Consider the following 46,675-nt stretch of genomic DNA (forward strand, 5'->3'; position numbering starts at 1 on the left):
AAGCCGCCGAAGCCCAGGCGCGCTCGCTGGCCGACACGCCGCGCGGACGCCTGCGCATCACCGCGCCGGTGACCTTCGGCGCCTTCGCGCTGCCCGAGGCGATCGCGCGCTTTTTAAACCGCTATCCCGACGTGCAGATCGATCTCACGCTGACCGATCGTTTCGTCGATATCGTCGACGAAGGCTACGACGCCGCCATCCGGCTCGGCGCGCTCAACGACTCGACGCTCGTCGCGCGTGCGCTCAGGCCGTATCGCTTCGTGGTGTGCGCGTCGCCCGCCTACCTCGCGGCGGCGGGCGCGCCCGAGACGCCGCACGCGCTGATCGGGCACGAGTGCCTCGGCTTTGCCTATACGTCAGCGCCGCCGGCGAGCGGCTGGGGTTTCATTGAGAACGGTCAGGCCTGGACCGCGCCGATCGCGCCGCGCCTGCGCGCCAACGACATGAAGGCGCTGATCACGGCGGCCGTCAACGGGCTCGGCATTGCGCTCGCGCCCGAGACCGCCGTGCGCGACGCACTACGCGACGGCACGTTGGTGCCGCTGCTCACGCAGTACGAACCGGTGGCGCGGGCCATGCACATCGTGATGGCGAGCAGCCCGACGACGCTCAAGCTGCGGTATTTCGTGGAGGAAGTGGTGGCGGCTTTCGGCGCGTAGATTCGGCGCATGATTTCAGTGCCGCGCGGCAAGCAAATCGACGTGGCGCGTCAGAGCGCTTCGTGGCACAGCGACATCATCCGCTGCACCATCGTGGAGGCTTCGTTGAGTTCCATCTCGGCGGTGAAGAGCACCGAGACGCTCGACAGACGCACGGCGATGCCCGCGCCCAGCAGGTCGCGGCTCGCGATCTTCAGCGCGAGCTGACCGAGGCGCACGCGGTCGAGCCAGTGCATCGTCAGCGCGCTCTTGTCCAGCCATTCGCGGCAGCACTGCACGACGTGATCGACGCGCCACTCCTGCGTGAGCGCATACGACGACGCGGCAATCGCGACCAGATAGCAGAGCAAGTCGGGGCGTGCACTGCTCGCTTCGACAAATTCGACTTTCACGGCTTGCTGTCCCTGATTTCCCGACGTGGAAGGCACCACGCCGCTACTGAAACGAAGTCCTCTACCTATGGGCGAGCGCGGCAAAAGCAAGCATTGTGCGCCCGAATGCGCCCGATTGCGTGCGCGTATTCATTTCGCCCGCATGAAATTTCGACGATGGAATTCGCTGACTGCGTCTGTCGACCAGGTCTAAAGACCCGGTGTGAAGACCCGGTCTAAAGACTATACGCGCTCCCGGTGACATCCAGCATAAACGGCGAATCGTTCCGCATGAGATCGCCGCGCGCGTAAAGAGTTCGACATTCATCCACGCGAGCGTGCACCGCTTTGGCTCGCTCCGCCTTCGTCATGTCACGACAATCGCCGCTGCAAAACACGCGCTAAACAGAAAACGTTGCATGCACATTCTTCCCGCGTAATGCGCCGAAATTGCAGCGTAAAACGCCGTTCACGCATGTCTTGCAATCCGCATAGCGCCTTCGACGAAGCCCAACCCACTGGCGCATAACGACGTTTCAATTCCTCGCGCATAGCGTACAAAAAATCGCGCCGCGCGGCATGGCGCTTGCTCCGATGCGCGCGCGTAAACCCGCAACATCGCCCGCAACATCGCCCGCAATTTTGCCCGCGACGGCGCTCGCAAAACGCCCATTGCGACACGCGGATCACGCACGTCGTTTCGTCCCATTTCCGCCATGTCATCAAGCGCCGCGGGATGCGCTCATCGTCATGGCGTCACCGGTTTATCCGCACCAGGAGCCTCATCCATGTTCACGAAGCGCATGTGCGCCACTCTCGTCTGCGCCGCGACGGCCGCGATCTCGCCTGCGTCCCATGCGCAGCAGTACACCACCGACTGGCTCGCCAACACTTACGGTACGCTCGCGGCGCACGTGGGCAACGGCGCACGCTCGATGTGGGTCGCGCCCGAAGGTGTCATCTATACGTCATCGTTCTGGGACGAAAACGAAGGCGGCGTCGCCATCTATCAGAACGACAAGAGTCTCGGCTCGATCGGCATCCACGACGAATTCCAGGGCGGCGCGATCACCGGCAACGCCACCGATATCTTCGTCGCGCTCTCGGTGAACACCTCGAACGGCAGCGGCACCGTGGGCCGCTACAACCGCGCGAGCGGCCAGCGCGACCTCACTTTCAACGTGAGCGTGTGGAACGCCCTGAGCCGCGTCGACGCCATCACCGGACTCGCCACCGCCGGCACGCTGCTCTACGTGAGCGACTTCTACGGCAACCGCGTGCGCGTCTACACCATCGACGGCGCGTGGCAGCGCGACATCGCGATCGCCAATCCGGGCGCGCTCGCGCTCGACAACGCGGGCAACGTGTGGATCGCGCAAAAGAGCGCGGGCACCGTCACGGCGTTCAGTCCGGCGGGCGCGCAGCTCCAGCAGATCCAGATGCCCGCGGGCTCGCAACCGTCGGCGCTCTACTTCGATGCGACGACCGCCCAGTTGATGATCGGCGACAGCGGCCCCGACCAGAACATCAAGCTCTACAGCCTCGCGGGCACGCCCACGCAAACCGGCAGCTTCGGCGTGAAAGGCGGCTACCTCGACACCACGACCGGCATCAAGGGCCAGGTGGGCGACAAGCGCTTCACGCGCGTGACCGGCATCGGCAAGGACAGCAGCGGCAATCTCTACGTGCTCAACAATCCGTGGGGCGGCGGCTGGGATCTCGGCCGCAACGGCGGCACCGATATTCACGCGTACAACGCGGCGGGCACGCTGCTCTGGAAGCTCCAGGGCCTGAATTTCGAAGGCGTGGCCGCGCCCGATCCGGTCACCGACGGCGCGCTGTTCTACAGCGGCACCGCGATCTACTCGGGCACGGCGGGCGGCACCTTCGTGGCCAATACGGTCGATCCGTTCACCTACCCGAACGACCCGCGCCTGAACATGAACGACACGCAGCGCGACGAACACTTCGGCCAGCTCGTGACGGTCAACGGCAACCGCATTCTGGTGGCGTCGGGCCAGAATCCGGGCATCTTCTACTTCTATCACTTCAACGTGGGCAGCGGCTATATCGCGATTCCGGACGGCTCGATTCCGGGCACGCCGTTCAACACCTCGCTCGAAGTGACGGGCGGCTTCTGCCTCGACAGTCGCGGCGACGTCTGGGCCGGACTGAACCGCACGAATCACATCTACCACTATCCGCTGACCGGTTTCGACAGCACCGGCAAGCCGCAATGGGGCGCGGCCACGACGATCTCGACGCCGGAAAGCGTGCGGCCGACGGCGCGCATTCTCTATCTGCCCGAAAGCGACACGATGATTCTCGCCCAGGGCCTCGCGGGCAACTGGGACTGGACCGCGATGAACGGTTATATCGAGGTCTATCACGGCTGGACGTCGGGCAATATCAACCGGCCGAGCCCCGTCATCACGCTCACCAGCGCGAATCCGAAATCGATTGCGGCCGCGGGCAATTATCTGTTCGTCGGCTACGTGCATACGGTGCCCAACATCGACATTTACGATCTCACCACGGGCAAGCTCGTCACCACGCTGACGAATGCGAACCCGTCCAACGTGGACGTGGGCAACGACGTCGATTCGATGTACGGCCTGCGCGTGTATCTGAATTCGGCCGGGCAATACGTGATCACCAAGGACAATTACAACGGCACGAGCGTGATCGTGCATCGCTGGACGCCTTGAGATCGCGCGTGTTCAAGCGTGTTCGAGCCGGGGATTGAATTTTTGAGACGATCGGTCTAATATCCCCGGCATGGACGCCTCGACTGACCGGCCGCGTCGCGGCCGCCCGCGCAAAGACCCGCTCGCGCACGCCGACACGCGCGCCGCGCTGATCCGCGCGGGCATGGAATTGCTGACCGGGCAAAGCTTCGCCGCCACCGGGCTCGACGCCGTGCTCAAGCGCGTCGGCATTCCGAAGGGCTCGTTCTATCACTACTTCGAGAGCAAGGAGGCGTTCGGCCGCGTGCTGCTCGACGCCTACGACGCCTACTTTCTCGCCAAGCTCGACCGCTGGCTGCTTGACACGTCGCGGCCCGCGCTCGATCGCCTCGCCGCCTTCGTCGACGACGCCAAGGCGGGCATGGCGCGTCACGACTACACGCGCGGCTGTCTTGTGGGCAATCTCGGCATCGAAGTCGATATCCTGCCCTCCGACTTTCGCGACGCGCTCGAACGCGTGTTCCAGGGCTGGCAGACACGCGTCGCCGCCTGTTTGCGCGATGCGCAGCAAGCGGGCGAACTCGCGCCGCACGCCGACCTCGACGCGCTGGCGGGCTGCTTCTGGATCGGCTGGGAAGGCGCGGTGATGCGTGCGCGGCTGGTGCGCAGCGCCGCGCCGCTCGACACGTTCTTCAAGGGATTCATCGCCGGGCTGCCGCGCGCGCAGTAGCGCTGCATCAGCCCATTTGTTCGATCGCACCGCTCACGTCACACGGGAAAATGAACCATGTTCAAAGCCATCCTGATTGAAAAGGAATCCGAAACATACTCGGCACGTGTTGCCGAACTCGATGACGCGCAATTGCCGCCAGGCGACGTGCTCGTCGACGTCAAGTACAGCACGCTGAACTACAAGGACGGCCTGGCGATCACCGGCAAAGGTCCGGTCGTGCGCAGCTTTCCGATGGTGCCAGGCATCGACTTCGCAGGCACGGTCGCCCAGAGCGCGGACCCGCGTTACGCGCTCGGCGATACGGTCGTGCTCAATGGCTGGGGCGTGGGCGAACAGCATTGGGGCGGCCTCGCGCAACGCGCACGCGTCAAGGCCGACTGGTTGATTCCGCTGCCCGCCGGGCTCACGCCGCGCCAGACGATGGCCGTCGGCACGGCCGGTTATACCGCGATGCTCTGTATTCTCGCGCTCGAACGTCACGGCATCGGCCCGAGTCACGGCGACGTGCTGGTGACGGGCGCGAGCGGCGGCGTGGGCAGCTTCGCCATCGCCCTGCTCGCGCAGCGCGGCTATCGCGTGGTCGCCTCGACCGGCAAGGTGCAGGAGGCCGATTATCTGCGGCAACTGGGCGCCGCCGATGTGATGGATCGCGCCACGTTCACCGAACCCGGCAAGCCGCTGCAAAAGGAACGCTGGGCCGCGGCCATCGATTCCGTGGGCGGACACACGCTCGCGAACGTCTGCGCGAGCCTGCGCGCGAACGGCGCGGTGGCCGCCTGTGGCCTCGCGCAAGGCATGGAATTGCCTGCAACGGTCGCGCCGTTCATCTTGCGCGGCGTGAGCCTGCTGGGGATCAACAGCGTGACGCGTCCGTTCGAGGAACGTCAGGAGGCGTGGCAGGCGCTCGCGCATACGCTGGATTTGACGACGCTCGACACGATCACGCGCGAGATCGCGCTGGCGGATGCGATTCCCGCTGCGGCGGATTTGCTCGAGGGACGCGTGCGTGGGCGGATTGTGGTCGATGTGAATCGGTGAGTGTTTGGGGCAGTGCTTGTGCTGTTGGCGCGCGCGGGCGGTTAGAACGCTGCTGTTAGCTGGAACCCGACCGTCCAGCGGGCGGTCGGGAAGTTTTCGGGCTTGTAGATCGGCGTGCCCGCGAACAGGTCGTACGAGACGCCGACGTACTTTGTCGGCAAACCGCCGCGAATACCGATCACCGCGCCCGCCAGTTGCGTCCCCGCCAGTGCTGCCGTGTTCGGGCCGAACACGTGCCCGTAGTCGATCCCCGCGTACAACGTCTGTCCCGTCTGGAATACCGGCCATTGCAGTTCGTTGCGCCAGTAAAAGCCACGTTCGGCTGCGAGCATCGTTTCGCCGTCGAAACCGCGCACGGTGTAACGGCTGCCGATCGTCAGATCGTCGATGTAGAAAAGCGCGTCGTTGGTGAACTGGCCGTGGAATGTCGTGACGTACCGGAATGGCTGGTTTGCAATCGCGAATGGCACCGACAGGTTCGCATCGAGCACGGCCATATGGAAGCGGTACGTCGGGCCGTCGATATACGGGTCCGGCGTTGCGCCGAGTCCGCCGACGGGTGCGACCCGCACCACGACCACGCTTGGGCCCATTGCTAACCTGAACGTCGTTGGCGAGGCGGTCATCGTGACGGGTGGCAATGTCGAGCAGAACGCGGGCAACCTGAACGTCGGCGGTAACCTGGTATGGCCGTGGTCGCCCATCACGTAACCTTCAAAAAATAATTTGACAGGTTACAAAGCGGCGTCCACAATGAAACCGCCAATTCGACGTTTTACCCGGTTTCAAACCCCGACACCCAACGGAGCCCCGACATGTCCGCCACTGCATCGACCGCCGCACTGCCCACATATCCCGCCGTCGCACTGAAGACCGTCGAAGCTGACGGCGTGCAGGTTTTCTATCGCGAAGCCGGTCCCGCCGACGCGCCCGTGATCCTGCTGCTGCACGGCTATCCGTCGTCGTCGCATATGTTCCGGCACCTGATTCCGCGCCTCGCCGCGCGCTATCGCGTGATCGCGCCCGATCTGCCGGGTTTCGGCTTCACGCAGGTGCCCGAGGCCCGCGACTATCGCTATTCGTTCGACGCGCTCGCGGCCACCACGGCGGCTTTCGTCGATACGCTGGGCCTCGAACGCTACGCGCTCTACGTGTTCGATTACGGTGCGCCGGTCGGCCTGCGCCTTGCGCTGAAGTATCCGGAGCGCGTGAGCGCGCTGGTTTCGCAAAACGGCAACGCCTACGAGGAAGGTCTCGGCGACGCGTGGGATCCGATCCGCCGCTACTGGGCCGATCCGAGCGCCGCGAACCGCCAGGTCGTCGCGGACGCCGTGCTCAATCTGGAAGGCACGCGCTGGCAATACGTGCACGGCGTGGCCGATCCGTCGACGGTCGAACCCGAGGCGTATTACCTCGACGCCTTGCTGCTGGAGCGTCCGGGCAACAAGGACATTCAGCTCGATCTGTTCCTCGATTACGCGTCGAACCTGAAGCTCTATCCGCGTTTTCAGGCGTTTTTCCGCGAATACACGCCGCCCACGCTTGCGATCTGGGGCAAGCACGATCCGTTTTTCATTCCGCCGGGCGCGCAGGCGTATCGCCGCGATAATCCGAACGCGGTCGTGACGATGCTCGACACCGGCCACTTCGCGCTCGAAACCCATGGGGACGAGATCGCGGCGGGCATCGGCGAGTTGATGGAGCGGGCGCGGGCGTAACAACGCGTGGCGTCCGCATCTTCCGTAACCAGATAATTGCACCAAAAACGGTTACAATCCACACGAAGCGCACGAATAAGGAAGCGGATATGGACGCAGCATCAGCGCACGGCAGCGACGCGCACGACCACGGCGAAGTCGATTTTCTCGGCGGCCATCCGGCGCTCGACGCGCTCAATACGGTGCAGCTCGTCGACGGCGAGTTGATCGACAACTGGCAAAGCGACGCCGACGTGGCCGCCTGGCTCGCGCGCCACGATCTCGCCGCCGACGCGAAAAAGCCGCGTTTGAAGGCGCACGCGCTGCTGGAAGCGGCGCGCGATCTGCGCGAGACGGCGCGCACGCTGGTGGACGCGCGACGCGCGGGCGAGCCGCTCGATCCGCGCGCGCTCAACCGTTTTCTGGCGCACGCGCCGCGCACGCTGGAACTGGTCGTCGACGAAAGCGGCGAACCACGCCTCGTCGAGCGCCATGCGCACGGCACGCCCGAGCAGGTGCTCGCACCACTGAGCGCGGCGGTGGCGCAGCTCGTCTGCGAGGCCGATTTCGCGCTCGTGAAGAAGTGCGAGAACCCGGAATGCGTGCTGCACTTTCTCGATCGCACGAAATCGCACCGGCGGCGCTGGTGCAGCATGGCGATGTGCGGCAACCGCGCGAAGGTCGCCGCGTTCCGGCGTCGCCAGCAATAAGGCGGCCCGATCCGGCGCAATCGCGATTCGGCCGCGTCCAGCAGAGATCGGCGTTTCGGGCTAACCTTGCGCCATTGCCGCGTCGCGGCGGCATCGCGTCGTTGTCCCACGCGCACGCCGCGCGACGCCCTCCCGTTTCTTTCGTCCATTTCCCGGGATCGCCATGACACAAGCGCTTCAAATCGACTTCATTTCCGACATCGCCTGCCCGTGGTGCGCGATCGGCCTCAGCTCGCTGCAACGCGCGCTCGCCAATCTCGGCGATTCCGTCGAGGCCCGCATGACCATCCATCCGTTCGAGCTGAATCCCGACATGGGGGCGGACGGCGAATCCATCGTCGAGTATCTCGGCAAGAAGTACGGCCGCACGCCCGAGCAGATCGCCGAGACCCAGGAAGCGATCCGCGAGCGCGGCGAGAGCGTCGGGTTCACGTTCGGTCCGCGCACGCGCATCTACAACACGTTCGACGCGCATCGTCTGCTCTTCTGGGCGCGTCTGGAAGGCCGGCAGGTGTCGCTCAAGATGGCGCTGCTGCGCGCCTATCACGGCGAAGGCCAGGACATGAGCGATCACGCGGTGCTGGTGGCGGTGGCGCAATCGGTCGGGCTCGACGCCGGGAAGGCGCGCGAGGTGCTCGAAACCGGCGCGTATGCCGACGAAGTGCGCGGCGAGGAGCAGCAGGCGCAGGCGATGGGCATCCAGTCGGTGCCGGCCATCGTGTTCAACGAGCAGTACCTGATCAGCGGCGGCCAGCCGGTGGAAACCTTCGAAAACGCGATCCGGCAGATCCTCGCCGAAGCGGCGAAAGAGGCTTGAGCTTTCTGTCGATGGCCGCTTGATAGCCGCCTGAACCCGCTCCAGGCCCGGCGCCGCGAGATCCGCGCGCCGGGCCTGCGTCTTTTCCCGTCCCCGCCCGGTCCGGCGCGATCGCGGACCATTCCGGACAATTCCAGCCAATTCCGCCCGTTTCAACACGCCGGAACCGCCCACCCGCGCGCATCCGGTAAAATTGCGCGACGCGCGACTTTCCGTCGCCGCCTGATCCATCCTGCAGCGCGCCCGCCCGCGCCGCGCGCTGCCCACGCCTTAGGGCGCGAGACCCCGTATGACGAAATCACCCACCGCCACGCCCTTCAGCGAGCTTGCGCTCGCGCCCGCCACGCTCGAGAACCTCGCGCGCCTCGGCTACGTCGAGATGACGCCGATCCAGGCCGCCAGCCTGCCGCTCGCGCTCGCCGGCCACGACCTGATCGCCCAGGCGAAAACGGGCAGCGGCAAGACCGCCGCGTTCGCGCTCGCGCTGCTCGCGCGTCTCGACGTGCGCCGCCTCGACGTCCAAACCGCCGTGCTCTGCCCGACGCGCGAACTCGCCGACCAGGTGACGCAGGAAATCCGCCGCCTTGCGCGCGCGGAAGAAAACGTCAAGGTGCTCACGCTGTGCGGCGGCACGCCCATGCGTCCGCAAACCGCGAGCCTCGAACACGGCGCGCACATCGTCGTCGGCACGCCGGGCCGCATCATGGATCACCTCGAACGCGGCAGCCTCGACCTGAGCGCGCTCAACACGCTCGTGCTCGACGAAGCGGACCGCATGCTCGACATGGGTTTCTTCGACGACATCGCCAAGGTCGCGCGCCAGTGCCCGAAGGAGCGTCAGACGCTGCTGTTCTCGGCCACCTATCCGGAAGGCATCGCGAAGCTGAGCCAGCAGTTCCTTCGCAATCCGAAGGAAGTCAAGCTCGAAGAGCATCACGACGATAGCAAGATCCGCCAGCGCTTCTACGAAGTGACCGAAGACGAGCGTCTGCATGCCGTCGGGATGCTGCTCAACCACTTCCGCCCGGTCAGCACCATCGCATTCTGCAACACCAAACAGCAATGCCGCGACCTGCTCGACGTGCTGCGCGCGCAGGGCTTTCACGCGCTCGCGCTGCATGGCGAGCTCGACCAGCGCGACCGCGATCAGGTGCTGATCCAGTTCGCGAACCGCAGTTGCTCGGTGCTCGTGGCGACCGACGTGGCCGCACGCGGTCTCGACATCGCCCAACTCGAAGCCGTCATCAACGTCGACGTGACGCCCGATCCCGAAGTCTACGTGCACCGCATCGGCCGCACGGGCCGCGCCGATCAGGACGGCTGGGCACTGAGCCTGTCGAGCATGAACGAAATGGGTCGCGTGGGCGGCATCGAGCAGGCGCTCAAGCGCGAAGTCGAATGGCATCCGCTCGCCGAACTCAAGCCCGCCAGCGACGCACCGCTGCTGCCGCCGATGGAAACCGTGCAGATTCTCGGCGGCCGCAAGGAAAAGATCCGTCCCGGCGACGTGCTCGGCGCGCTCACCGGCGAAGCGGGCTTCACGGGCGCGCAGATCGGCAAGATCAACGTGACCGATTTTTCGACCTATGTGGCCGTGGAGCGCAGCATCGCGCGCGACGCCGTGCGCAAGCTCAACGCCGGCAAGGTGAAGGGCAAGAAGGTCCGCGCGCGTCTGATGGACGAGTGACGTAACAGAGCCCCTGGCGGCGGCCCGCGCGCAACGCGCGGCGCCCCGCCTCGCGCGATCGCCGGTGGTACGATGCGCAGCACTGTCTGCGAATCCGGAACCCACATGGCGCGCGAAAATTTCAGCGATCTCCTGGCCTTTCTCGCCGTTGCGCGCGAACGCAGTTTCACGCGCGCGGCCGCGCAACTGGGCGTGTCGCAATCGGCGCTGAGCCACACGATCCGCGCGCTCGAAACGCGGCTCGGCCTGCGCCTGCTCACGCGCACGACGCGCAGCGTCTCCACCACCGAAACGGGCGAACGCCTGTTTCAATCGCTCTCGCCGCGCTTCGAACAGATCGACGCCGAACTCGCCGCGCTCGCCGACCTGCGCGACAAGCCGGCCGGCACGATCCGCCTCACTGCCACCGATCATTGCGTCGATACCGTGATCTGGCCGAAGCTCAAGCACTTCCTGCCGCAGTACCCCGACATCAAACTCGAAATCAACGTGGATTACGGTCTGCGCGATATCGTGGCCGAACGCTACGATATCGGCGTGCGCGGCGGCGACCAGGTCGCGAAGGACATGATCGCCGTGCGTATCGCGCCCGATCTGAAGATGGCGATCGTCGGCTCGCCCGAATACCTCGCGAAACACAAGGCGCCGAAGTCGCCGCAGGATCTGCTCAAACATGACTGCATCACGCTGCGTCTCACGAGCGCGGGCGGTCTCTATGCGTGGGAATTGGGCCGTGACGGCGACGCGCTTTCCGTGCGCGTGGACGGCCAGCTCACCTTCAACACCGTGCCGCAGATGCTCAACGCGGCGCTCGCGGGCCTCGGCCTCGCGTTCATTCCGCAGGATGTCACGTTGCCGTACGTGCGCGCGGGCGCGCTCAAGAGCGTGCTCAAGGACTGGTGCCCGGAGTTTCCGGGCTACCACGCGTTTTATCCGAGCCGCCGCCAGTCGTCGCGCGCGCTCGGACTCGTGATCGATGCGCTGCGTTATCGCGGCTAAGCGGCCGGCCCGGATGCGCATTCAGGCGCGCATTCCGCAACGTATTCAGACGAGCTTGCGGCCTTCGACTGGATAACCCGGATCGGTATAACCCGGCGTCGAAGCGTGACCCGGCGGCACGAGGCTGTCGATGAAGCGTTCGTCGTCTGCGTCCAGTTTGAAATCGAGCGCGGCCCGATAGCTGTCCCAGTGCGCCTCCGTGCGCGGCCCCGCAATCGCCGAACTCACGCAGCGGTTGTTCAGCACCCACGCGAGCGCGAACGCGATGCTGTTCGTGCCGCGCTCGGCCGCATGCTTCGCGATCTGCTGCGCGATATGCAGTGATTCCGGACGCCACTCGGTCTGCTGGATACGGCGATCGCCGCGGCCCACGCGGCTGTCGGCGGGCGGCGGCGTATCGACAGCATATTTGCCGGTGAGCACGCCGCGCGCGAGCGGACTGTACGGCACCACGCCCAGGCCGTAATGCGCGGCGGCGGGCAACTGCTCGACCTCGGCCGTGCGATCGACGATGTTGTAAAGCGGCTCGCTCGCCACCGGACGATCGATGCCGAGTTGATCGGCGAGACGCACGACTTCGGCAATGCGCCAGCCGCGGAAATTCGACAGCCCGAAATAGCGCACCTTGCCCTGGCGGATCAGATCGGCCACGGCGCGCACGCCTTCTTCGAGCGGCAGATCCGGCAGCGCGCGATGGAAATACAGCACGTCGATATAGTCGGTGCCGAGACGCTTGAGGCTCGCCTCGACCGTTTGAAAGATCCACTTGCGCGACTGTCCCTGCTGATTCGGGCCCTGCGCCGGGCCAGCCGGAAAGCCGAACTTGGTGGCGACGACCCAGTCGTCGCGGCGCGCGGCAATGGCGCGGCCGACGATCTCTTCCGAGCGGCCCGCGTGATACACGTCCGCCGTATCGATGAAATTGATGCCCTGATCGAAGGCTTTGTCGATGATACGCACCGACGTCGCCTCATCGGTTTCGCCACCGAACATCATGGCGCCCAGACACAACGGCGACACCTTCAATCCACTGCGGCCCAGATTTCGATAATCCATTCGCTCTTGCTCCAAGGTTGCTGCGCGTCCCGTCGACGGCGTATTCGCCTATTAGAATGCGTGGCAGCGATGAAATAAATACCAGTTCATGGCATGGCTTCATGAATACGATTCATCAATAGACCGACGCGGACTTCGCGCGCAGCAAAAGCAATCTGCCCGCGATTCATGAATGGCGTTCATAACGGCATGCGTCCGGACGGGCTCAATCGAAACGATCGGATCTGATAGAAATATCGCGTTTGCGCCCTCCCCAGCCAAGGATATCGATCATGCAGAAAACGCCCTCTCTCGCCGACATGCAAGCCGTCGCGCCCGCTTTCGCGCGCTACACGTCGGAGACCGTGCTTAACGGCCTGTGGAAGCGCCCGCAACTCACGCCGCGCGAACGCAGCATCGTCACCTTCGCGGCGCTCGTCGCGCGCAATCAGGTCATCGAACAGCCGCGCCATCTGCGGCTCGCGCTCGACAATGGCGTGACGCCCGCCGAAATCGCGGAGATCGTCACCCATCTCGCGTTCTATGCGGGCTGGGCCAACGCGAGCGCGGCCGTCGCCGCGGCGCTGCCCGTGTTCGAGGAGCGCGGCATCGGCGCCAGTCAACTCGCCGATGCCGCGCGCGAACCGTTGCCGCTCGACGAAGCCGCCGAAGCGCAACGCGCCACGCTCGTCTCGCAACTGTTCGACGACGTCGCGCCCGGCGTCGTGCAATACACCACCGATGCGCTCTTTCGCGACCTCTGGCTGCGCCCCGGCCTCGTGCCGCCCGAGCGCAGCCTCGTCACCGTGACGGCGCTGGTCGCCAACGGTCAGGCCGCACAGATCACCTACCACCTGAATCGCGCGATGGACAACGGCCTCACGAAAGCGCAAGCCTCGGAAACGCTGACGCAACTCGCGTTCTATTCGGGCTGGCCGAACGTGTTCTCGGCGATGCCTGTATTCAAGGAAGTGTTCGAGCGTCGCGGCATGTAATTTATTCCGGCATCCTGATTATTTCGATGCGGCGAGCCATGCGTTCTGATTACATCATGCGCGGCTCGCCGTCGAAGCTCTCTTTCGCTTCCCTCACAACGAATTTCCATTCCCTCTTCCCGCTGCGCGTCCAATAGCGCAGAATGGTCTGCAAACGCGTCACGGCAATTTCATGCCTGAAAACAAGGCATGAAATTGCCGAGCGTCCCACATTCTGGGCGAATCACCTCCCTCGGCCCGCGCCGAACCGCCCAGGGCTCACGCAGACCACACAGGAGGAGACACGATGGACAACAAGGTGCTGACGCCCGCGAGCGCAGCCGCTGCCACCACGCGCGCGAATTTCCGCTGGCGCGTGCTCATCTGGCTGCTGATCGGCGGCATCATCAATTATCTCGACCGCGCCAATCTGGCCATCGCCGCGCCCGGCATGATTCACGATCTCGGCCTCACGCGCACGCAGATCGGCTTGCTGGGCACGGTGTTCGCCTGGACTTACGCGGTCATGCAATTGCCCGCGGGCTGGATCATCGACCGCTTCGGCGCGAAGCGCGCCTACGCGGTCGGCATGATCTGGTGGAGCGTGGCGACGTGGCTCACGGGCGTGGTCGGCTCCATCGCCGGGCTCCTCGTGATGCGCGTGCTGCTCGCCGTGGGCGAAGCGCCGTGCTGGCCCACGTCGGCGAAAATCACCGCCGCCTGGTTTCCCGCCAAGGAGCGCGGTTTCGCAACCGGCATCTGGGACTCGTCGTCGAAATGGGGCCCGGCGCTCGCGCCCGCCGTGCTCGTCGCGCTGATGATCGCGTTCGGCTGGCGCTCGCTCTTTCACGTGACCGGCGCGATCGGCATCGTCTTCGCCGGGCTGTTCCTGCTGCTCTATCGCAATCCGATGCAGAGCAAGCGGCTCTCGCGCGAAGAGTTTGCCTATATCGAAGCGGGCGGCGGCGGTCACGAGCAATCGCTCACGAACGCGCCCATCAAATGGCGCTCGCTGTTCGCTTCGCAAAGCGTGTGGGGCATGATTCTCGGCTACTTCTGCGCGATCTGGCTGTGGAATCTCTTCCTCGTGTTCCTGCCGCTTTATCTGCTCGACCGCTTTCATATCACGCTGGTGCAACTGGGTCTTTACGCGAGCATTCCGTGGTTCGGCGGCGCGGTGGGCGAGATCGTGGCAGGCTTCGTCGCCACCAAGCTCGTCGATGGCGGCTTCGCCACGCCGATCGTCGCCAAGCGTCTGATGATCGTCGTGACCTCGCTCGGCGCGGCCGTTTGCGCGGTAGCGTTGCCGTTCGTGGACAGCATCGGCGCCACCGTCACGCTGATGACGCTCGGCCTCGCCTGCATCGCGGCGACCATCGGCAACGCATGGGCGCTCGCGGGCGACATCGCGCCGAATTCGATGATCGCTTCGGTCAGCGCGATCCAGAATTTCGGCGGCTATTTCGGCGGCGCGTTTTCGCCGGTCGTAGCGGGTTTCATCGTCGATCGCACGGGTTCGTATCTGCTGGCCTTCGTGATCGGCGGCGTGATCGCGGGCTGCGCCGCGCTGTTCTACTGGTTCATGGCGCGACGCGCGATCGTGGAGACGCGCGCCGCTTGAGGCCTTGAAACAAGGCACAAAACACGATTCAAGGCGCGGCCGTCACCGCGCCTTCCCGTTCCAGCACGGCGATCTGCGCCGCGTCGTAGCCAAGCTCGACCAGCACGTCGCGCGTGTGTTCGCCATAGAGCGGCGCGGGCCGCGCGTGCGTGGTCGGCGATTGCGAAAAATGAATCGGCAAGCCGATGCCAGACATCTTTCCAGCAAGCGCATGCTCGGTCTCGACGATCATGCCGCGCGCCAACGCCTGCTCGTGCGCCGCGGCTTCCGGCACGCTGAGCACAGGCCCGCAGGGCAAGCCGATTTCGTCGAAGGTCGCGAGCCACTGCGCGGTGCTGCGTTCGCGCAGGCGCGCGCTCAGGATCGCCGCCAGATCGGCGCGATGAGCGAGACGGCCGGCGTTGGTCGCGAAGCGCGCGTCGTCGGCGAGACCGGGAATCGCCAGCACGGACACGAGGCGCTCGTAATTGCTCTGATTCGCCGCGCCGATGTTGATCCAGCCGTCGCGCGTTTCGAAGGCCTGATACGGTGCGCTGGTCGGATTGGCCGAGCCCGCTTTCTGCAGCACCGTGCCGTCGGCGAAATAATTCGCGAACGCCCAGTACATCTGCTGCAAGCCCGCTTCGAACAGCGACGTGTCCACCATTTGCCCGAGGCCGGTCACCTGCCGTCCCGCATAGGCCGCGCAAATGCCCAGCGCCGCGAGTATGCCCGCGTTGATATCGGTGACGGGCGAGCCCGCCTTGATGGGCGCCTGCCCCGGCTCGCCGGTCATGCTCATGAGGCCGCTCATGCCCTGCGCGATGAGGTCGAAGCCGCCCTTGTCCGCATACGGGCCGCTGCGGCCATAACCCGAAATCGCGCAGTAAATCAGGCCTGGATTGTCGGCCTTGAGCGTGTCGTAGCCCATGCCGAGTTTCTCCATCGTGCCGCGACGATAGTTTTCGGTGACCACGTCGGCGTCCGCGAGCAGACGGCGCAGCACCGCGCGCCCGCCCTCGGTCTTGAGGTTGAGCGCGATGCCGCGCTTGCCGCGATTGACCATCATGAACGACGCGGACTCGCCGCTCGCGAGAATCGGTGCGAAACGGCGGCAATCGTCGCCGCCCGGCATCTTCTCGACCTTGATGACTTCCGCGCCCATGTCGGCGAGCATCATGCCGCACACCGGCCCCGACATGATGTGCGCGAGTTCGATCACCTTCATGCCCGCGAGCGGTCCCTCGCCGGGCTTGCGCGGCGAGCTGTCCTTTTCCACGTTCATCTCAGCGTCCCTTGAATTGCGGCGTCGACTTCGCGAGAAACGCCTGGTAGCCAATGCGGAAGTCCTCGGTGCCGAAGCACGCAAAGCCTTCGTCGCGTTCCGCGTCGCTGAGCGGCGCCGGATTGCGCGCGCGGCGCACGAACTGCTTGTGCCAGCGCGCGACCAATGGCGCGCCGCCCGCGATGCGCCGCGCGGTGTCGAGCGCCTGCGCGCTCACCTCGGCGTCGGGCACGACGCGCGTGACGAGCCCTTTGGCGAGCGCTTCGCGTGCGTCGAGAATGCGGCCTTCGAGCAGGATCTCCAGCGCGACGGCCTCGCCCGCGAGACGCAGCAGCGCGTTGAGTTCCGCGTGCGCCATCACGAGACCGAGGTTCTTGATCGGCGCGCCAAAGCGGCTCGATTCTCCGCAGATCCGCAGATCGCAGAGGGCGGCCAGTTCCAGCCCGCCGCCCACGCAGATGCCGTGAATCATCGCGACCACGGGCACGGGACACGCGTCGATCAGGTTCAGCGTGCGATGCATGAGCGCGCCGTATTCGCGCGCCTGTTCGACGTTCGAGCGGTCAGTGGCGAATTCGCCGATATCGTTGCCCGGCGAGAACGCTTTTTCGCCCGCGCCGCGCAGCACGATGCAACGCAGCGACGCATCGGCGGACAGCGTCTCGAAGGTGTCGCCCAGCGTGCGCCAGAGCGTGCGCGTGAGCGCGTTGAGCTTCGCGGGCCGGTCGATCGTGACGATGGCGATAGCGTCGTCGCGCTCGTCACGATCGATACGGATGCGGCCGTTCGCGGTTTCATTCGGGGCTTTATTCACAGTGTCATGGGCGGCTTCATCGTTCATCACGATCTCCCTGCCTTACGCGGTGGTATGCGCGTGCGCGCCGTCGGCGGAACGCGAGGCGCTGTCGAGCGCGCGGTCCGGACGCATCGTGAACGACAGCACGATGCCCGCCGCCATGATCGCCATCGACACCGTGAACGGCAGATTCCAGTTGCCCGTGCGGTCGATCAGCCAGCCGCCCACCACCGGGCTCACGATGGCCGCCGCCGCCGAGCCCGTGTTCATGATGCCGCTCGCGGTGCCCGCATGCTTCGGCGCGATGTCCATCGGCACGGACCACATCGGCCCGATCGTCATTTCGTTGAAGAAGAATCCGCCGCTCAGGCACAGCGCGGCGAGCGTGACCGTGACGTTCTGCACGAACAGGATCGGCGCGAGCGACAGCAGCGTGAGGAACATGCACACGCCCACCATCACGTTGCGCGCGAGACGCAGGTTCTGGCTTTTCTTGAGGATGCGATCGGTCACCGAACCGCCGAGCCAGTCGCCCAGCACGCCCGCGAAAAACACGCCCGAAGCGAACAGCGCCGACTTGCCGAGCTGCATGTGATAGTTGTGCAGGAAGTACTGCGGAATCCAGCCGAGAAACAGCCACAGCACCCAGCCATAGCAGAAGTACACGGCCGTGACCGGCGACATGCGCGCGGCCAGGCGACGCCACGGCACCGGTTCGCGTTCCTTCGCGCCCGTGTAGCGTTCGAGCCCGGCGCATTCGGCTTCGGTGATACGCGGATGCGCGCGCGGATCATCGCGGAAATACCAGATCCACAGCAGCGCCCACAGGAAACTCACCACGCCCGTGACGATGAACGCGCCGCGCCAGCCCGACATCAGCATGAGCCAGACGATCAGCGGCGGCGCGACGGCGTTGCCGATGCGCGAGGCGGCGTGCGTCGTGCCTTGCGCGAAGCCACGCCGGTCGGCGGGCATCCAGTTCGACATCGCGCGCGTGGCGGTCGGAAAGGTTGCGCCTTCGCCGAGACCGAGCAGAAGACGCGCGACGATCATCGACGCGAAGCCGCCCGCGAGACCCGTGAGCACGGTCGCGCCGGCCCAGATCAAGGCGCACACCGCGAGCGTGCGGCGCGGGCCGAAACGGTCGCCCACCCAGCCGCCGATGATCTGGAACAGCAGGTACGGATACGCGAATGCGGAGAATACGATGCCGACTTCGGTATGCGAGAGATGCAGTTCGGCCGCGAACTGGCTCGCGGCCGTGCTCACGTTGACGCGGTCGACGTAGGTGATGAGGTACATCGCGCACAGCAAGAGCAGCACGCGTGTGGTGGCTCGGCGGAACATCGTCGTCTCCTGTTTAGTCATGGCGCGAACGCGGGGATGCGGCGCGCGGGCTCACTGCTGTAGCGTGATTCGACTGCTTGTTCGACTACGTGCGGCGGTTGCGTGTGGCAAATGCGTGTATCGACTACGCTTGCGCGGCGTGCGGATGCAGCGCGCGTTCCAGCACCTGCGCGACGTGCAGCGCATGCGCCGCTGCGCCATCGGCGATCTGATGACGGCAACTCGTGCCATCGGCGACCACGAGCGCGTCGCCGGCCTGCTGGGCCGCGCGCACGGCGGGCAACAGCGAGAGTTCGGCCATCGCCATCGACGTCGCGTAATGCTCGCGCTCGTAGCCGAAGCTGCCCGCCATGCCGCAGCACGACGACTCGACCGTTTCCACCTTCAGCTGCGGAATCCAGCCGAGCACGGTTTGCACCGGCGTGAACGCGCCAAACGCTTTCTGATGACAATGGCCGTGCACGAGCGCGCGCGCTTTCGGCAGCGCGTGCAGCGTCAGATCGAGCCGCTGCGCCGCGTGCTCGCGCACGAGAAATTCTTCGAACAGGAACGCGTGGCGCGCGAGCTTCGCGGCGGCCTCGCCGAAACCGTAAGCGGTCCACTCGTCGCGCAGCGTCAGCAGGCACGACGGTTCGAGGCCGACCACCGCCACGCCGCGTTCGACATACGGCAGCAGCGCATCGAGCGAGCGACGCGCTTCGGCTTTGGCTGCATCGACGAGACCGGCGGAGAGCATCGTGCGTCCGCAGCACAGCGGACGCTCGCCCGCGCGCTGATTCAGATGGACCGTATAGCCCGCCGCTTCGAGCACGCGCTGCGCGGCGCGCGCAACAGCGGGCTCGAGATAGTTGCTGAAGGTATCGACGAAGAGCAGGACTTCGCGCGTCGATGTTGCCGATTCAGACTTGCTTTGATCGCTTTGATCGCGTTGATCGCGTTGGCCGCTTCGATCGCGCTGCTGCGCAAGATACGGACGCCCGATCTCGGGCAGCGCACGCGCCTCGGCCAGACCGATGCGCCGCTTGAGCCACGCCGCCACGCGCGGCAGGCGTTCGAGCGCGGCCGGACCGCCCGGCACGCGGCTCGCGAGCGGCGCATAGCGCGGTAGATAAGCCACGAGCCGGTCGCGCCAGCGCAAGCCGTGTTCACGTTGCCACGCCGCGCGCGCCTCGATTTTCAGGCGCGCCATGTCCACGCCGGTCGGGCAATCGCGCTTGCAGCCCTTGCACGACACGCACAGATCGAGCACGTCCTTCACCGCCTGGCTCGCGAGACCGCCGACACCCGCGCCGCCCTCCGCGCCGTCGAGTTGCCCCGAGAGCGCGAGCCGCAGCGTATTGGCACGGCCGCGCGTGACGTGCTGCTCGTCGCGCGTGACGCGATAACTCGGACACATCGTGCCCGCGTCGAACTTGCGGCAATGGCCGTTGTTGTTGCACATCTCCACGGCTTTCGCGAGGCCCGCGCTCGCGTCGTGGCCCGAGCCCGGCGCGCCCTCCTCGCCCGTGAGCGGATCGCGCGTGACATTCCAGGCCGACCAGTCGAGCGCCGGTTCGAGCGCGCGCTCGCGATAACCCGGCGCGAAGCGGAAGTGTTCGGCGGCATCCATCTTCGGCGGATTGACGATGCGATCCGGACTCAGGCGATTGCCCGGATCGAACAACGTCTTGATCTGCGCGAACGCCTCATTGATGCGCGGGCCATACTGCCACGCGACCCATTCGCCACGGCACAAGCCATCGCCATGCTCGCCCGAAAACGCGCCCTTGTACTCGCGCACCATCGCCGCGGCCTCTTCGGCAATCGCGCGCATTTTCTGCGCGCCGTCGCGGCGCATATCGAGAATCGGCCGCACGTGCAGCGTGCCCACGCTCGCGTGCGCGTACCACGTGCCTTCCGTGCCGTGTCGATGAAACACCTCGGTCAGGCGGCTCGTGTAGTCGGCGAGATGCTCGAGCGGCACCGCGCAATCTTCGATGAAGGAGACCGGCTTGCCGTCGCCCTTCATGCTCATCATGATGTTCAGGCCCGCCTTGCGCACGTCCCAGAGCGCTTTTTGCGCGGCGGCGTCGGCCATTTCGACCACGCTGCCGGGCAGGCCAAGATCGCCCATCAATTCGACCAGCTGCGCGAGCCGCGCGATCTGCGCCTCGCGGTCGTCGCCCGCGAACTCCACCAGCAGCACCGCTTGCGGCGAGCCGACCAGCGCACGCTCGATCACCGGCTTGAACGCGGGATTGCTCAACGCAAGATCGATCATCGTGCGATCGACCAGTTCGACCGCCGCCGGCCCGAGCTTGACGATGTGCTGCGTGAGATCCATCGCGCCGTAGAAGGTCGGAAAGTTCACCACGCCCAGCATCTTGTGACGCGGCAGCGGCGCAAGCCTGAGCGTCAACTGGCGGCTGAACGCGAGCGTGCCTTCGGAACCCACGAGCAGATTGGCGAGATTGGGTTCGCCGTCCGCTTCGAAGGCGAGCGGATTCTGGCAATCGAACAGATCGAGGTTGTAGCCCGCCACGCGACGCAGCACTTTCGGCACGCGCTCGCGCAAGGCGTCGCGCTCGCGTTCGGCGATACGGCGCACGCCGTCGACGAGCGCCTGCGTGCGCGGATCGCGCGCCATCGCCGAGAGCTTGCCGAAGCGGGTTTCGTGACCGTCGGCGAGCACGGCGTCGATGGCGGCCACGTTGTGCACCATGATGCCGTACTCGATCGAGCGCGAGCCGCACGAATTGTTGCCCGCCATGCCGCCAATCGTGCATTGCGCGCCCGTCGACACATCGACCGGAAACCACAGACCATGCGGCTTGAGCCACGCATTCAGATGATCGAGCACGATGCCCGGCTCGACCGTGACCGTGCGCGCGTCCTTGTCGAAATCGACGATGCGGTTCAGCCATTTGCTCGTATCGATCACGAGCGCTTCGCCCACCGTCTGCCCGCACTGGCTCGTGCCCGCGCCGCGCGCCAGCAGCGGCGTGCCTGTTTCGCGCGCGATATCGAGCACGAGGCGCAGATCGTCCTGATCGCGCGGCACCACGACGCCGATCGGCATGATCTGGTAGATCGACGCGTCGGTGGCGTAGCGACCGCGCGAGGCGCGGTCGAACAGCACGTCGCCGCGCAGCTCCTGCGCGAGGCGCGCGGCCAGCGGCGTGAGCGCCGCGCGCGCGGAAGCGGGCATCAGGCGAATCGGCTGAACGAGCGGTTTGGGCGTGGACGTGAGCATCGCGTGTGGATACGTCAGGAATCCGAACGTTATGGACGAGAGAGATCAGCCGCGCGTGCGTGACGTAGCTCGTCAACGCACGCGCCGCGCTGATTACGACATCAGGCTGCGTCAGGCGGCCGCTTTCAGCGCGGGCCGCGCGGCGTGCTCGGTCAGATACGCCATCGCCGCGCCCACGCCCGTGCCCGCGAGCGGCACGCCCGCGAGCCGCAGGCCCATTTCGCAGCCGGTCAGCGCGGCCATCAGCGTGAGGTCGTTGCAGTCGCCCAGATGACCGATGCGGAACATGCGCCCCTTGACCTTGCCGAGCCCGGTGCCCAGCGACAGATCGAAGCGTTCGTAGATGAGCTTGCGCACCGCGTCGGCGTCCACGCCTTCGGGCATCATCACGCCCGTGAGCACCGGCGAATAGACGGCGGGATCCGCGCACTGGATCTCCAGGCCCCAAGCCTGCACGGCCGCGCGGCACGCCGCCGCAAGCCGCTGATGACGCGCGAACACGTTATCGAGTCCTTCGCCGAGGATCATGTCGAGCGCTTCGGCGAGGCCGTACAGCAGATTCGTGTTCGGCGTGTAGGGCCAGTAGCCCTGCTGGTTCATGTCGATGATTTCGGTCCAGGCCCAGAACGCGCGCGGCAGCTTCGCCTCGCGGCTAGCCGCGATGGCCTTCGGCGAGACCGCGTTGAAGCTGATGCCGGGCGGCAGCATCAGGCCTTTCTGCGAGCCGGAGACAGTCACGTCCACGCCCCATTCGTCGTGCCGGTAATCGGCGGACGCGAGGCCCGAGATCGTATCGACCATCAGCAGCGCCGGATGCCCTGCGGCATCGATCGCGCGGCGCACGGCGGCGATATCGGACGTCACGCCCGTCGAGGTTTCGTTGTGCACCACGCAGACAGCCTTGATCGTGTGGCCCGCGTCCGCGCGCAGACGCGCCTCGATCTGATCGGCCTGCACGCCGCGTCGCCAGCCTTCGATGCCCGGCAAGCCGAGAAATTCGGGTTTGAGGCCGAGGCTTTCGGCCATCTTCTTCCACAAGGTCGCGAAGTGGCCGGTCTCGTACATGAGCACCGTGTCGCCCGGCGAGAGCGTATTCGTGAGCGCCGCTTCCCACGCGCCCGTGCCCGAGGCCGGATAGATCACCACGGGCTGCGCGGTCTTGAAGATCTTCTTGATGCCGTCGAGCACGGAGAGCCCGAGCGCGCCGAATTCAGGCCCGCGATGGTCGATGGTCGGGTAGCTCATGGCCCGCAGGATGCGGTCCGGCACGGGGCTCGGACCGGGAATCTGCAGGAAATGTCGGCCGGCGGGATGGAAGTCGAGTTTCAGCATGAAGGCGTCCCACGTTCAGGAAAGGTCGGAAGTCACACGCACTGCGTTCGAAGCCACCCGGCAGCTGCTCTTACGCCGAAATGGCATTTTGCATGCAAAATACTCTAGTCCACCCAGCCGCAGATGCAAGGCTCAATTGGCATGAAATGCCCCAGGGGAAACCCGCCGATGCAGTGCAGCGTGGGTTCTCGGGCGATCACGCTAGAATGGGGGCACGTCGGACGATCGGGGTTTCGTATGCAAAATGCAGACATTCCGGACGCACAACTCGCGTCCGCGCAGCCTGAGGCGCACGAACTGGCACTGCCCAAGCTCGCGCGCCAGCGCCTGCACGACACGGTGGTCGATCATCTGCGCGAGTTCATCGTCGAGGGCCAGCTCGCGCCGGGCGTGAAGCTCAACGAGCGCAAGCTCTGCGAGGTGCTCGGGATTTCGCGCACGCCGTTGCGCGAGGCGCTCAAGGTGCTCGCCGCCGAAGGGCTGATCGAGATCTCGCCGAATCGCGGCGCTACCGTCGCGCAACTGAGCGAAGCCGAGATCCGCGATATGTTCGAGCTGATGAGCGGGCTCGAATCGTTCGCGGGCGAACTCGCGTGCGCGCGCATCAGCGAAGGCGAGCTTGCGCAGATCAAAACGCTGCACGCGGCCATGCTCGTCTGCCGCGCGCAGAACGACCTGTCCGGCTATTACGCGCGCAATCACGCGATTCACGATCTCATCAACGCGGCGGCGCGTAACGTGGCGCTGCGTCAGACTTATGTGACGCTCAACCGTCGCTTGCAGGCGCTGCGTTTCCGCTCGAATTTCCAGACCGCGAAATGGGACAGCGCGATCCGCGATCACGAAGCGATGATCGCCGCGCTCGAAGCGCGCAACGGCGCGGCGCTCTCCGCGATCCTGCGCTCGCACCTGCTGGCCAAGCGCGACGCCGTGCTCGCCGAACACACGCTTTCGGTGGCGGGCATGCGCGCGCCGTGATAACGGCGCTATCGGCGTTCAAACGCTTTCTCTTTGGCAAGCCGTGATCTGTGCGCATGCACAGATTGCGCTCGCGCGCATGCGCACGCAGGCATCGGCGCGTGCATCCGCCGTCTGCCTTTATACTGCTGGCCCCGGAAACAACGACAGACAAGGACGGCGGCGCCCCGCGCGCCATCGTCGACAAGGAAGACCAGATGGGACCGTATGTAGACGCCGTGCCCTCGGCGGAAGTGCTGCCCGCGCGCGCCGACGTGGTGATCGTGGGCGGCGGTGTGATCGGCGTATCGGCGGCGTGGCACCTCGTTTCGCAGGGCTTGAGCGTGGTGCTCTGCGAGAAAGGCCATATCGCCGGCGAACAGTCGAGCCGCAACTGGGGCTGGTGCCGCCAGGCGGGCCGCGACATGCGCGAAATGCCGCTCATCACCGAAAGCATGCGCCACTGGCGCGGCATGGCCGAGGCCGTGGGCGCCGACGTGGGCTACCACGAATGCGGCGTGCTCTACATCGGCGCGAACGAGGAAGACGAAGCGGGCTTCCAGCAATGGTTCGACGATGCATCGGGCTACGACACGGGCGCGCGCATGGTGCGCGGCGCGGAACTCGCGAAACTGATGCCCGGCGCGTCGCGCGCGTATCGCGCCGGCCTCTTCGTGCCGACCGACGGCCGCGCGGAACCGCAGCGCGCCGTACCCGCAATGGCCCGCGCTGCGCAGGCGCGCGGCGCGACGCTCATCGCGCACTGCTCGGTGCGAGCCCTCGAACGTTCGGCGGGCCGCGTCTCGGGCGTGGTCACGAGCCGCGGCCGCATCGCCTGCGACGCCGTGATTCTCGCGGGCGGCGCGTGGTCGAGCCTGTTCTGCGCGAACGAAGGCGTGCGCCTGCCGCAACTGAAAGTGCTCGGCACCGTGCTGCGCACTTCGCCGGTCGAGAACGGGCCGCCGACGTGCGGCTGGCTCGGCGACATCGGGTATCGCAAGCGCGCGGACGGCGGCTACACCATCGGCTATAGCGGCCATCGCTACACGCCCGTGAGCCCCGAAGGCTTTAAATATCTGCGCGAATACACGCCGCTGCTCAAGCAGAACTGGCGCACGATCCGGCCGCGTTTCGATTCGGCGGCATGGCGCGAGTTTCGCGATCGTCCGGGCTGGAACGCCGAACAGACGAGCCCGTTCGAACGCACGCGCACGATGGACCCGCAGCCTTCGCAACGTGGCGTGCAAGCCGCAATGGAAAGCATGCGCCGCCTCTACCCCGCGTTCAACGACGCGCGCATCGTGCAGGACTGGGCCTGTTATATGGACGTGACGCCCGACATCATTCCGTATATCGGCCCCGCTGCGAGCGTACCGGGACTCACGGTGGCGACGGGCTTCTCGGGTCACGGATTCGGCATTGGTCCCGCAGCAGGACGCGCTGCCGCCGACGTCGCGACGGGCCGCAATGCGGGCATCGACCTCGCTCCGTTCTCGCTCGATCGCTTCGCGCCGGGCACGCCGATCGTGCCGGGCGGAGAGATCTGAAGCTACCCGCGTTTCACAGTGTTCGATCGACGGCGTCGCGACATGCGGCGCCGTTTTTTTACGTGCGACAAATTCGCCACCTTGCGCACGCAAGCGCCTTTCAACAAAACACGCCTGAAAACAGGATCAAAACGTAATTCGGAAAATCATCCCGACTATTTTATTTCGGCATCCATATTAATTTACCGATGTGACACGTTGTGTCACTTTCATAGCCGTTTTGCAATCGAGCCTTTCACGTTATGTGCGGCCACTATGGTGGACGCATTTAATTTATTCCTCTATACTCGATTCGTCTTAATTACAAAACGCAACATCTCTTGCGATTCTCGCTGCAACGTCGTGCAAGTTTCACGCTCGCAGTCGGCTCGCACCATCAAGGGAACCTCCGGTTCCAGCGGCACGCAAATTGCTACCGCACTCTTGCCGTTGCAGTTTTAAACGGCGCCCCTGTCTGGCACGCACAACGCGCAGCCGGACTGAACATGACAACCAGACGAACGCCATAGCGTTCATTCGACGGCCGGCCGCCCATTGATCGCGCGTCGGTACAGACTGTTTCCGTCAGTTCAATCGCGGCCATGCCGGGATCACGAACTTCCTTCGCGGCGCCATTGCCTGGCGCTCCCGCGGCGTGCCTGCGCGCGCCGTTTCGTCTACAAGGAGGCGTATCTTCATGACTCGACGCACTGTCCAACTCGTGGGCAGCCTGATAGCGATAGCCGTCATAGCGTGGGCGCTTGCCCGCGGTATCGGCGCCGACACGTTCCGCAGCCATGCGGGCGATCTCGCGTATTACACGGGCCAGCACATGCTGCTCGTGGGCTATTCGATGGCGCTTGCCATCCTCGTCGGCGTGCCCGCCGGCGTGATGCTCAGCCGCCCGCGCTTTCAGCGCCAGGCCGAACGCTTCATGCAGATCTTCAACATCGGCAACACGATTCCCTCGCTCGCCGTGCTGGCGATCGCGCTGGGCATCTTCGGTATCGGCGACATCCCCGCCATCGTCGCGCTGTTTCTCGCCTCGCTGCTGCCGATCACGCGCAACACCTACGAAGGCGTGAAAAACGTACCCGCTTCGCTGCGCGAAGCTGCGAAAGGCATTGGCATGACGGGCTGGCAATCGCTCGTGCGCGTCGAGCTGCCGAACGCGGTGCCCATCATGGTGGGCGGCGTGCGCACGGCGCTCGCCATCAACGTGGGTACGGCCCCGCTCGCCTATCTGATCGGCGCGGACAGCCTCGGCTCGCTGATCTTCCCCGGCATCTATCTCGACAATCAGCCCCTGCTGCTGCTGGGCGCCGCCATCACGGCGATTCTGGCGCTCGTGCTCGACGGCATTGTCGCGACCGGCAGTCGTCAATGGATGTTCCGTCACGGAGGTCTCGGATGATGTTTCGCAGTACGATACGACGCCTCGCGAGCGCCTGCGCCATCGGCACGCTGTGTTTCGCGGCCAGCACCTCGGCGTTCGCCGCCAAAATCGTGCTCGGCGCGAAGAACTTCACCGAGCAATACGTGCTGGCCGAAGTCACGGCGCAATATCTGCGTTCGCGCGGCTACGACGTCGAAGTGCGCTCGGGCCTCGGCAGCACGCTGATGCGCAGCGCGCTGGAGAATGGCCAGTTCGACATGGTGTGGGATTACACGGGCACGGCGGCGCTGGTCTACGACAAGCTCACCGACAAGCTCGGCCCCGAAGCCATGTATCAGCGCGTGAAGGCGCTCGACGAACCGCGCGGCCTCATCTGGCTCAACGCCTCCACGCTCAACGACACCTACGCGATCGGCCTGCCCAGCGAATTCGCGCAGCAGACCGGCATCAAGACGGTCTCGCAGCTCGCGGACTATCTGAAGTCGAATCCGAAAGCCAAGCATATGGTGTTCGGCATGGACGCCGAATTCGCGAATCGTCCCGACGGCCTGAAGCCGCTGCTGGAAACCTACGGCATGCACTTCAAGCGTTCGCAGATGAAGCAGATGGACCCGGGCCTCGTCTACACGGCGCTGCATAACAACCAGCTGAAGATCGGTCTCGTCTACACGACCGATGGCCGCGTGAAGGGCTTCGGCATCGTGCCGCTCGAGGACGACAAGCATTTCTTCCCGCCGTACAACGCCGTGCCGGTCGTGCGCAAAGAGACGCTCGAGCACAATCCGAAGCTCGCGGCGCAGCTCAACGCGCTGTCGGCGGCGCTCAACAACGACGTGATGCAGGACATGAACAAGGCCGTGGACCTCGACGGCAAGTCGCCGCGCGACGTGGCCGACGCGTTCCTGCGCGCACACCCGTTGCCTTGAAGGAGCACGCATGAACGTATTCGACTATCTCGCGTCGAGCTGGCCCGACCTGCTCCAGCTCACGCTCCAGCACATCTGGCTCGTCGGCATCGCCGTGGGCTGCGCGATCATCGCGGGCGTGCCGCTCGGCGTGCTCGTGAGCCGTCACGAATGGCTCGCCGGTCCGCTGCTCGGCATCGCCACGATCGTGCTCACGCTGCCGTCCATCGCGCTGTTCGGCCTGATGATCCCGTTCTTTTCGCGCTTCGGCCAAGGCATCGGCGCGGTGCCCGCGATCACGGCGGTGTTCCTCTATTCGCTGCTGCCGATCATGCGCAACACCTATCTCGCGCTGCGCAACGTGGACCCCGGCATCAAGGAAGCCGGCACCGGCATCGGCATGACCTCGTGGCAGCGTCTGCGCCTCGTCGACCTGCCGCTCGCGGTGCCCGTGATTCTCGCGGGCGTGCGCACCGCCGTCGTGATGAACATTGGCGTGATGACGATCGCCGCCGTGATCGGCGCGGGCGGACTCGGCACGCTGATTCTGCGCGCCATTGGCCAGAGCAGCATGATGAAGCTGCTGGTCGGCGCCGTGCTGGTCAGTATCGTGGCGATCGTCGCCGACCTGCTGTTGCAGGCCCTGCAACGCGCGCTCACACCGAAAGGAGTACAGAAGACATGATCGAACTCGACAAACTGACCAAGACTTTCGCACAGAAAAGCGGCCAGCCCGTGAAGGCCGTGGACTCCGTGAGCCTCTCGGTGCCCGAAGGCGAAATCTGCGTGTTTCTCGGGCCGTCGGGCTGCGGCAAGACCACCACGCTCAAGATGATCAACCGTCTGATCGAGCCCACCTCGGGCCGCGTGCTGATCAACGGCGAGGACACGACCGGTCTCAACGAAGTCGATCTGCGCCGCCATATCGGCTATGTGATCCAGCAGATCGGCCTGTTCCCGAACATGACGATCGAGGAAAACATCACGGTCGTGCCGCGTCTGCTCGGCTGGGACAAGAAGCGTTGCGCCGAGCGCGCGATCGAACTCATGTCGATGGTCGCGCTCGATCCGAAGCTGTATTTGAAGCGTTATCCGCGCGAATTGTCGGGCGGTCAGCAACAGCGTATCGGCGTGATTCGCGCGCTGGCCGCCGACCCGCCTGTGCTGCTGATGGACGAGCCGTTCGGCGCGGTCGACCCGATCAATCGCGAAACCATCCAGAACGAGTTCTTCCAGATGCAGCGGCAACTGAAGAAGACCGTCATCATGGTGAGCCACGACATCGACGAAGCGATCAAGCTCGGCGACCGCATTGCCGTTTTCCGTCGCGGCCAGCTCGTGCAATACGATCATCCCGATACGCTGCTCGCGCGCCCGCGCGACGAATTCGTCGCCCAGTTCGTGGGCCAGGACAGCACGCTCAAGCGCCTCTTGCTCGTGAAGGCCGGCGACGCCGCCACGCAGCCCGAAACGGCTCGCGTGGAAACGCCGCTCACGCACGCGTTCTCGGTGATGGACGAAGCCGATACACGCTACCTCACCGTGCTCGACGACGCGCGCCATGCGCTCGGCTATGTCACGCGCCGCGCGGCCCGTGGCGCAGACGGTGTATGCGGCGACCGCGTGACGCCGTTCGCCGCATCGGTGTCGGCCGAAGACAATCTGCGCGTGGTGCTTTCGAAGATGTATCAGTTCAGCGCTTCGTGGATGCCGGTGCTCGACGCCGATGGCGGCTACGTCGGCGAGATCACGCAGGACTCGATCGCCGAATATCTGAGTTCGGGCCGCTCGCGCCAGCAAACGGGTCAGGCGCCCGCGAAGGCGGTCGCGACGGCGTGAGGCTTTAGCGCCGGCGCTTTCATCAACGCGGCACCATGAAAAAGGGCTCGTTCGTAAGATGCGAACGAGCCCTTTCTTTTTAGGCGCTACAAAACTGGCGGTTTAACGCGGGCCGCCACCGGGACCACCGCCGCCGCCAGGACCGCCACCACCGCCGCCAGGTCCGCCGCCGGGACCACCAGGGCCGCCGCCATAGCCGCCACCCGGGCCGCCAGGACCGCCGCCAGGAGGCGGCCCCCACCAGCAACCGCCGAGCGCGGCGGTGAGGAACAGCGCGGTCAATATCGTCATCAATTTCTTCATGGGCTCTCCTGTGGCGATGGTCGAGCAGCACACGCGTATGCGTACGCACGCATCGGCCGGGAACCAGGCGCACAAGCAACGCGCATGCCTGCCACTCTAGCCTCAAACGCGATCGGGCGATACGCAGCCTGCTCATTCGTCTAACCACGGTTCGACGCGAGCCCGCCGGCATCGTTCATTGTGTTAAGCGTGTGTTAAGTGCGCGGTCCGCATAATCGGCGCTCGCCCACCGCGCCTCGTTGCGCCCGATCTTCACGCATGAAACGCCTTTATCACCATCGCGGCCACGTGATCGACGTCAGCGTCGAAACCGTCTGCCGCGCGCCGGACGGCGCCGCCACGGCGCTCGACCATATCGCCGTGCTGCTGATTACCGCCGACGCAACGCCGGCGCGTCCCGACGCACAACCGTATGCGCGCCTGCGCATCGATCGCACCTCGGGCCGCGCCTTCGAATCCGAAGCCGATGCGCTGATGGGCGGCTACAGCGTGGGACGCGGCATCGTAGATAAACTCGTCGACAAAATGATCGACGCGTCCTGAACGCTCAAATAAAGCCTCAAGCCACGAGATACCGCTGCACGAGACGCACCCACGCGGCCGCGCCGAGCGGCAGCACCTGGTCGTTGAAATCGTAGCCGGGGTTATGCACCATGCAGCCGCCGAACTCGCCCTCGCCGTTGCCGAGCAGCAGATAGCAGCCCGGCACCGCGTTGAGCATCCACGCGAAATCCTCGCTGCCGTTCAGGCCTTTCGGCGCCTGCACCACCACGTTCTCCGCGCCGACGAGTTCCGTACAAACCTGTTGCGCCAGCAACGTTTCGTCGGGTGCATTGACCATCGGCGGCGTGAGCTGACGATAATCGATCTGCGCTTCCACGCCATGCGCCTGTGCCGTCAACGCGACGATCTCGCGCACGCGCTGCTCCACCAGCGCGCGCGTGTCCGGTCGCGCGGCCCGAATGTTCACGCCGAGCGTGACCGTTTCGGGAATTACGTTATGCGTCGCGCCGCCGCGAATGAAACCGACCGAGACCACCGCCGTGTCGTCGGGCGCGACGTTGCGCGCGACCACCGTCTGCAAGGCCGTGATCAGCGCGGCGGCGGCCACGACCGGGTCCTTCACGCGATGCGGCATCGCGCCATGTCCGCCCACGCCCTTGAGCGTGACGTCGGCGACATCGGAGGACAGGCTCACCGGGCCCGCCAGCACGCGGAACGTGCCCGCCGCGATGCCCGGCATGTTGTGCAGCGCGTAGACGGCGTCGCAGGGAAAGCGCTCGAACAGGCCGTCGTCGATCATCGCTTTCGCACCGCAAAGATTCTCTTCGTCAGGCTGGAAGATCAGGTTCAGCGTGCCGTCGAAATCGCGCCGCTGCGCCAGTGTCTTCGCCGCCGCGAGCAGAATCGCCGTGTGGCCGTCATGACCGCACGCGTGCATCTTGCCCGCGTGCTGGCTCGCATACGGCAGCCCCGTGTTCTCGACGATCGGCAACGCGTCCATGTCCGCGCGAATGCCGAGCCGCTTCGTGCCCGCGCCGAGCTTCAGTTGCCCGACCACGCCGCTGCGGCCAATGCCCGTATGCACGTCGTAGCCCCATTGCTCCAGCAGCATCGCCACCAGTTTCGCGGTCGCGCCGACTTCGAAACCCAGTTCGGGCTGCGAATGAATCCGCCGTCGAATGCCGATGAAAGTCTCCGCATCGATTTCGATTTCGGGCAGCAGCGTCGGCAACAGTTGAAACGGCGTGAGGGTGGATTCGCGCTTCATGTCGATGGATTCCTCTCAGGTTTTTTAGCCTTTTCGGCGTGGTTATTCGTATTCGATGCGGCGTGCTAGAGACGTCATTAAGCGACGCGGCGCTCGCGGATCCGCCACACGGCAAACAGCGTCACGCATCCGCACACCACCATGTAAAGCGCGGGCGACAGCGGATTGCCGGTCTTCGCGATCAGCCAGGTCACGATGAACTGCGAGCTGCCGCCGAACACCGTCACGCCCACGCTGTAGATCACCGACAGTCCGCTCGCGCGCACCGAAGCCGGCAGCATCTCCATGAGCACGAGCAGCATCGGCGTCGAGCCGAGGTTGGCGCAGGCCGTCATGACGACCGAGAGCAGCAGCACGAGCGGCACGCTCGGAAAGCGCGTCATCAGCCAGAACGCGGGTATCACCGTGACGATGTTGAAGAGAATCGAGGCCATCACGAGCGGTTTGCGGCGCGTGAGCCGGTCGGCGAGACGGCCCGACACGAGCGAGGCGATCAGCATCGTGACGCCGGTCGCGCAGCCCGAAAGCAGCGAGAGCGACGGCGGCATCTTGAGCACGCGGATCATGTACGTCGGCATGAAGAACACGACGAGGTACATGCCCACCGTGCCCGCCGTCACGGCGAGGATGCCGAGCCCGACCTTCGCGCCGTGCTCGCGCATGAGCGTGCCGAGCGGGCTGGCCGCGTCGGGTTCGGCCTGGTGCGTTTCGTCGAGTTTCGAGCGGATATAGAGGCCCACGGGCGCGATCGCGAGGCCGCCGAGAAACGGCAGGCGCCAGCCCCAGCTTTCGAGCGACGTCGGCGTGAGCGTCGCGTACAGCGCAGCGCCCGTGAGCGCGCCCAGCAGCGCCGAGATGCCCTGGCTGCCCAGTTGCCAGCTCACGCGAAAGCCGCGCCGGTCGACCGCGCCCGCTTCCATCAACATCGAGGTGGACGCGCCGATCTCGCCGCCGAGCGAAAAGCCCTGCAACAGGCGGCCCGCGAGCAGCACCAGCGAACCCCAGACGCCTGCCTGCGCATACGTCGGCGCGAACGCGATGCAGAGCGTGCCGCCGACCATCAGCGCGATGGTGAGCGTCATGGCCGCCTTGCGTCCGCGCCGGTCGGCATAGCTGCCGATCACGAGGCCGCCGAGCGGCCGCATCACGAAGCCGATGCCGAACGTCGCGACCGCCAGCAGCAGCGAACCGTAGGGACTATCGGACGGAAAAAACAGCCGGCCGATCAGCAGCGCGAAGAAACTGTAGACCGTGAAGTCGTACATTTCGAGCGCGTTGCCGATCGAGCACGCCGCGATCAGGCGGACCTGGCTGGTGCGCGTTTGTGTGTGCGACTGGCGGACGGGCGCGTCGTCGGCGCTGCTGAGCGTTACGTCATTCATGGCGAATCTCCGCGGGCTGGGTCGAACGGCGCGTTCGGGACGGTTCACGCTGTGCGCATGGCAGTCCGCGCATCAGGCGATCCGATATTCAGGCCAAGCGCCTTTTTGAAAGAAGTGAGAAATTTTCATCGTGATAACCAGATAGAATCGCTTTCATAACCGATGTGCGCGAGCCATCGGGATAACTACCGAGCGTCGCTACATCGCTTTCGCGCCGCGCGCCGAAGGAATCCATCCGATGAAACTGCATCAGTTGCGCGTCCTGCTCGCGCTCGCGCAGCACGGCAGCATGCACGAGGCCTCGCGCAGCCTGCACGTCTCGCAGCCCGCGCTCTCGAAGGCCATGGCCGAACTCGAACGCGAACTCGGCGTGACGCTGATCTCGCGCTCCGTGCGCGGCGTGAGTCTCACCCAATACGGCCGCGCGCTCGTCAAACGCGCGAGCGTGGTCGAACATGAATTGCGGCACGCGCTCGAAGACATCGAGTCGATGCGCGGCCATGCCGAGGCGCAATTGAATATCGGGTTCTCCGCCGTGGCGTCGAGCGGCCCGTTGCCTGAGGCCATCGCCGCGTTTCGCGCGCGCTATCCGGGCGTGGCGATTCACGCCTATGAAATGCGCCCGCAGCAGATCCTCGAAGGCCTGCGCGAAGGCCATCTCGACATCGCGCTGATCTCCACCAACAGCGGCGCGGGCACGAGCGCATTCCAGTGGGAGCCGCTCTTTTCCGTCGGCATGCTGGTCGCCGCGCGGCCCGGCCATCCGCTCGGACGCAGCACGCGCATCCGCTCGCTGGCCGACGCCGAATGGCTCACGCTCGATCCGCTCGACGATCCCGGCAGCCCGCTCGCGAGCCTGATGCGGCTGCACCGGCTGGAGATGCCGCGCAACGTCGTGCAAAGCAGTTCGAATCTGCTCGGATTGCAACTCGCGACCTGCACCGACCTCATCAGCGTCTGGTCCGATTTCGTGTTTTACGGCCGCAACGGTCCGCTCGTCCTGAATCCCGAAGCGCTCAAACCCTTGCCGATTCGCGACGAATTACCGGATTACCACGTCTATATGGTCTATCGCTCCACCGATCTGATGACACAAACCTGCCTTGAATTCAGTAAGGAAATCCGCCATCGCGGTAAGAAAATGGTGTCGCCGCGTCTTGCCGCCGCAGGCAACGCTGGCGCGGGCACCGCGCCGCGCGCACGCAAAACCGCGGCCACGCAAAAATAATTGCGTAATTAGAACCTTGATTCGATTGTCATTTCGCGTGCGACCAATCATTCGCGCAGCCTTTTAACGCGCGGCTTTCATTCGCGATGCACCATTTCGCGGCTTTCAGATAGTGAACGGATTAACACTTACGAAATATTTCCGTAATTCCAGAGTAATGGGGCATGACCATAATCCGCCGCCGTTAACCACGACGACGGAGTTCTCAGATGTCCGCTTCATGCCGCCGCGCTTCGCGCCGCCTTCTTCCCCTGCGCCTCGCGGTGCTGTCGAGCTTCGCCGCGCTGGCCGCGTGCGGCGGCAGCCACGACGCCGCCACGACCACGAGCGCGATTCCCGCCGCGCCCGCCGATCCCGGTTTCGTCGATAACGCGCCGATTCCCGACGTGCCCGCCTTCGTCGACAACATCGCGACCAACCAGCGCGGCGATGCGCGCTACGCGACGCTCGCGACGAATGCGGGCGTGCGCGTGGGCGCGCGCTTTCTCGACATCTGGCAGCCGCTCACGCTGCTCGTCGACGCGGGCGTGAGCGCCGCCGCGACCGGCTCGTTCCCGGCTGTCGTGCAATCGACGTGGACCGGCCTGCCCAACGACGGCACGCCCGGCGGCGCGGTGCTCAACAACACCGTGCACACGGCGAACGTCCAGTACGTCGTCAACGCCACCACGCAGCGCACCCAGGCGCAGGCCGACGCGGCCTACTACGACGACCGTCGCGGCAAGGGCTACAGCGTGACCGACGGCATGGGCCCGCTCACGAGCGCGTGGCGCACGGCAGCGCAGCAGACCACGAGCATCACGTCGATTCCGAGCGACGCCACCACGGTCCTCTACAACGACTCGGGCAACAACATCGGCGTGGGCAGCACGACCAACGCCACCTTCGGCAAGGTCGTCGATCTGCTCAACACGATGGGCAACAACGCGTCGACGGAACCGGCCAAGCGCTTCTACAAGTACGCGCGCCCGTTCCGCTGGAGCACCGCCGTGGTGGTCGATCCGACGCTCGTCCCGGCGATCAGCACGACGCCTTCGACGGACGGCGGCTTCATCAGCGGTCACGAAGCCGAAGCCATGCGCGACGCGATGACGATGGCCTACGTCGTGCCCGAGCGCTTCCAGGAAATGGCGAGCCGCGGCCTCGAACTCGGCGAAAACCGCATTCTCGCGGGCATGCATTCGCCGCTCGACGTGATCGGCGGCCGCATGTTCGCGCTCGCCGCCACGGCCGCGAATCTCTACGATCCGGCCAACGCGACGCTCAAGAGCGCGGCATACACGCAGGCGCACAGCGCGCTGATGCAGGCCACGAGCACCGACGCGACGAGCTTCACCGCCTACGCGCATTCGGGCACCACCACGACCGACCGCTTCGCCGACTACGCGACCAACAAAACGGAGTTCGCGCGCCGCATGACCTTCGGCTTCTCGCCGATCGAATCGACCGACGCGCCGCCCGTCGTGCCCAAGGGCGCCGAAGTGCTGCTGGAAACGCGCTTCCCGTATCTGAGCGCCGACCAGCGCCGCGTCGTGCTCAAGACGACCGAACTCGCCTCGGGCTATCCGGTGATGGACGACGCCGAAGGCTGGGGCCGCCTGAACATGTTCGCGGCCGGCGACGGCTACGGCCAGTTCAACGGCAACGTGATCGTGTCGATGGACGCCACCCAGGGCGGCTTCAACGCCGCCGACACGTGGCGCAACGACATCGGCGGCACGGGCAAGCTCACGCTGCAAGGCAGCGGCACGCTCACGCTCGCGGGCAACAACAGCTATAGCGGCGGCACGCAGATCAGCGGCGGCGTGATCGCGGCCGGATCGGCGAACGCGTTCGGCAGCGGCGACGTCTACGTCGGCGCCGGCGGCGTGGCCGTGAGCGCCAGCGCGCCGGTGGCGGTGACGGGCAAGTACACGCAGCTCGCCAACACCACGCTCGAACTCGATATCGACGGCAACGGCGGCGGACGTCTGCGCGTGGGCGGCCAGCTCACGATCGCGGGCGGCGCGCTGCACGTGAAGTTCGTCAACGGCTACACGCCGAAGGCCGGCGACACGCTCGACCTGATCGACGGCGCCGGCGCGACGAAGTCCTTCACGAGCGTGACCGTCGACGGCTTCAAGGCCACGCCGGTTTATACGTCGACGGGTGTGTCGGTGAAGCTGTCTTCGTGATTTGGCGCTGATTTTGCGCGTGGATTTGCGCATGGATTCGCGCACGATGAAAAAAAGCCCCGGTTCGCCGGGGCTTTTTACATGGCGCCCGGCACTCAGCCGCGCGATCCATTAAGATCGGAAGATACCTTTGCCTAACCGTCGGCCGCGTGCCGGCTTTGTGCTTTTCCGAATTGCGCCGATGAATGAACCGCTGAATCCGCCAGATCTGCCGAATCCGACCTCGCAAGAGGACACGCCGCGCTGGACGCCGTTATGCGCCAGCAGCGACGTGGCGGAAAACCACGCGCGCGCCGCCACGCTCGACGGCAAGCAACTCGTGGTCTGGCGCGACGGCGAAGGCGGCATCCACGTCTGGGACGACCGCTGCCCGCATCGCGGCGAGACCTTGTCGGACGGCGTGGTGGCGGGCGGCCTGATCGCCTGCGCTTCGCACGGCTGGCGCTTCGACGTGAACGGTCAGCAGATCCGTCTGATCAGCAGCACGCAGTCGGCGCGCTGCGATGCCAGGATCCACGCCACCGTGCACGACGCGCACGAACGCAACGGCTACGTCTGGGTGCGCGTGCCGCTCGCCCGCGCCGCCGTTGTCAAAGACGCCGTTGCGCCCGCCGCCAGCCATCATGAGTGCGCGTAGATCGGGCCGAGACCGACCACGTCCTGCCCGGCCGACGGCGACAATGATGCGCCCTTATCGACGCTGCTAGCCGAAGCATTCGCCGCACCGCCATAAGCCGATGCAGCCGCAGCATCCGCCCCACTCTTTGCGCTCTCACGCGCCAGCGCTGCCTGAATATTCTGCGGATACTGCGTGTAATCGGCGGCCGGGTTGTAGCCCGACTTTTCCAGCTGGACCAGTTCCGCGCGAACCTGCGCCCGCGTGAGCGGCGCATTCGACTGCGCGAACGCAGCGGCCGGCAACGCAACGGGAACGGCGACAACAGCGGCGACGAGCAGGGATTGGATCAGCTTCATGGTATTCACCTCCGGGTTCGGTTGATGTGAACCGCGCGTCGGGCGCGGTGTCCAGTCCGCTTCGTTGCGCCGTTTGCGGCGTTGCTGACTGGCATGGAGGTATTTGAATCCCCGCACGTATCTGGCGTGTTTGCGCAGTGCGGTACTTTTGCAAGGCCGTGTGTCCGCCCGCGCGACGGACACATGCCGATACAAACCCGCACGAAAACCGCGTCGGAAGCACGTCTTAAGCACGCCGGCACGCTGCAGCGCCGCAAGCGCCCAAATTGCGCGAACGGGACGCCTGGCGCATGATCGATCCCGATGCGGCCGCCTGGGGCCGCCCGGAGGAAGCGCCCCATGAAATGCCTACGCATCTATGCCGACGCCGAGGGCGAGTCCCATTTCGAGGATATCGACATAGCGCTCACGCCGCTCGAACTCTTTCCCGGCATCCCGCCGATCTTTCTCTCGACGTGGGAGCCCGCGAAAGCCGTGCGCTTCGGCTGGGTGCCCGCCGGGCTCAAGGAAGCCGACTGGCACACGACGCCCGTGCGCCAGTTCGTGATCTGGATGACGGGCTGGGTGGAATTCGAAACCAGCGACGGCGATACGCGTCGCTGCGACCCCGGCACGGTCGTGCTCTGCGAGGACACGACGGGTAAAGGCCATCGCTCGCGTCATCCCGACGAAGGCCAGTTCAACGTGTTCATTCCGCTGGCGTCGTGAGACGCATCCTGAGACGCGTCGGCGCGAACGCGTCCGGACTCACTCGCGCTTTCTGCGGGCACGCGCGATCGACAGCAGCTTGCGACCGACGCGCTTCGCGAAGCGCGCGAGCAAGAGCAATTCGAACAGGCGCCCGCGCGCGCCGAGCACCACGAGCCGCGATTCGTGCGACGTCTGCCGATCGGCCCAGCGCACCTTGTAGTCGCCGTAAAGCGGGCGAAAATCGAAATCGCGTTCGTGCGCGTGCGCCCACTGCGCGATGAATTCGACCAGCAGATTGCCGACCGAATAGGTGCCGAACGCTTCGTCGTAGGTCGTGATGAAATACTCGACCGACTGCGCGCCGACGAGATTGACCGACGCCGCCACCGGCCGCCCTTCCACCTTCACGCAGGCGACCAGCGGCGTGCGTGACAGATCCATGCGCTGCGCAAGCTCGATGAAGAAGTCGCGCACGCCGTCGTTCATCAGATACGGCGAATCGATGCCGCGCGCCATCGCCCAGCGACGCTTGTTCGCAAACAGCCACGTGAGCACCGTGCGCGCTTCGTCGGCGTTCGCACACCAGTCGAAACTCACGTGACCGAGCTTGCGCAGCCGCTTGAGGCTCGCACGCAAGGCCGCGCGCAAGTGCGCGTGGCGCGTCGCGAGATAATCGTCCCAGTTCTCGTAGGCGCGCAGACCGATCGCATAACCGGGCATCACGCGCCAGCGCGCGGGCAGGCGGCGGCGCACCCACGATTGCGGCGCGGCGCCAAGCGCGCGCTGCAACGCGCTGCCTTCCTCGAGCATCGGCACGGTCAGCAGATCGGCATGCAGACGCCGCACCGCGCGCACGGCCGCTTCATACAGTTCGACGCGTCGCGTATCGGCGATCAGCGGACCGCCGTACTCCTCGCCGCAACCGCTGCCGAGCGGCTGCGCGCAACGCAGCACGCCACGGCGTTCGATCGCGACCGGCCACAGCACGCACACATCGAGCTCCTCGTAGACGGCCGCGACCTCGACGATCGCGCCGCTCGCCAGCGCGCGCTCGGCGGCCAGCTCCGCGTAGGCGAAATCGACGATCGGCGACGCCGCCTCGCTCTTCCCCAGCAACGCACGCCACTGCGGCTGCAAGGCGCGAAACGCCTCGATCGTCGCGCAGGTCAGCACTTCGAAGCGAAACAGCGGCGCCGCGGACGCGGCGGCAGACAGCGGGATCGTGGTGGTCGTCACGGGACTCCTCGTTGAGCGGAAGCAGGCACGGGGCCACACGGGCTAATCGAGCGACGCGCTCATGCGGTCGCGGGTCGTGATGCGGCGATGCCGGTCGGCGAATGCGTCGGGCCGCGCGCCGCGCACGCTTTGCCAGATCACCACGCCCTCGCGTTCCTCCGGCCCGAAGCCGAGTTCGCCTCGGTCGTAAGCGAACATGCGCGCGAACCAGCGTTGCAGATGCGGCGAGGCATCGAACACGTCGCCGCACACGGGGTTGTCGTAGACCACGAACAGATGGCCGATCGCGCCGCTCGCGAGCGCCGCCTCCAGCTTGGCGAGCAGCGCGGCCATCAACTCGGGGCCGAACGGATTGAACAGGAACACGACGGCGTTGCCCGGCGGCAGCGCCAGATCGGCGACGTTGGCGGCAATCGCGCGGATCGGCGGACGATGCGCGAAGCGCCCCGCGATCGCGACGGCGTTCTCGTTGGCAGTCTTGACGAGTTCCGCGCTGATGTCGCAACCGAGAATGCGCGCAAACGGATACTCCGACGCGACCACCAGCGGACGTCCCTTGCCGCAGCCGATATCGATGAAGGTGTAGCCCGCGATGTCGCCGAGCGTGTCAAGCGCGCGCCGGATGATGGTGGGCTGCGAGCCCATGTACGGATTCAGTTGCGCGACGAGGCCGGGATCGTGCTGGAGCGCCTGCGCGTCGACGAGACCGCTCGTATCGATGCCGTATTGCAGGTCGAACGGATGGCGGCGCAGGCAGCCCGAATAGACCGCGCGCAGCAGCGGCACGCGGATGCAGATGCGGCGCATGCGCGGCGCGAACATGGCGCGCTGCACGCCGTCCGGCAGCCGCGCGACGACGTTGAGCAACGGTTGCTTGAGCGCGCGGCGCAGCGTGCTGCGCGGTCCGCCGTGGGTCGTCGTGTGCATGAGGTCGTGGGCCGGTTGCGTTCGATGCGAGGCGGGCAATGCTCACATCAATACCTCACGCGCACGCGCGCGAGCCGCCATAGTTCAGGTGGATTACGACAAGGCCCCAAGGCCCGCACTCGCGTTCAGGGCTGGCGATGCGGCAAGTGGACCTCAAAAGCAAACGGCGCCGGGACACGGCGCCGTTTGCTGTTCGCGACTGCAATGCGCGATGCGCACGCGGCTCATCGCCCCGCTTGCGCCGCGCCATCCTTTCTCAACACGAGCCGCGCCTCCAGCCCGCCGCCGGCGCGATTGTGCAGCGTCAGTTGCGCACCCATCGCCGAGGCCAGCTGACGCGCGATTGCAAGCCCGAGACCCGTGCCGCCGGTGCCGCGATTGCGCGACGTTTCCAGCCGGTAAAACGGCTCGAACACCTTCTCCAGCGACTCCTCCGGAATGCCCGGCCCGCGATCGAGCACGGCGATGGTCACCTCGTCGCCGCCCGGTCCGGCGCTCAGTGCGATCTCGGCCGCGCCCGCGAACTTCAGCGCGTTATCGACGAAATTGCCGACGATGCGCTTGAGCGCCTTCGCGCGCGTCACCACTGCCACGGCCGTGCGCGTGTCGTAGGCGACGTCGCTGCCCGCATCGACGTAATCGCACACGAGGCTGTCGAGCAGCGCGTCCAGATCGAGACGCACCGGCACTTCCGACGCGCCATGCAAGGTCCGCGCGTACGCCACGCCCTCTTTCACGAGCTGTTCCATCTCCTGCAGATCCTGGCGCAGTTTGGTGCCCTGCTCGTCGTCGTCCATCGTGTCGACGCGCAGGCGCATGCGCGTGATCGGCGTCTGCAGGTCGTGCGAGATCGACGCGAGAATCTGCATGCGCTCGGCCATATAGCCCGCGATGCGCGCCTGCATCGCATTGAACGCCCGCGCCGCGCGCGCCACTTCCGAAGGACCGTTCTCGTCGAGATGCTCGGCCTTGAGGTCGGGCCCGAGGCCGTCGGCGGCGCGCGCCAGCGCCGCGAGCGGACGCGTCGCCACGCGCACCGCCAGCCAGCAGCAGAACGCCAGCACCACGAGCTGCACGATCAGCACGAGCGGCAGCCAGCGCGACAGCGGCAGCGCGGTCTGCGGACGCACGTCGATCGTCAGCGGCGAGCCGTCCGTGAGACGCAGATGCACCTGCAGATGCTCGCCGTCGCCGGGAATCGCGTTGACCGTGAGCGCGTAATGCTTGCCGATACCGCGCTCGATGGCCGACTCGTAGCGCCGCGACAGCGTCGCATCGGGCGCGACGCCGGGCACGCCCGGATCGAGCATGAACGTATAGCTGCGGCGCGCGAGACGTGGCAGCCACGCGGCGCGCTCGGACGGCGGCAGATTGTCGAGCAGCGCGACCGAACTGGCCACTTCGCGCTCGACGTAATCCATCATCATGTTCGCGGTGGTTTCGTCGCGTTCGGTGAGCGTGAGCCAGACCGAGAGCGTCTGCGCGAGCACGAGGCCCACGCAGAGAATCAGCGCGAGACGCGCGAACAGCGAGCGCGGCCAGTGCAGCGGACCACCGCCGCGCGCAACGGGCGGCGCCGCGCCTGCCGCATCGTGGGTGGCCGTGCTCATGCCGAACCTTCGATCACGTCGACCGACGACGAGAACACATAGCCCTCGTTGCGCAGCGTCTTGATGTAGCGCGGCTCGCGCGCACCGTCACGCAGACGCTGACGCAGACGGCTCACGAGCAGGTCGATCGAGCGGTCGAACGCATCGGCCTGACGACCTTGAGTGAGGTTGAGCAGCTGATCGCGCGTGAGCACGCGCTGCGGATGATCGAGAAACACGCGCAGCAGCCGGTATTCCGCGCCGCTCAGCGCGACCAGCGTGCCTTCCTCGTCGAGCAGATGGCGCGCCGTGGTGTCGAGCCGCCATTCGCCGAAGCCGAGCATCGGCGCGGTTTCGGTCACCTGCATGCCGGGCGGCAGCATGCGCGTGCGGCGCAGCACCGAGCGGATGCGCGCGAGCAGTTCGCGCACGGCGAAGGGCTTCGGCACATAGTCGTCGGCGCCCATTTCGAGGCCGACGATGCGATCGGTTTCCTCGCTGCGCGCCGTGAGCATGACGACCGGCACCGTGCGAAACCGGCTCGCGCGCAGATCGCGGCAGAGCACGAGACCGTCCTCGCCCGGCATCATGAGATCGAGCACGATCAGATCGGGCGCGCCGTTGTCGAGCGCGGCGCGCATCTCGCGCCCGTTGGCGGCGACGCTCACGCGCATGCCGTTTTTCTCGAGGTAAGCCGCGATCAGTTCGCGAATGCCGCGATCGTCGTCGACGATCAGAATGTGGTCGATTTTTTCCATGCGCCGATCATACTCCGGGCTGCGTTTGCCGACGCACGCTGCGCCGGATGGGAGCGGCATTGCCGCCTTCGCGTTTTTCGCGCCGCGTGGATGACATCAGCGTGCACGACAGCGGATGCGCCACTTCCGTCGCGAGACCGCCCGCGAGCAAGGCGAACAGGGCAAGCAGGCGTTTCATGCGTCCTCCACCACGGAAAGGCTCGCGCCGTCGTTCACAGAGGCTTCGAGCGCGTAGGCATCGACGCCGTCGAGACAGCCGAGATTGACGCGCCACAGCTTCGGGTCCTTGCGCGTCTGATGAAACGGATAAATCCCGCAGTGCTTGCAGAAATAGTGCTTCGCGACCTGCGTGTTGAACTGATAGAGCGTGAGCGCGTCCTCGCCCGCGACGACCGTGAGATCGGCGGCCTCGAACGGCGGCGACATCAGCGCGCCCTTGCGGCGGCACAGGCTGCAATTGCAGCGGGCGGCGGGCGTGAGCGCGGTGCGGACCTCGAAGCGCACGGCGCCGCAGTGACACGAGCCGTGCAGGCGGCTGGCTTCCATGATGCGGGCTCCTCGTTGCGTGTAATGGCGATGGATGCTTTATAGCGCAGCGGGAGACGGCGTTTGTATCGCAATGTATCTGCGTTTGTGGGCGACACAAAACATTGCACGCGGGGGCGAATTTGCCGGGCGTGGCAGGCCGCCAGGGCATACTGCCGGTCGTTCTGAAACCTGTGGAGCCCCGTTTGTTCGACAACGCATTCGTGTCGCCCTGGCCCGGCGCGCTGGGCGCGATCAGCGAGCGCCTCGTCGGTTGCCCGACGCTGCTGCGCGCGCGCCGCGCCCTGTTCTCGCGCCTGCCGTTCATGCAACTGGCCAGCGACGTGCGCGACATCGTCTATTGCACCTGGGCCGTCGATGCGGCGCGCATCGCGGCGCTCGTCCCGCCTGGCGTCGAACTCGTGCAACGCGACGGCAAGACGCTGTTCACGATCCTCACCTACGCGCACCGGCACTTCGGCCCCGCGCTCGCCGGACCGCTGCGGCGGCTTTTTCCGTCACCGCTGCAAAGCAACTGGCGCTTCTATGTGGAATCGTTTGGCGGGGTCGAAACGACGGCGCCGACGGTGCTGTTCGTCAAGAATATTCTCGACGATCCGCTCTACGCGATCGGCAGCCGGCTGTTCAGCGACGCGCTGCCGTCGCATCTCGCCCGGCGCTTCGAGCATCGCGCGCACGACGGGCGCTACGTGACGTCGATCGAAAGCGGACGCGGCAGCGCGCCCGAATTCCGCTGCGAAGCACAACGCACGCCGACACGCACGCTGACGCCCGCGCTCGCGCCGTTCTTCGGGTCGTGGGACAGCGCGGTGGAATGGCTTTGTCTGCAGGACGGCGCGCTTTCGCGGGTGGAAGACTGCGGGCGGCTCGCGCATGCGTTGATCGATCTGCCGATCGATATTGCCTCCGCGCAAGCGCTGGAAACGGCCGCCGGAGCCGTGCAAGGCGCGTTTCTCGAACGCATCGGCGCGACCGGCGAGCCTTTTTGTTTTGTCGTGCCCGGCGCGGCGTTTCGGGTGGTGTCGGAGCGGGTGGTTTAGGAAAACTGTGCGCGTCAGGCGGCGCGGATCTCGCCGAGCAGATCAGGATGACGATCGAGCAGCCTGAGCAGTTGCACCAGCGCCAGCGACGGTTTGGTCTTGCCGTTCTCGTAACGGGAAAACGCATTGACGCCACCGCCGAAAATTTCGGCGGCTTCGCGCTGATCGAGATTGAGCTTGCGGCGCACGGACGCGATGAACAGCGGATCGACATAAGCGGCGTTGACCTGGCGTTGAAACGCGGCGACGCACTCGGCGTAGCGGTCACCGTGGGCACGCTCGAATACCGCCTCGCCGCACGCCGGGCAATAGTCGCCCGTCACGGCCGGAATCACGGTCGACTCGCCTTTGTACGCGTAAGTCAGATCGCGGGTCTCGTGGACCAGATTCGCACCGCCGCAGGCCGGACATTTCACGATCACCACTCCTTGAACGAGACGATCAGGACGTCGTCGATGACGGTCAACTTGAGATAGACGCTGCGCCCGTGCTCGACGGTCGCGCGATAGACGTCTTGCCACACGCGATGATCGGCATAGGTCGTCATGCTCTTGTGGAAATCGCCGGGTGCGAGACACAACACGACCGAGCACATGCCGGAGAGATCGCGGATGCCCAGTTCGAGCGCGCCTTCGTAAGCGCTGCGCGTGGCGCGAACGCGCCCGGCCCGTACCAGTTCGTGAATCCGGGCGAGTTTGCAATGCGGCGTACGCTTTTCCATCGGGATTTTAACCTACTCGGTTAATTTGGCAAGTAGGTTAATTTCACCTTCGTCGCCTTCGCGCGCGCGTGGCGAGAGCAACGTCTTTGCCGGATCGGGCAGCATGCCCGCCAGCGTGTCCTGGAATCGATATCGCCCATGCGAAGGCTTGATTTCGATCCTGGCTAGACATTCGGCAGATGGTCTATTCCTCCTCCGGCGCGCCCTCTCGCCGTTTCTCCCGCCACATCACCCGCGCCGCGACCGCAGCGGCCGCGATGCCCGACGTGGCGCCCACCACCAGCGCCCAGCGCGGCCCGAGGTGATCGGCCACCCAGCCGACGATGGGCGCGCCGATCGGCGTGCCGCCCAGCGCCACCGCCAGCCGGATCGCGAGCACGCGTCCGCGCATCGACGGTTCGGTCGAGAGCTGCATCAGGCTGTTGGTCTCGGTCGTGACCGTGAGCGCCGCCACGCCGATCAGCACCAGCGCCGCGCCAAACCAGCCGTAGCTCGGCGCAATCGCCGCGAGTGCGCACCCGACGCCGAACACCGCCGAGGCGATCAGCAACGACTCGAAGCGCGGCCGGCTGCGATGCGCGCCGAACAGCGCGCCCGACACCGTGCCCACCGCCATCAGCGAAGAGAGCAGACCGTAGCCGCCCGCATCGGCGTGAAATACGCGCACCGCCATCGTCGAAATGAAGATCGGGAAGTTCAAGCCGAACGTGCCGATCAGGAACAGCATCACGACGATCGCCTTCAAGTCCGGGCGCGACCACACGTAGCGAAACCCGGCGACAAGACTGCCCTTCGCCGGTTTCGCCCGCGCGCGCAGACGCAGATCGCGGGTGCGCAGCCGCGTGAGCGACACCAGCACGGCGATGAACGACAGCCCGTTGAGCACGAACGCCCAGCCCACGCCCACCGAGGCGATCACGACGCCCGCCACGGCCGGCCCGATCATCCGCGCGGCGTTGAACGAGGTGGAGTTGAGCGCGACGGCGTTGGCGAGATCGGCGTCGCCGACCAGTTCGGAGACGAAGGTCTGGCGCACCGGCGAATCGAACGCCGTGGTGCTGCCGAACAGAAACGCGAACACGTACACGTGCCAGAGCTGCACCGTGCCCGTGATCGTGAGCAGGCCGAGCAGCAGTGCGAGCGTGCCGAGCGTGGCCTGCGTGAACATCAGCAGACGACGCTGATCGAAGTGATCGGCGGCATAGCCGGACCACGGCAGAAACAGCAATTGCGGCCCGAATTGCAGGCCCATGACGATGCCCACGGCCGCCGCGCTGTGATGCGTCAAGCCGGTGAGCACGAGCCAGTCCTGCGCGGTGCGCTGCATCCACGTGCCGACGTTCGACACCAGCGCGCCCGCCGACCACACGCGGTAATTGAAGCTGCGCAGCGAGCGGAACATGCCGGTCGCCGGTTCGGCGCGCGCGGTCGCGCCCTGGGAATCTTGCGGCTGGCTCATGCGTGCGGCCTCACTCGTCCACGAGGCGCTTGAGCAGCAGCACCGCGCGCGCGAGCTGTGTCTGCTCGGTGCCGGACAGCCGCGCGTCGATCACGTGGCCGAGCCAGTCCTCGCGCGCCGCGCGACTCGCGCGCACTGAGCGCCGGAAGGTCTCGGTGAGCGACCAGAGCGTCTGGCGGCCGTCGGCGGGGTCCGGCGCGCCCTCGATCTGCCCGAGCGCCTCCAGCGCGGCCACGATCGTGCCCATCGACTGC

Annotated in this window: 43 protein-coding genes and 2 pseudogenes; 23 read left to right on the forward strand and 22 right to left on the reverse strand. The window is 65.9% G+C overall.

All coding sequences use genetic code 11. The features are described from left to right. Positions 1-659, forward strand: a 659-nt coding sequence (locus G3N97_RS10945; RefSeq protein WP_205993222.1) for a LysR substrate-binding domain-containing protein, incomplete at its 5' end; no start/stop codon positions are given. Between the two features lie 50 nt (positions 660-709). Here the strand turns inward: G3N97_RS10945 and G3N97_RS10950 are convergent. After that, positions 710-1,051, reverse strand: a complete 342-nt coding sequence (locus G3N97_RS10950) for a hypothetical protein (protein WP_065063018.1) — start codon at positions 1,049-1,051, stop codon at positions 710-712. A gap of 767 nt (positions 1,052-1,818) precedes the next feature. Between G3N97_RS10950 and G3N97_RS10955 the strand changes: the two genes are divergently transcribed. The 3 genes from G3N97_RS10955 to G3N97_RS10965 all read left to right on the forward strand — a co-directional run bounded on the left by G3N97_RS10955 (position 1,819) and on the right by G3N97_RS10965 (position 5,488). After that, positions 1,819-3,738, forward strand: a complete 1,920-nt coding sequence (locus G3N97_RS10955; protein ID WP_205993223.1) for an SMP-30/gluconolactonase/LRE family protein — start codon at positions 1,819-1,821, stop codon at positions 3,736-3,738. Positions 3,739-3,808: 70 nt separating this feature from the next. Continuing rightward, on the forward strand, positions 3,809-4,447 hold the full coding sequence (locus G3N97_RS10960) for a TetR/AcrR family transcriptional regulator (RefSeq protein WP_205993224.1): 639 nt from the start codon (positions 3,809-3,811) through the stop codon (positions 4,445-4,447). Positions 4,448-4,504: 57 nt separating this feature from the next. Continuing rightward, positions 4,505-5,488, forward strand: a complete 984-nt coding sequence (locus G3N97_RS10965; protein WP_205993225.1) for an MDR family oxidoreductase — start codon at positions 4,505-4,507, stop codon at positions 5,486-5,488. A 41-nt stretch (positions 5,489-5,529) separates the two neighbouring features. On the opposite strand, the pseudogene G3N97_RS10970 reads toward G3N97_RS10965, so the two are convergent. Next, positions 5,530-6,045, reverse strand: a pseudogene (locus G3N97_RS10970) (ShlB/FhaC/HecB family hemolysin secretion/activation protein); the annotation flags it as partial. 258 nt (positions 6,046-6,303) lie between these two features. On the opposite strand from G3N97_RS10970, the gene G3N97_RS10975 reads away from it, so the two are divergent. The 5 genes from G3N97_RS10975 to G3N97_RS10995 all read left to right on the forward strand — a co-directional run bounded on the left by G3N97_RS10975 (position 6,304) and on the right by G3N97_RS10995 (position 11,398). Beyond that, on the forward strand, positions 6,304-7,206 hold the full coding sequence (locus G3N97_RS10975) for an alpha/beta hydrolase (RefSeq protein WP_205993226.1): 903 nt from the start codon (positions 6,304-6,306) through the stop codon (positions 7,204-7,206). An 89-nt stretch (positions 7,207-7,295) separates the two neighbouring features. Further along, entirely contained in the window at positions 7,296-7,895 is a 600-nt protein-coding gene (locus G3N97_RS10980; RefSeq protein WP_205993227.1) for an ABATE domain-containing protein, read from the forward strand. A gap of 163 nt (positions 7,896-8,058) precedes the next feature. Then, positions 8,059-8,712 carry a DsbA family oxidoreductase gene (locus G3N97_RS10985; RefSeq protein WP_205993228.1) on the forward strand — a complete coding sequence of 218 codons (654 nt, stop codon included), beginning with the start codon at positions 8,059-8,061 and terminating at the stop codon, positions 8,710-8,712. 289 nt (positions 8,713-9,001) lie between these two features. After that, on the forward strand, positions 9,002-10,399 hold the full coding sequence (dbpA, locus tag G3N97_RS10990) for an ATP-dependent RNA helicase DbpA (protein ID WP_205993229.1): 1,398 nt from the start codon (positions 9,002-9,004) through the stop codon (positions 10,397-10,399). A gap of 105 nt (positions 10,400-10,504) precedes the next feature. Then, complete coding sequence (locus tag G3N97_RS10995) at positions 10,505-11,398, forward strand: LysR family transcriptional regulator (protein ID WP_205993230.1); 894 nt, start codon at positions 10,505-10,507, stop codon at positions 11,396-11,398. A 45-nt stretch (positions 11,399-11,443) separates the two neighbouring features. Here G3N97_RS10995 and G3N97_RS11000 read toward each other — a convergent pair whose 3' ends face one another. After that, the gene (locus tag G3N97_RS11000) at positions 11,444-12,454 is read right to left on the reverse strand and encodes an aldo/keto reductase (protein ID WP_205993231.1); all 1,011 of its coding nucleotides are present in this window, start codon (positions 12,452-12,454) and stop codon (positions 11,444-11,446) included. Between the two features lie 272 nt (positions 12,455-12,726). On the opposite strand from G3N97_RS11000, the gene G3N97_RS11005 reads away from it, so the two are divergent. Both G3N97_RS11005 and G3N97_RS11010 read left to right on the forward strand, forming a co-directional pair. Then, a complete protein-coding gene (locus G3N97_RS11005) occupies positions 12,727-13,428 on the forward strand; it encodes a carboxymuconolactone decarboxylase family protein (RefSeq protein WP_205993232.1) in 702 nt (233 codons plus the stop codon). 286 nt (positions 13,429-13,714) lie between these two features. Continuing rightward, positions 13,715-15,028, forward strand: a complete 1,314-nt coding sequence (locus tag G3N97_RS11010) for an MFS transporter (RefSeq protein WP_205993233.1) — start codon at positions 13,715-13,717, stop codon at positions 15,026-15,028. Between the two features lie 28 nt (positions 15,029-15,056). Here the strand turns inward: G3N97_RS11010 and G3N97_RS11015 are convergent, their stop codons facing one another. From G3N97_RS11015 to G3N97_RS11035, 5 genes are all read right to left on the reverse strand, one after another. Then, entirely contained in the window at positions 15,057-16,292 is a 1,236-nt protein-coding gene (locus tag G3N97_RS11015) for a CoA transferase (RefSeq protein ID WP_241030517.1), read from the reverse strand. Between the two features lies 1 nt (position 16,293). Beyond that, positions 16,294-17,133, reverse strand: a complete 840-nt coding sequence (locus G3N97_RS11020; protein ID WP_205993234.1) for an enoyl-CoA hydratase-related protein — start codon at positions 17,131-17,133, stop codon at positions 16,294-16,296. A gap of 15 nt (positions 17,134-17,148) precedes the next feature. Then, positions 17,149-18,435, reverse strand: a complete 1,287-nt coding sequence (locus tag G3N97_RS11025) for an MFS transporter (protein ID WP_205993235.1) — start codon at positions 18,433-18,435, stop codon at positions 17,149-17,151. Between the two features lie 124 nt (positions 18,436-18,559). Beyond that, complete coding sequence (locus tag G3N97_RS11030) at positions 18,560-21,667, reverse strand: FAD-binding and (Fe-S)-binding domain-containing protein (RefSeq protein ID WP_205993236.1); 3,108 nt, start codon at positions 21,665-21,667, stop codon at positions 18,560-18,562. Between the two features lie 111 nt (positions 21,668-21,778). Then, positions 21,779-22,999, reverse strand: coding sequence for an aminotransferase class V-fold PLP-dependent enzyme (locus G3N97_RS11035; RefSeq protein WP_205993237.1), 1,221 nt, complete (start codon positions 22,997-22,999; stop codon positions 21,779-21,781). A gap of 237 nt (positions 23,000-23,236) precedes the next feature. Between G3N97_RS11035 and G3N97_RS11040 the strand changes: the two genes are divergently transcribed. The 6 genes from G3N97_RS11040 (at position 23,237) to G3N97_RS11065 (ending at position 29,622) form a co-directional block, all read left to right on the forward strand. Further along, positions 23,237-23,977 carry a GntR family transcriptional regulator gene (locus tag G3N97_RS11040; protein ID WP_205993238.1) on the forward strand — a complete coding sequence of 247 codons (741 nt, stop codon included), beginning with the start codon at positions 23,237-23,239 and terminating at the stop codon, positions 23,975-23,977. A 197-nt stretch (positions 23,978-24,174) separates the two neighbouring features. Continuing rightward, positions 24,175-25,503 carry an FAD-binding oxidoreductase gene (locus tag G3N97_RS11045; RefSeq protein ID WP_205993239.1) on the forward strand — a complete coding sequence of 443 codons (1,329 nt, stop codon included), beginning with the start codon at positions 24,175-24,177 and terminating at the stop codon, positions 25,501-25,503. Positions 25,504-26,179: 676 nt separating this feature from the next. Beyond that, positions 26,180-26,896 carry an ABC transporter permease gene (locus tag G3N97_RS11050; protein ID WP_205993240.1) on the forward strand — a complete coding sequence of 239 codons (717 nt, stop codon included), beginning with the start codon at positions 26,180-26,182 and terminating at the stop codon, positions 26,894-26,896. Continuing rightward, on the forward strand, positions 26,893-27,804 hold the full coding sequence (locus tag G3N97_RS11055; protein ID WP_205993241.1) for a glycine betaine ABC transporter substrate-binding protein: 912 nt from the start codon (positions 26,893-26,895) through the stop codon (positions 27,802-27,804). The genes G3N97_RS11050 and G3N97_RS11055 overlap by 4 nt, the downstream gene beginning before the upstream one ends. Before the next feature lie 10 nt (positions 27,805-27,814). Then, complete coding sequence (locus tag G3N97_RS11060) at positions 27,815-28,468, forward strand: ABC transporter permease (RefSeq protein WP_205993242.1); 654 nt, start codon at positions 27,815-27,817, stop codon at positions 28,466-28,468. Further along, entirely contained in the window at positions 28,465-29,622 is a 1,158-nt protein-coding gene (locus tag G3N97_RS11065; protein WP_205993243.1) for an ABC transporter ATP-binding protein, read from the forward strand. The genes G3N97_RS11060 and G3N97_RS11065 overlap by 4 nt, the downstream gene beginning before the upstream one ends. Positions 29,623-29,724: 102 nt before the next feature. On the opposite strand, the gene G3N97_RS11070 is transcribed toward G3N97_RS11065, so the two are convergent. Further along, on the reverse strand, positions 29,725-29,925 hold the full coding sequence (locus G3N97_RS11070) for a hypothetical protein (protein ID WP_205993244.1): 201 nt from the start codon (positions 29,923-29,925) through the stop codon (positions 29,725-29,727). Between the two features lie 258 nt (positions 29,926-30,183). Here G3N97_RS11070 and G3N97_RS11075 point away from each other — a divergent pair, with 258 nt between their 5' ends. Further along, positions 30,184-30,468, forward strand: coding sequence for a hypothetical protein (locus G3N97_RS11075; protein WP_205993245.1), 285 nt, complete (start codon positions 30,184-30,186; stop codon positions 30,466-30,468). Positions 30,469-30,484: 16 nt separating this feature from the next. Here the strand turns inward: G3N97_RS11075 and G3N97_RS11080 are convergent, their stop codons facing one another. Then, entirely contained in the window at positions 30,485-31,696 is a 1,212-nt protein-coding gene (locus tag G3N97_RS11080) for a M20 aminoacylase family protein (protein ID WP_205993246.1), read from the reverse strand. Positions 31,697-31,773: 77 nt separating this feature from the next. Then, entirely contained in the window at positions 31,774-33,078 is a 1,305-nt protein-coding gene (locus tag G3N97_RS11085) for an MFS transporter (RefSeq protein WP_205993247.1), read from the reverse strand. Between the two features lie 238 nt (positions 33,079-33,316). Here G3N97_RS11085 and G3N97_RS11090 point away from each other — a divergent pair, with 238 nt between their 5' ends. The 3 genes from G3N97_RS11090 to G3N97_RS11100 all read left to right on the forward strand — a co-directional run bounded on the left by G3N97_RS11090 (position 33,317) and on the right by G3N97_RS11100 (position 37,117). Then, the gene (locus G3N97_RS11090; RefSeq protein ID WP_205993248.1) at positions 33,317-34,306 is read left to right on the forward strand and encodes a LysR substrate-binding domain-containing protein; all 990 of its coding nucleotides are present in this window, start codon (positions 33,317-33,319) and stop codon (positions 34,304-34,306) included. Positions 34,307-34,515: 209 nt separating this feature from the next. Continuing rightward, positions 34,516-36,480: a phosphatase PAP2 family protein gene (locus G3N97_RS11095; protein ID WP_205993249.1), complete on the forward strand. Its 1,965-nt coding sequence runs from the start codon at positions 34,516-34,518 to the stop codon at positions 36,478-36,480. Positions 36,481-36,661: 181 nt separating this feature from the next. Beyond that, positions 36,662-37,117, forward strand: coding sequence for a Rieske 2Fe-2S domain-containing protein (locus tag G3N97_RS11100; protein ID WP_205993250.1), 456 nt, complete (start codon positions 36,662-36,664; stop codon positions 37,115-37,117). Here G3N97_RS11100 and G3N97_RS11105 read toward each other — a convergent pair. Beyond that, positions 37,102-37,455, reverse strand: a complete 354-nt coding sequence (locus G3N97_RS11105; protein WP_205993251.1) for a DUF4148 domain-containing protein — start codon at positions 37,453-37,455, stop codon at positions 37,102-37,104. The genes G3N97_RS11100 and G3N97_RS11105 overlap by 16 nt on opposite strands. A 339-nt stretch (positions 37,456-37,794) precedes the next feature. On the opposite strand from G3N97_RS11105, the gene G3N97_RS11110 reads away from it, so the two are divergent. Next, complete coding sequence (locus G3N97_RS11110; RefSeq protein ID WP_205993252.1) at positions 37,795-38,163, forward strand: cupin domain-containing protein; 369 nt, start codon at positions 37,795-37,797, stop codon at positions 38,161-38,163. A gap of 39 nt (positions 38,164-38,202) precedes the next feature. Here G3N97_RS11110 and G3N97_RS40155 read toward each other — a convergent pair whose 3' ends face one another. The 6 genes from G3N97_RS40155 to G3N97_RS11140 form a co-directional block, all read right to left on the reverse strand. Continuing rightward, complete coding sequence (locus G3N97_RS40155) at positions 38,203-39,381, reverse strand: GNAT family N-acetyltransferase (RefSeq protein WP_205993253.1); 1,179 nt, start codon at positions 39,379-39,381, stop codon at positions 38,203-38,205. Between the two features lie 42 nt (positions 39,382-39,423). Next, positions 39,424-40,308, reverse strand: a complete 885-nt coding sequence (locus G3N97_RS11120; protein ID WP_205993254.1) for a class I SAM-dependent methyltransferase — start codon at positions 40,306-40,308, stop codon at positions 39,424-39,426. A gap of 224 nt (positions 40,309-40,532) precedes the next feature. Beyond that, a complete protein-coding gene (locus tag G3N97_RS11125; RefSeq protein WP_205993255.1) occupies positions 40,533-41,918 on the reverse strand; it encodes a HAMP domain-containing sensor histidine kinase in 1,386 nt (461 codons plus the stop codon). Beyond that, entirely contained in the window at positions 41,915-42,655 is a 741-nt protein-coding gene (locus G3N97_RS11130; protein ID WP_205993256.1) for a response regulator, read from the reverse strand. Before G3N97_RS11130 ends, G3N97_RS11125 begins: the two co-directional genes overlap by 4 nt. Positions 42,656-42,662: 7 nt before the next feature. Then, positions 42,663-42,833: a hypothetical protein gene (locus G3N97_RS11135; RefSeq protein ID WP_176081674.1), complete on the reverse strand. Its 171-nt coding sequence runs from the start codon at positions 42,831-42,833 to the stop codon at positions 42,663-42,665. Next, positions 42,830-43,201, reverse strand: coding sequence for a GFA family protein (locus G3N97_RS11140; protein ID WP_205993257.1), 372 nt, complete (start codon positions 43,199-43,201; stop codon positions 42,830-42,832). The genes G3N97_RS11135 and G3N97_RS11140 overlap by 4 nt, the downstream gene beginning before the upstream one ends. Before the next feature lie 185 nt (positions 43,202-43,386). On the opposite strand from G3N97_RS11140, the gene G3N97_RS11145 reads away from it, so the two are divergent. Beyond that, complete coding sequence (locus tag G3N97_RS11145) at positions 43,387-44,241, forward strand: DUF2071 domain-containing protein (protein ID WP_241030518.1); 855 nt, start codon at positions 43,387-43,389, stop codon at positions 44,239-44,241. A gap of 14 nt (positions 44,242-44,255) precedes the next feature. Here G3N97_RS11145 and G3N97_RS11150 read toward each other — a convergent pair whose 3' ends face one another. From G3N97_RS11150 to G3N97_RS11165, 4 genes and pseudogenes are all read right to left on the reverse strand, one after another. Then, entirely contained in the window at positions 44,256-44,657 is a 402-nt protein-coding gene (locus tag G3N97_RS11150; protein WP_205993259.1) for a type II toxin-antitoxin system MqsA family antitoxin, read from the reverse strand. Between the two features lie 2 nt (positions 44,658-44,659). After that, complete coding sequence (locus G3N97_RS11155; protein ID WP_205993260.1) at positions 44,660-44,962, reverse strand: type II toxin-antitoxin system MqsR family toxin; 303 nt, start codon at positions 44,960-44,962, stop codon at positions 44,660-44,662. A gap of 184 nt (positions 44,963-45,146) precedes the next feature. Further along, a complete protein-coding gene (locus G3N97_RS11160) occupies positions 45,147-46,421 on the reverse strand; it encodes an MFS transporter (RefSeq protein ID WP_205993261.1) in 1,275 nt (424 codons plus the stop codon). A gap of 10 nt (positions 46,422-46,431) precedes the next feature. Further along, a pseudogene (locus G3N97_RS11165) lies at positions 46,432-46,675 on the reverse strand (MarR family transcriptional regulator); the annotation flags it as partial.

This window comes from Paraburkholderia sp. Ac-20347, assembly GCF_017104805.1.
Lineage (GTDB): Bacteria > Pseudomonadota > Gammaproteobacteria > Burkholderiales > Burkholderiaceae > Paraburkholderia > Paraburkholderia tropica.

What these genes read in the sequence shown, in the direction of transcription:
- G3N97_RS10955 (WP_205993223.1), top strand. Translation starts at nt 1,819, where the DNA reads ATGTTCACGAAGCGCATGTGCGCCACTCTCGTCTGCGCCGCGACGGCC.
- G3N97_RS10960 (WP_205993224.1), top strand. Translation starts at nt 3,809, where the DNA reads ATGGACGCCTCGACTGACCGGCCGCGTCGCGGCCGCCCGCGCAAAGAC.
- G3N97_RS10965 (WP_205993225.1), top strand. Translation starts at nt 4,505, where the DNA reads ATGTTCAAAGCCATCCTGATTGAAAAGGAATCCGAAACATACTCGGCA.
- G3N97_RS10975 (WP_205993226.1), top strand. Translation starts at nt 6,304, where the DNA reads ATGTCCGCCACTGCATCGACCGCCGCACTGCCCACATATCCCGCCGTC.
- G3N97_RS10980 (WP_205993227.1), top strand. Translation starts at nt 7,296, where the DNA reads ATGGACGCAGCATCAGCGCACGGCAGCGACGCGCACGACCACGGCGAA.
- G3N97_RS10985 (WP_205993228.1), top strand. Translation starts at nt 8,059, where the DNA reads ATGACACAAGCGCTTCAAATCGACTTCATTTCCGACATCGCCTGCCCG.
- dbpA (WP_205993229.1), top strand. Translation starts at nt 9,002, where the DNA reads ATGACGAAATCACCCACCGCCACGCCCTTCAGCGAGCTTGCGCTCGCG.
- G3N97_RS10995 (WP_205993230.1), top strand. Translation starts at nt 10,505, where the DNA reads ATGGCGCGCGAAAATTTCAGCGATCTCCTGGCCTTTCTCGCCGTTGCG.
- G3N97_RS11000 (WP_205993231.1), bottom strand. Translation starts at nt 12,454, where the DNA reads ATGGATTATCGAAATCTGGGCCGCAGTGGATTGAAGGTGTCGCCGTTG.
- G3N97_RS11005 (WP_205993232.1), top strand. Translation starts at nt 12,727, where the DNA reads ATGCAGAAAACGCCCTCTCTCGCCGACATGCAAGCCGTCGCGCCCGCT.
- G3N97_RS11010 (WP_205993233.1), top strand. Translation starts at nt 13,715, where the DNA reads ATGGACAACAAGGTGCTGACGCCCGCGAGCGCAGCCGCTGCCACCACG.
- G3N97_RS11015 (WP_241030517.1), bottom strand. Translation starts at nt 16,292, where the DNA reads ATGAACGTGGAAAAGGACAGCTCGCCGCGCAAGCCCGGCGAGGGACCG.
- G3N97_RS11020 (WP_205993234.1), bottom strand. Translation starts at nt 17,133, where the DNA reads ATGAACGATGAAGCCGCCCATGACACTGTGAATAAAGCCCCGAATGAA.
- G3N97_RS11025 (WP_205993235.1), bottom strand. Translation starts at nt 18,435, where the DNA reads ATGTTCCGCCGAGCCACCACACGCGTGCTGCTCTTGCTGTGCGCGATG.
- G3N97_RS11030 (WP_205993236.1), bottom strand. Translation starts at nt 21,667, where the DNA reads ATGCTCACGTCCACGCCCAAACCGCTCGTTCAGCCGATTCGCCTGATG.
- G3N97_RS11035 (WP_205993237.1), bottom strand. Translation starts at nt 22,999, where the DNA reads ATGCTGAAACTCGACTTCCATCCCGCCGGCCGACATTTCCTGCAGATT.
- G3N97_RS11040 (WP_205993238.1), top strand. Translation starts at nt 23,237, where the DNA reads ATGCAAAATGCAGACATTCCGGACGCACAACTCGCGTCCGCGCAGCCT.
- G3N97_RS11045 (WP_205993239.1), top strand. Translation starts at nt 24,175, where the DNA reads ATGGGACCGTATGTAGACGCCGTGCCCTCGGCGGAAGTGCTGCCCGCG.
- G3N97_RS11050 (WP_205993240.1), top strand. Translation starts at nt 26,180, where the DNA reads ATGACTCGACGCACTGTCCAACTCGTGGGCAGCCTGATAGCGATAGCC.
- G3N97_RS11055 (WP_205993241.1), top strand. Translation starts at nt 26,893, where the DNA reads ATGATGTTTCGCAGTACGATACGACGCCTCGCGAGCGCCTGCGCCATC.
- G3N97_RS11060 (WP_205993242.1), top strand. Translation starts at nt 27,815, where the DNA reads ATGAACGTATTCGACTATCTCGCGTCGAGCTGGCCCGACCTGCTCCAG.
- G3N97_RS11065 (WP_205993243.1), top strand. Translation starts at nt 28,465, where the DNA reads ATGATCGAACTCGACAAACTGACCAAGACTTTCGCACAGAAAAGCGGC.
- G3N97_RS11070 (WP_205993244.1), bottom strand. Translation starts at nt 29,925, where the DNA reads ATGAAGAAATTGATGACGATATTGACCGCGCTGTTCCTCACCGCCGCG.
- G3N97_RS11075 (WP_205993245.1), top strand. Translation starts at nt 30,184, where the DNA reads ATGAAACGCCTTTATCACCATCGCGGCCACGTGATCGACGTCAGCGTC.
- G3N97_RS11080 (WP_205993246.1), bottom strand. Translation starts at nt 31,696, where the DNA reads ATGAAGCGCGAATCCACCCTCACGCCGTTTCAACTGTTGCCGACGCTG.
- G3N97_RS11085 (WP_205993247.1), bottom strand. Translation starts at nt 33,078, where the DNA reads ATGAATGACGTAACGCTCAGCAGCGCCGACGACGCGCCCGTCCGCCAG.
- G3N97_RS11090 (WP_205993248.1), top strand. Translation starts at nt 33,317, where the DNA reads ATGAAACTGCATCAGTTGCGCGTCCTGCTCGCGCTCGCGCAGCACGGC.
- G3N97_RS11095 (WP_205993249.1), top strand. Translation starts at nt 34,516, where the DNA reads ATGTCCGCTTCATGCCGCCGCGCTTCGCGCCGCCTTCTTCCCCTGCGC.
- G3N97_RS11100 (WP_205993250.1), top strand. Translation starts at nt 36,662, where the DNA reads ATGAATGAACCGCTGAATCCGCCAGATCTGCCGAATCCGACCTCGCAA.
- G3N97_RS11105 (WP_205993251.1), bottom strand. Translation starts at nt 37,455, where the DNA reads ATGAAGCTGATCCAATCCCTGCTCGTCGCCGCTGTTGTCGCCGTTCCC.
- G3N97_RS11110 (WP_205993252.1), top strand. Translation starts at nt 37,795, where the DNA reads ATGAAATGCCTACGCATCTATGCCGACGCCGAGGGCGAGTCCCATTTC.
- G3N97_RS11120 (WP_205993254.1), bottom strand. Translation starts at nt 40,308, where the DNA reads ATGCACACGACGACCCACGGCGGACCGCGCAGCACGCTGCGCCGCGCG.
- G3N97_RS11125 (WP_205993255.1), bottom strand. Translation starts at nt 41,918, where the DNA reads ATGAGCACGGCCACCCACGATGCGGCAGGCGCGGCGCCGCCCGTTGCG.
- G3N97_RS11130 (WP_205993256.1), bottom strand. Translation starts at nt 42,655, where the DNA reads ATGGAAAAAATCGACCACATTCTGATCGTCGACGACGATCGCGGCATT.
- G3N97_RS11135 (WP_176081674.1), bottom strand. Translation starts at nt 42,833, where the DNA reads ATGAAACGCCTGCTTGCCCTGTTCGCCTTGCTCGCGGGCGGTCTCGCG.
- G3N97_RS11140 (WP_205993257.1), bottom strand. Translation starts at nt 43,201, where the DNA reads ATGGAAGCCAGCCGCCTGCACGGCTCGTGTCACTGCGGCGCCGTGCGC.
- G3N97_RS11155 (WP_205993260.1), bottom strand. Translation starts at nt 44,962, where the DNA reads ATGGAAAAGCGTACGCCGCATTGCAAACTCGCCCGGATTCACGAACTG.
- G3N97_RS11160 (WP_205993261.1), bottom strand. Translation starts at nt 46,421, where the DNA reads ATGAGCCAGCCGCAAGATTCCCAGGGCGCGACCGCGCGCGCCGAACCG.